At 68.8% G+C, this 57,671-nt stretch carries 29 protein-coding genes and 2 pseudogenes (1 of these 31 running past the window's edge); 25 read left to right on the forward strand and 6 right to left on the reverse strand.

The features are described 5' to 3' along the window. Positions 1–1,557: 1,557 nt before the first annotated feature. The 5 genes and pseudogenes from ACZ7CH_RS39265 to ACZ7CH_RS39285 all read right to left on the reverse strand — a co-directional run bounded on the left by ACZ7CH_RS39265 (position 1,558) and on the right by ACZ7CH_RS39285 (position 3,396). On the reverse strand, positions 1,558–1,860 hold the full coding sequence (locus tag ACZ7CH_RS39265) for a hypothetical protein (protein WP_470376270.1): 303 nt from the start codon (positions 1,858–1,860) through the stop codon (positions 1,558–1,560). Continuing rightward, complete coding sequence (locus ACZ7CH_RS39270; protein WP_470376271.1) at positions 1,832–2,131, reverse strand: DUF6461 domain-containing protein; 300 nt, start codon at positions 2,129–2,131, stop codon at positions 1,832–1,834. The genes ACZ7CH_RS39265 and ACZ7CH_RS39270 overlap by 29 nt, the downstream gene beginning before the upstream one ends. 129 nt (positions 2,132–2,260) lie before the next feature. Beyond that, positions 2,261–2,428 carry a hypothetical protein gene (locus ACZ7CH_RS39275; RefSeq protein ID WP_470376303.1) on the reverse strand — a complete coding sequence of 56 codons (168 nt, stop codon included), beginning with the start codon at positions 2,426–2,428 and terminating at the stop codon, positions 2,261–2,263. Positions 2,429–2,485: 57 nt separating this feature from the next. Then, positions 2,486–2,620, reverse strand: a pseudogene (locus ACZ7CH_RS39280) (NucA/NucB deoxyribonuclease domain-containing protein); the annotation flags it as partial. A 32-nt stretch (positions 2,621–2,652) separates the two neighbouring features. After that, a complete protein-coding gene (locus ACZ7CH_RS39285; RefSeq protein WP_470376272.1) occupies positions 2,653–3,396 on the reverse strand; it encodes a hypothetical protein in 744 nt (247 codons plus the stop codon). A 1,254-nt stretch (positions 3,397–4,650) separates the two neighbouring features. Between ACZ7CH_RS39285 and ccrA the strand changes: the two genes are divergently transcribed. From ccrA to ACZ7CH_RS39395, 22 genes and pseudogenes are all read left to right on the forward strand, one after another. Then, a complete protein-coding gene (gene ccrA, locus ACZ7CH_RS39290) occupies positions 4,651–6,018 on the forward strand; it encodes a crotonyl-CoA carboxylase/reductase (protein ID WP_470376273.1) in 1,368 nt (455 codons plus the stop codon). Between the two features lie 14 nt (positions 6,019–6,032). Then, the gene (locus ACZ7CH_RS39295) at positions 6,033–6,983 is read left to right on the forward strand and encodes a TauD/TfdA family dioxygenase (RefSeq protein WP_470376274.1); all 951 of its coding nucleotides are present in this window, start codon (positions 6,033–6,035) and stop codon (positions 6,981–6,983) included. Continuing rightward, entirely contained in the window at positions 6,980–10,102 is a 3,123-nt protein-coding gene (locus tag ACZ7CH_RS39300) for a non-ribosomal peptide synthetase (protein WP_470376275.1), read from the forward strand. Before ACZ7CH_RS39295 ends, ACZ7CH_RS39300 begins: the two co-directional genes overlap by 4 nt. Beyond that, a complete protein-coding gene (locus ACZ7CH_RS39305) occupies positions 10,099–11,370 on the forward strand; it encodes an MFS transporter (protein WP_470376276.1) in 1,272 nt (423 codons plus the stop codon). The genes ACZ7CH_RS39300 and ACZ7CH_RS39305 overlap by 4 nt, the downstream gene beginning before the upstream one ends. After that, entirely contained in the window at positions 11,345–26,143 is a 14,799-nt protein-coding gene (locus tag ACZ7CH_RS39310) for an amino acid adenylation domain-containing protein (protein WP_470376277.1), read from the forward strand. Before ACZ7CH_RS39305 ends, ACZ7CH_RS39310 begins: the two co-directional genes overlap by 26 nt. A 34-nt stretch (positions 26,144–26,177) precedes the next feature. Further along, a complete protein-coding gene (locus ACZ7CH_RS39315) occupies positions 26,178–26,408 on the forward strand; it encodes an MbtH family protein (RefSeq protein ID WP_470376278.1) in 231 nt (76 codons plus the stop codon). Further along, complete coding sequence (locus ACZ7CH_RS39320) at positions 26,408–26,650, forward strand: hypothetical protein (protein ID WP_470376279.1); 243 nt, start codon at positions 26,408–26,410, stop codon at positions 26,648–26,650. Before ACZ7CH_RS39315 ends, ACZ7CH_RS39320 begins: the two co-directional genes overlap by 1 nt. Then, positions 26,637–28,394, forward strand: coding sequence for a fatty acyl-AMP ligase (locus ACZ7CH_RS39325; RefSeq protein ID WP_470376280.1), 1,758 nt, complete (start codon positions 26,637–26,639; stop codon positions 28,392–28,394). The genes ACZ7CH_RS39320 and ACZ7CH_RS39325 overlap by 14 nt, the downstream gene beginning before the upstream one ends. A gap of 51 nt (positions 28,395–28,445) precedes the next feature. Beyond that, positions 28,446–31,694 (forward strand): non-ribosomal peptide synthetase, encoded by a 3,249-nt coding sequence (locus tag ACZ7CH_RS39330; RefSeq protein ID WP_470376281.1) that lies wholly within the window; start codon positions 28,446–28,448, stop codon positions 31,692–31,694. Next, positions 31,687–37,461 carry an amino acid adenylation domain-containing protein gene (locus ACZ7CH_RS39335; RefSeq protein WP_470376282.1) on the forward strand — a complete coding sequence of 1,925 codons (5,775 nt, stop codon included), beginning with the start codon at positions 31,687–31,689 and terminating at the stop codon, positions 37,459–37,461. Before ACZ7CH_RS39330 ends, ACZ7CH_RS39335 begins: the two co-directional genes overlap by 8 nt. A gap of 8 nt (positions 37,462–37,469) precedes the next feature. After that, positions 37,470–38,690, forward strand: a complete 1,221-nt coding sequence (locus ACZ7CH_RS39340; RefSeq protein ID WP_470376283.1) for a cytochrome P450 — start codon at positions 37,470–37,472, stop codon at positions 38,688–38,690. Positions 38,691–38,706: 16 nt separating this feature from the next. Continuing rightward, positions 38,707–39,864 carry a carboxylate-amine ligase gene (locus ACZ7CH_RS39345; RefSeq protein WP_470376284.1) on the forward strand — a complete coding sequence of 386 codons (1,158 nt, stop codon included), beginning with the start codon at positions 38,707–38,709 and terminating at the stop codon, positions 39,862–39,864. Between the two features lie 199 nt (positions 39,865–40,063). Further along, positions 40,064–41,047 (forward strand): hypothetical protein, encoded by a 984-nt coding sequence (locus tag ACZ7CH_RS39350; protein ID WP_470376285.1) that lies wholly within the window; start codon positions 40,064–40,066, stop codon positions 41,045–41,047. A gap of 1,118 nt (positions 41,048–42,165) precedes the next feature. Then, positions 42,166–43,332: pseudogene (locus tag ACZ7CH_RS39355) on the forward strand (IS3 family transposase). A 959-nt stretch (positions 43,333–44,291) separates the two neighbouring features. Beyond that, complete coding sequence (locus ACZ7CH_RS39360; RefSeq protein ID WP_470376286.1) at positions 44,292–45,140, forward strand: hypothetical protein; 849 nt, start codon at positions 44,292–44,294, stop codon at positions 45,138–45,140. Positions 45,141–45,703: 563 nt separating this feature from the next. Further along, positions 45,704–47,029, forward strand: coding sequence for a hypothetical protein (locus ACZ7CH_RS39365; RefSeq protein ID WP_470368776.1), 1,326 nt, complete (start codon positions 45,704–45,706; stop codon positions 47,027–47,029). A gap of 407 nt (positions 47,030–47,436) precedes the next feature. Further along, positions 47,437–48,732 carry a hypothetical protein gene (locus tag ACZ7CH_RS39370; protein WP_470376287.1) on the forward strand — a complete coding sequence of 432 codons (1,296 nt, stop codon included), beginning with the start codon at positions 47,437–47,439 and terminating at the stop codon, positions 48,730–48,732. Further along, positions 48,686–49,279: a GAF and ANTAR domain-containing protein gene (locus ACZ7CH_RS39375; protein ID WP_470376301.1), complete on the forward strand. Its 594-nt coding sequence runs from the start codon at positions 48,686–48,688 to the stop codon at positions 49,277–49,279. The genes ACZ7CH_RS39370 and ACZ7CH_RS39375 overlap by 47 nt, the downstream gene beginning before the upstream one ends. 5 nt (positions 49,280–49,284) lie before the next feature. Continuing rightward, positions 49,285–50,022, forward strand: a complete 738-nt coding sequence (locus ACZ7CH_RS39380; protein ID WP_470368774.1) for a GAF and ANTAR domain-containing protein — start codon at positions 49,285–49,287, stop codon at positions 50,020–50,022. Between the two features lie 163 nt (positions 50,023–50,185). Further along, positions 50,186–51,325, forward strand: coding sequence for an AI-2E family transporter (locus ACZ7CH_RS39385; RefSeq protein WP_360401528.1), 1,140 nt, complete (start codon positions 50,186–50,188; stop codon positions 51,323–51,325). Continuing rightward, complete coding sequence (locus tag ACZ7CH_RS39390; RefSeq protein ID WP_470376288.1) at positions 51,322–53,697, forward strand: phosphoketolase family protein; 2,376 nt, start codon at positions 51,322–51,324, stop codon at positions 53,695–53,697. Before ACZ7CH_RS39385 ends, ACZ7CH_RS39390 begins: the two co-directional genes overlap by 4 nt. Before the next feature lie 9 nt (positions 53,698–53,706). Continuing rightward, on the forward strand, positions 53,707–54,807 hold the full coding sequence (locus ACZ7CH_RS39395) for an acetate/propionate family kinase (RefSeq protein ID WP_470368772.1): 1,101 nt from the start codon (positions 53,707–53,709) through the stop codon (positions 54,805–54,807). On the opposite strand, the gene ACZ7CH_RS39400 is transcribed toward ACZ7CH_RS39395, so the two are convergent. Next, complete coding sequence (locus ACZ7CH_RS39400) at positions 54,785–55,798, reverse strand: magnesium transporter (protein WP_458433563.1); 1,014 nt, start codon at positions 55,796–55,798, stop codon at positions 54,785–54,787. The two genes, ACZ7CH_RS39395 and ACZ7CH_RS39400, sit on opposite strands and share 23 nt — an antisense overlap. Before the next feature lie 407 nt (positions 55,799–56,205). Here ACZ7CH_RS39400 and ACZ7CH_RS39405 point away from each other — a divergent pair, with 407 nt between their 5' ends. The 3 genes in view from ACZ7CH_RS39405 to ACZ7CH_RS39415 are tightly spaced (each overlapping or abutting the next) and all read left to right on the forward strand, a layout consistent with a single transcriptional unit that may run on beyond the window. After that, the gene (locus ACZ7CH_RS39405) at positions 56,206–57,078 is read left to right on the forward strand and encodes a universal stress protein (RefSeq protein WP_470368899.1); all 873 of its coding nucleotides are present in this window, start codon (positions 56,206–56,208) and stop codon (positions 57,076–57,078) included. Then, complete coding sequence (locus ACZ7CH_RS39410) at positions 57,075–57,497, forward strand: universal stress protein (protein WP_360401516.1); 423 nt, start codon at positions 57,075–57,077, stop codon at positions 57,495–57,497. Before ACZ7CH_RS39405 ends, ACZ7CH_RS39410 begins: the two co-directional genes overlap by 4 nt. Further along, positions 57,494–57,671, forward strand: the start of a protein-coding gene (locus tag ACZ7CH_RS39415; protein WP_470376289.1) for a universal stress protein. Its footprint extends 290 nt past the window's final position; the window shows 178 of its 468 coding nt (coding positions 1–178); the start codon lies at positions 57,494–57,496; its stop codon lies off the right edge, out of view. Before ACZ7CH_RS39410 ends, ACZ7CH_RS39415 begins: the two co-directional genes overlap by 4 nt.

Consider the following 57,671-nt stretch of genomic DNA (forward strand, 5'->3'; position numbering starts at 1 on the left):
CTGGGAACGCCGCGACGACATCCACGAAGCCTTCCTCGGCCTCGCTACCTGCATCATCTGCTACCGCCACGTCCAACGATTCTGTTAGGACCTCTAAGTCGACGGGATGCAGGGGGCCGCAGGAATCACCCCTTCCCCTTCCGCGTCAGGCGCGTCGCAGACCATCGGGGTCAAGGCGACCGCGGTTCTGCGGCCTGACAACTTGGCGCAGGTGGGCACATACCGTCCCTAGCGACGAGTAGTCGGCGAATACTGCCCTGTGGGTGCCAACAGTCGGTCTGACCTGCGTGTCAGGCTGCTTCAGGTTGTTTGCTCTGGCAAACTGGGCGTCACACCAGCGGCATGGCGTACGTCTTGCAACGCCCCTGGTGCAGTCTAAGTACTGCTCTCGCCAAGAGCGTTTCACACTAACAACCTGTGCCAGGGACCGATGGACCAGAATCGAGAAGTTCATCTGCTCTGCCTGGCGCTGACGGCGCCGGCTTCACGGCGGAGGACTCATCCCAGGCCGGTTGAAGCCGATCATTCGATCCTGATGAGTTCAGGACGCGGCTCGTACTGTGCGCAGACACATGACGACGTCAGATGTGCTGCGATGCGAGTAGCCAATGAATGCCTCATGGGTAGCGCGGTACGGCAAGCTCAATGACGGATGCCCGCGCTGGGGGTGTGGGCCGTCCAAGCTGATCTCACCTGTGACGCGTCTGGGTGCTGCTGGTATCCGCGGCGCTCCCGTCGCAGGTGAGGTGCAGAAGTCTGGCCCTGGACGACGCCGAGCCGAACTGACTGCTTGAGGATCTGCGTGAGCCGACAGCGGGGACGGTTCGGCAGTGCGCAGGCCAGCCGTAGACGCTGCTTACCCGGCCACGCCAGCGGCACGGCCATTTCTCGATCCCCCGCCAGTCGAAATCGGACGTGCAATCAATGAGGATGGCACAGTCGCCATCGGTAGGACCGATCACCGCGTCGGATTCACTTGGACGGACGCGGCATTACCTTGGGATCTGGCAGTCACGTGCTGCATGCATCTGCAACAACACTTTGATCGCCACCTGACGGCATGGATCAGCGTGCATCGGCCAGACACGTAGCGGCTTGTTCCCGCAGTTCGGCCCAATGCGCGCGATCTGCCTGGCAGGCATTGATCAACGCGTGCGCTGCGGACGTAACTGCGTCCATCGTCAGGCGTGCGCGCACCGCCGCTAGTGCGTGGGCGCGCGCTTCTAGCGCAACTTCCGCGGTCGTATCTGCCTGACGGGCGAGCCACGTCGGCCTGCAGCCGCATCACGCGGTCGACTCGTGGGCCCGTCGGCGTGCACCGATCCCAGCGCAGGTTCAGGGCTCGGAAGTATGCTTCGCGGATGCGATCCGCAAGCCCTTGGCGGCGCTGAAGCAAGGTCGCTGCGGGTGTGCCATCGACGTCTGTCAACAGGTCGCGTGCAACGTCGGCATCGTCGACGCCCACAGCGGCACAGCATCGAGTAGCTGCCATCGTGGCAATCTCACGTAGCACTGACGTTCCCGCAGTGCGGAACTGATCGAAGAGTTCCGGGGCGTTCACTTCGAGCCAGCTTGCGGCGCCAGGGTTTCAAACTTCGTCGACCGCAGGATCAAGGCGGTCTGGTGCGGGGCCATCGCCCACTCGGCATCGAGCCGGATTCCGGTGATTCGCTCGACGAACGCGATCGCGGCGGCACACATGAAGTCGGCGTCATCGAAATCTAGGCCTTGCACGTACGCGGCGAGATCTCCTGATGGTACCTCACCTGCGACGAAGTCCATCTCACCGAGAATCTGGCCGTCCAGTGCCAGGGCAATCGTGTAGTCGAGGTTAACGTTCCAGTAGGCGGTTGCTGCCATAGTGCCGTGGGAAAAGCCGCGCGAGGACGTCGGAGAGCGAGCCGTGGAAGCCGTTGTGCTCGGCGAGAAACACCCACCCGCCGATTTCGTCGGCGGCGACCAGCGGCAGGTCGCCGGGGAACGCGTTGACGGTGGCCTGCCCGGCGTCGGCAAGGGTGGCCGTGCGTGTCCGCGGTGAGGCGTCGAACCGGGTCAGTGCTTCCTCGACGGACAGGCCAGGAACCGCGGTGAGACATAGCGCCTCTGACGGCAACGCCTCGCTGGCAAGCAACTGAGCGTAGTGTGTGACGGCGTCTCCTCGAACCACAGGCACGGGCAATTGCATGTCCTGATCTTTACACGTATGACGGCTGCCCGCGTTGAACGGCGCGAGCAGCCGTCACTCTGATCCTGGCAGGGATTACGGCGTGATCCACACCTTGAACGCGTCACCGTCGAGCACGCGCTTCGACGAGTAGAAGGCGCCCAGGGCGGCTCCGCCACTTCGGTTGTCGTTCGCGTTGATCATGCAGGAAGACCAGCCGCTCGGTCCGGTCACGCCGGTCGGGACGCCCCACGCGGGGTCCATCTCGCACCACGTGGTCGTGGGTGGTGCGAAGGTTCGTGCACTGCCTCCGCCCGTGAACGCTCCCTGGCTCGTCGAGCGGAACGGGTACTCATCGCACGACCGGCCTGTGGGGCGCTTCCACACGATGGACGGTGGGCAGGCCGTGTTGCCGTTCTTGGCCTTGTTCGTCGCGTTGGTGATGCGGTTGAGCACCGCGCCGTTGGGGTAAGCGCCGGGCAGACCGCTCAGCTGTGCCTCTCGATGTGCCGGGCGAGCGTGGGGTACGCACCGGACTTGGAGTACACCATCACCGGCAAGATCCCGAAGAACACACAACTGGCACCTGCGGCGGTGACGGCGGCAGCGCTGAACGGATCACCTGAGTTGTTGTTGTTGTCACCGATGGCGTTGTCACAGCGCACGTCTGGCAGATCAACCGGGATCGGCTCGGTGGGCGGGAAGCCCGCGTACGTGGTCCAGTACTCCCAACGTCCGTGCCCGTAGCCGATACCGCCGGGCTCGCTGCGCGAAGAGGTGTTGTACGCCTCGCCGTCGTTGTTCGTGTTGGTGGCGAAGTCGCCGGGACGCAGCCCGGTGTCGGTGTCCTGCTTGCAGTCGCCGCCACAGGTGGAGAACCCGGAGACAGACGCGGGACCGTTGCCTTCGCCCTCACCTGTGTACTTCACAACTCGGATCTGGTGCGCCCACGTGTCGAGACTTGAGCTGGTGTAGGCGTAGTTGACTTCCAGCCACTTGGCTGTGCCGAGGATCCGGACCGGCACACCGTTCTCAAGCAGCCACAACGTGATCTGCCAGTCGCCGATGCTGCACATGTCGTTACGAGTGACCCCACCACCCGTCGAATGCGTGGTCGAAACACCACTGCGGCGGCTGGAGGTATGCCTGCGTTCCCACATCGCCCTTCTGCCCACCGGCTTTCGCACGCGCTTTGGCCAGCGCCGCGGCTCGAACATCTCCAGCTGTCTCATCCGACTGCGTCGTCGTCACACACGACACCAGCTTGGCGCCCTTGTACGGTCCGGCTTGCACCGTCGCGGTTCTGTCGGCGGCCAAACGCAGCTTGGCGGGAGAGCAATCATCACGTTGTGAGGATGCGACGTGGGCGAGCTTCGCCGGCGGTACAGGTGTTAGGTCCTTCGACGCAGTTCCACCAGCCTCGCTTCCGGCCACGGGAGACGTTGGCCGCGCTGACTCTGCCGCCGCGGACTGTGTGACCACAAGTCCGAGCACCATGACCGACCCCACAACGGCAGTCTTCACTCTATTCCTTCTTCCCCTCATGTACACGTTTCCCTCTGGTTTAAATTTTGCGAACACTGTGAATTCAATGTAAACGTGCTATTCGAGCGCCCGAGGTAGAGCAAGTTGTCAGATTTGCTGAATGGTCGCAGTTCCGCCTGTCGCAACACTGCGACGCAGGGAAAGCGCACGTTTCCGCTGTTGGTAGACTAAAGGGTGCAGGTCGAGCTGTGGCGATAGAAACTTCGCGTGCGCCCCCAGGTAGCGGCGCGGCAGCCAGTACTCAACTGATGGTCGACGTCCCCTGGCGCCGCTTTGGCTTGTTGAAGCCAAATCCAACCTGGCGCGAGGCATTCCGCCCTGTCAAGAGAGATTGAGTTATTTGACGATGATTCGCATAAGCCTGCGTTTCATCCGCCGGGGCAGCTTGACTGCCTATGCATCTGCGGTGTCGACCCAGCGGTGCTGCCCTGCGCGGCATGGATGGTGACCTGTGAGCTTGCGCCCCCGTGATTGCGAGGAAGCGTAACGCGTGCTTCGGGCTTGAGGCGTCCAGTGAGATGTTGCGACGGCCATTGCCGTCGGGAGCGCCTGGATGGTTTCGTGCTCCGTGCGGACGTCGGTAGTCATCGAGTACCGGGAAGGTAGCGGGCTCCTGCAGCATGGTTGCGGTGTCGCGTGAGAACGCGCGCTGATGTTTGGAGGGACCTTGGGGGAACGGATGATGGCGACACGCGATGGGTGACGGTCTTTTCGGGGTGCGTCGGCGTGCTGGTGCGTTCGGTGACGACTTCAAAGTGGCGGTGTACGTTTCCCTGCACGAGCCGGGCGAACTACCGATGTCCACTGATTCAGCGCCTCGCGCAAATCGGTTCGACCTGTTGAGCCTTCATAGGCTGAAGGTTTGACCTCTGTCGCAGTGCAAAAGTGCGCGTCGGCCTCTGAATCGATGATCGCGGAGGTCGCCGCAGACATTTGAGTTCATGTTCGGAACGGGATATCTGTTCGAACACGTGAAGGGGGCGAACGTGGCTACCGAAACCCAGTTTCCACCGCTGTCCGACGAGCCGTTCAAGTGGGACGTACCGAGGGAGTACACCGCCGCCTACGTGCATGTGGACGACGTCGACACGTTCAAAGGCGTGCACGACAAGGACGTGCGGAAGTCGTTGCGGGTGGGCCAGGTTCCCATGCCGGAACTCGCGCCCGACGAGGTGCTCGTCGCCGTGATGGCGAGCTCTATCAACTACAACACCGTGTGGTCGGCGATGTTCGAACCGATCCCGACCTTCGCGTTCCTCAAGCGGCTCGGTGAGCAGGGATGGTGGGAAAGCCGGCACGACCAGCCGTACCACGTGCTCGGCTCGGACGGGGCCGGTGTGATCGTGCAGGTCGGATCGGGGGTACGTCGCTGGCAAGTCGGCCAACACGTCGTGCTGAGCCCGTTGCACGCGGACGATCAGGAGCCCGCGACGCAGGCGGACGGCATGCTCGGCGCGCAGCAGCGTGCATGGGGCTTCGAGACGAACTTCGGCGGACTGGCCCACTACACGGTGGTGCGGGCGAGCCAGTTGCTGGCCAAGCCGGGGCACTTGACCTGGGAGGAGGCGGCCAGCATCCCGTTGTGCGGTGGTACTGCCTACCGGATGCTGGTCAGCGACCGGGGTGCGCGGATGAAGCAGGGTGATGTCGTCCTGATCTGGGGCGCTGCCGGTGGTCTGGGCGTGCACGCCGTACAGATGGTGCGCAACGGCGGCGGGATCGCGGTCGGCGTGGTCGGTACGCCGGACAAAGCGACGGTGCTGAAGTCGCTCGGCTGTGACGTGGTCATCGACCGCAGCGAGATCGGGATCGGTGAGGGCGACGGTCATGACCCGGCGTCGGTGCTCTCCGTGGGTAAACGTCTGGGGAGCGTCATCCGCAAAGAAACCGGTTCCGACCCGCACATCGTGTTCGATCATGCCGGCCAGGCCACCTTCGGCATATCGGTCTTCGTCGCCGGGCGCGGCGGCACGGTGATCACCTGCGGTTCCAGCACCGGGTACCAGCACCAGTACGACAACCGCTACCTGTGGATGAAGCTCAAGCGCGTCATCGGCAGCCATGGCGCGAACCTGCAGGAGCAGTGGGAGTGCAACCGGCTGGTTGAGATGGGCCGGATCGTGCCGGTGCTGGGCGCGGTGTACCCGCTGGCTGACGTCGCCGAGGCGGCCAGGCATGTGCAGACGAATCAGCACGTGGGCAAGGTCGGTGTGCTGTGCCTCGCACCTGAATCGGGTCTCGGTGTGACCGACCCCGAGACGAGGGCCCGCATCGGTGAGAACCAGTTTCGGCCGGTGACCGTCGGATGACTCGGCACGATGAGATGACCTTCGCAAAGATCGGCATGCCGTCCGTGGTCCAGGTAGGCGACGACGTGCGGTCGTGGGTCATTGACAACGGCGAGTACGTCGACGAGCACCTCGCCGTGGCCGGCGCGTTGCTCCTGCGGGGTGCGGCCGTCCCGTCGCCGGAGGAGTTCTCGGCGTTGGCCGAGTCCATCTGCGGTGAGCTGCTCACCGAGAACGGCGAACACACGCCGGTGAGCGGTGGAGACGGCGTGCAGACGCCAGTCTTCTACCCGCAGGACAAGAAGCTGCTGTGGCACAACGAGAACTCCTTCAACCACAGCTGGCCGTTGCGCATCGTCTTCTGCTGCGCGAAAAGTGCCGACACCGGTGGGGAGACGCCTCTGGTGGACAGCCGTCGTGTGTACGACGCGCTTGACCCCGCGCTGCGCCGCCGTTTCGTGGAACGACAGGTGATGTACGTCCGGGCCTACCAGCCGGGAGTCGGTCTGCCGTGGCAGAAGGTCTTCGGCACCACTAGCAGGAGCGTGGTGGAGGACAGGTGCCGTGCGGAGGGGTTGCGCCACGAGTGGCTCGACGGCGATCGCCTCAGGACGAGGTGCGTGCGCCCGGCGGTGGTGAGGCATCCGGGCTCTGACCGGATGTCGTGGTTCAACCAGGCGCAGCACTGGCACACCTCGTGCCTGGACGAGGAGACCCGTGACGCGCTGGTGTCCGTGTTCGGACCCGACGACCTGCCCCGCTCCTGCTTCTACGGCGACGGGACGCCGGTCGAGGACTCGGTGATGACGGAGATCCTGGACGTCTACCGCGAACTGGAACACTCCTTCCCGTGGCGCGACGGTGATGTGCTCGCGGTCGACAACATCGCGGTGGCGCACGCCCGCAACCCCTATGAGGGACCACGGAAACTCTTCGTCGCCATGGGCGGCTCGGGGAGCTACTCCGCCGACCGGGTCTCGTCGTGACCATCGGCTCCTCCGGCTCGGCACCGTTGTGCACAGCACTGCCGTACGAGCGGTTCGCTGTCACGGAGGCGGGTCCGGCGGAGCGGCGGCCGGTCGACGTCCCGCCGGACCTGGCCGCCGCTCTCGCGGACCTGGCCGTGAGGACGGGAACGGACGTCGGGTCGGTGGTCGCGGCCTGCTGGTCGGCGCTGATCCGGCGGCTCGGCGAAAGCCACGACGTGCTCGTCGACATCGATCTGGAGGAGCGGATCGCTTACACCCGAACGCATCCAGCACTGTTCGTGGAAAGCCTCGAGCCGCTTCGGCTGATGGTCGAACACGACCCCGGCCGGCTCGGCGGCGGCGGTGCCTGCGTCCTCCTCGACCAGTTCTCGGCGGTGCTGCGGCACGCCGTCGAACGGCTGGGGGAAGCCGTCTCCGCGGCCGACCTGTGCACCCGGCACGCGCTCGACCTGTACCACCGGGTGAACTCGACCGATCGACCGTCGTCCGGGGAGAGCTTTCTCGCCGGGTTCCGCGAACAGGTGCGCCGCACCCCCGGCCGGATCGCGGTGAGCGACGCCCGGCGCGCACTGACCTATGAGGAGCTCGACGACCTCACCGATCAGCTCGCCTGCCGCCTGCGCGAGGCGGAGGCCGGCGCGGAGACGGTCGTGGCGGTCTGCCTCGAGAACTCGGCCGCGACCCTGGTCGCGGTGCTCGGCGTGGCGAAGTCCGGCGGGGCGTGGTTGCCGCTGGATCTCGACTGGCCGGCCGAGCGGCTCGGCGACGTCGTGCGCGACGCGCGACCGGTGCTGGTGGTGACGGACGGGCCGCCCGCGCCGGTGATCGCGCGGACGGGCGTGCCGGTTGTGCAGGTGGAGCAGGCGCGATCCGCTGCCGCAGCGAGGAAGTCCTCGCCTCCGGTGGGCGACAACCTGGCGTACGTGATCTACACGTCCGGTTCGACCGGAACTCCCAAAGGTGTCGCGGTCACTCACCGCGGCCTGTGGAACTACCTCGCTTGGGCCGGGCGTGCTTACGGCGTGTCAGCCGACACCGTGAGCCTGGTCCACTCCTCGCTCGGGTTCGACCTGACCATCACCACGTTACTGCTGCCGTTGCTCGCGGGAGGCGAGGTCCGGTTCACCTCACCGGCGGGTCTCGCCGGTCTCCTCACCTGCCATCAGGAGCTCAGGCGCGGCCTGCTGAAACTCACCCCGGCGCATCTGACCGTACTGAACGGGAACTTCGGCGATCCGGCACGGCCGGCAGGCGTCGACACGGTGGTCGTCGGCGGAGAGGCGTTGTGGGAGAGCAGTTGCGCGGACTGGCGTGCGCGCCTGCCGGATGCCGTGTTGGTGAACGAGTACGGGCCGACCGAGACCGTCGTGGGCTGCTGCGTCCACCGGGACAGCGGTCCCGCGGGCCGGGCGGCGGTGCCGATCGGCACTCCGATCGACAACACCCGGATCCGCCTCCTCGACCACGCGATGCGACGAGTCGGCATCGGTCTCGTCGGCGAGATCTTCATCGGCGGCGCCGGTGTCGCCCGCGGCTACCACGGCCGGCCGGGGCTCACCGCCCAGCGGTTCGTTCCCGACCCGTACGGCCCTCCCGGCAGCAGGCTGTACCGCACCGGTGATCTCGCCCGGTACCTCCCTGACGGGGACCTGGAGTACGTCGGCCGCAACGACCGGCAAGTGAAGATCAGGGGATTTCGAGTGGAGATGGGCGAGATCGAGGCACATCTGCGTGCGCTCGCCGACGTGGCCGACTGCGCGGTGGTCCTGCGGGAGTCCGGTGACGAAGCCGGAAGCGCCGCGGACGCCGCCGCCTACGTCGTGTTCGACCAAGAGTCCGATGTGGACACATCGGCCGTGCGAACACGCCTCGGTGAGCGACTGCCCGGGTACATGGTTCCTGCGACGATCACGGCACTCGAGGCCCTGCCGCTGACGGTCAACGGAAAGCTGGACGTGAGTGCGCTGCCCGATCCGCGATCGGCCCCGGCCGACGGCCGCGGTGACGACGCCGTCGTGGTCAGGACTTCCATGGCGACGGCCGCGCGGGACGACGTCGAGCTGGTGCTGACCGGCGTTTTCACGGAGCTGCTCGGCCGTGCGGACATCGGGCTGAACGACTCCTTCTTCGACGCCGGCGGACACTCGTTCCTCGCCGTCCGGCTCATCGCACGGATCCAGCAGGAGCTGAAGGTGTCCCTGCCGCTGACGATCCTCTTCGAGGCCGGCGAGGACGGGAGCGCCGAACCGAGCATCGCCTTCCTGGCCGAGCAGGTGCGTGCGGCACAACCGGCACAGCCGCCCAGCCCGATCGTGACCCTGCGGCGCGGTGGTACCGGCCGCCCGGTGGTCCTGGTCCACCCGCCCGGCGGGGAACTGATCGGCTACCGGCAGCTCGTGCGCGGACTGGGCGCCTCGCGTCCGGTGCTCGGCGTCCGGGCCGCCTTGCCGTCGCACCTCGACCACTGCTCCGTCGAGGAGATCGCGGCGAGCCACCTCCGGAACCTCCGGCAGGCCCTGCCCGACGGCGGGTTCGCTCTCGCCGGCTGGTCGATGGGAGGGGTGCTGGCCTTCGAGATGGCTCGGCAACTGCGCCAGGAGGACGGCGAGGCCGACCGGCTCGTGCTGATCGACAGCTATCTGGCCAACCCGGCCCACCCCCACCACGACGAGGACGTCCTGTTCGACTTCGTGCACGAGCTGGCCCGCACGTTCGCGCTGGATCCGGCCGTGCTCGCGGAACTCGACCTGGCGGGTACCTCGTACGAGCAGGGCACCGAGCGGATCCGCAAGCTGCTGTACGGGGTCAGGGACGAGCTGGGCGTGGACGACGTCGACGGTCTGCTGCAGCGGCTGCACCTATACCGGTCGCACGTCCTCGCGGCCGGCGCCTACGAGCCCAGCGGCACCGTCGCCCGGCTCACCCTCATCCAGGCCGCCGAACAGCCGCCCCGGCTGCGGGGCACCGCACGCCGGCGCTGGCAGGAGCACGTCGACTCTCCCGTCGAGCACCTGGTGGCACCGGGCGATCACCACGGCCTCCTCGAGGAGCCGCACGTGGCCGCGCTCGGCCGTCAGCTCACGACGGTCCTCGACGGCGAAGCGGGGAACCGATGAGCGAGGCACCCAAGTCCTTGTGGCGCAACACCGGCTTCATGATCTTCTGGACGGTTCAGTCCATCTCGGTCATCGGCAACACGTTCTCGCTCGTGGCGGTACCGCTGCTGGTGCTCGAGGTGACCGGGTCGCTGGTGCAGATGGGCGTGCTGACCGCGGTCGCCGGCGCGGTCTCGCTGGTGCTTGGGCCGTTCGCCGGGGTCATGGTCGACCAGATGAACCGGCGGATGCTCATGGTGGTCGCCAACTCGGCGCGAGCCGTGCTCTTCGGCGCCATCCCTTTGGTGTGGTGGCTCTCCGGGCCGGCCATCTGGCTGTTGTACGTCGTGATGGCGCTGGTCGCCGCGTTCGGCATCGTGTTCCAGGTCGCCTACGTCACGGCGGTTCCCAATCTCGTTGCCAGTTCGCAGATCACGCAGGCCAACGGCCGGCTCGAAGCGACGAACGCGGTCGCCTACGTGATCGGGCCGATGCTGGCCGGGACCGTGTCGGGTCTGTTCGGGACGGTCGCCGCGATCGCGGTCGACTCAGCCAGTTTCCTGGTGTCCGTGGCAGGTCTGCTCCTCATCCGCTGGCGGGTGCGGGCCGCGGCGGGGGACGAGCCGAAGCCGGTGGTGGAGAGCACCAAGGACAAGTTCCTCGCCGGTGTCCGGTTCCTGTGGGCGCAGCCGGTCATGCGCGCGCTGACGATTCTGCTGACGCTGCTCACGTTCCTGACCGTCGGACTGAACGACATCTTCATCTACCACGTCCGCACCGGGCAGGGGAACGGCAGCCAGAGCGTCGGCATCGTCCTCGGTGTCGCGAGCGTCGGCGCGATCGCCGGGGCGCTCGCCGCGGGGCCGATCCGCGCGAAGCTGGGGTTCGGGCCGTCGTGGCTCGGCGCCAACCTGGTGTGCGCCGTCTCGGTCGGATTGTTCGGGTTGACCCGCGACGTGGTCACCGCGACCGTGCTGGCGGCGCTCTTCACGTTCGGCGACTCGATCGCCGGCGTGTGCTCGATGTCGTTGCGGCAGCAGCTGACGCCGGATCACCTGCTCGGGCGGGTCACGTCCGCCTTCTGGACCATCCACTCCGCGCTGGGGCCGGTCGGTGCGGCCGCGGTCACGGCGGCCGCGGCACATCTGGGAGTGGCCGAGACCTGTGTGCTGATCGGTGGCTTGTGCCTGGCGATCGTCGTCGGAGGACTCGTCACCCCTGTGCGGCAACGCGCTCCGGAACTGACCTATGTGGAGGGTGGAAGTGGCAGCGCTGTCGTCGGACGTTGAGCGACTGGAAGCCTGGATCATCGAGCGCGTTTCCCGGTACACCGGGCTTTCCGCGGCGGATGTCGACGCCGACGGGTCGCTCGCCGATCTCGGCCTGTCCTCACGCGACACCGTGAGTCTCGCCGGGGATCTGCACGAGCTGGTCGGTGTGGAACTGCCGGAAACGCTGCTGTGGGACTACCCGTCGGCCCGCGCACTCGCCGCGCACCTCGCCGGGCTGGCCGGGGAGAGCGGCGGCGGTCCGCGGCCGGGTCCCGCGCGCCAACCAGCCGATGCCGTGGCGATCGTCGGCATCGGGTGCCGCTTCCCGGGAGCGGGCAACCCTGGCGAGTTCTGGGAGTTGCTCGTCGGCCAAGTGGACGCGGTGGACACCGCGCCACCGAGCCGGCGCGTGGTGTCCGCTCCGGCCGGGCCGCACGGTCTGGTGGACCAGGTCGACCGGTTCGACGCGGCCTTCTTCGGCATCTCCGGCCGCGAGGCGACCGCGATCGATCCGCAGCAGCGCCTCGTGCTGGAGGTCGTGTGGGAGGCGCTGGAGGACGCCGCGATCGCCCCTGACTCGCTCGCGGGCAGCCGGACCGGGGTGTTCGTCGGAATCGCGGCCAGCGACTACGAGCGCCTCCAGGTCGGTGCCGGAGTGGCGGCCACCGACCTGCACGGCGCCACCGGCCAGGCCACCAGCGTCGCGGCCAACCGGGTCTCCTACGTTCTCGATCTCAAGGGACCGAGCATCGCCGTGGACACGGCGTGTTCCTCGTCGCTCGTCGCCGTGCACATGGCCTGCCGGAGCCTGCGCTCCGGCGAGTCGGACACGGCACTCGTCGCCGGGGTGAACGTCCTGCTCGACCCCGACATCACCGACGTCTTCACACGCGCCAACGCGTTGGCGGAGGACGGCCGGTGCAAGGCGTTCGACGCCAGGGCCGACGGCGTCGGCCGCGCCGAGGGCTGCGGTGCCCTCGTACTCAAGCCGCTGTCCCGCGCAGAGGCCGACGGTGACCGGATCCTGGCAGTGATCGCCGGCTCCGCGGTCAACCAGGACGGCAGGAGCAACGGCCTCACCGCGCCCAACGGGTTGTCCCAGCAGGAACTCGTCCGCGCCGCGCTCGCCGACGCCGAGATCGAGCCCGCGCGCGTCGGGTACGTGGAAGCCCACGGCACCGGCACCCCGCTGGGCGACCCGATCGAGGTCAACGCGCTGGCCGCGGTGCTCGCCCGCGGACGCCGCCAGGGGGAGCCCTGTGTGATCGGTTCGGTCAAGGCCAACATCGGGCACGCCGAGGCGGCGGCCGGGATCGCCGGGCTGATCAAGGTCGTGCAGATCCTCCGGCACGGTGAGATCCCGGCGCAGGCGAACTTCGAGACGCCGAACCCGAGGCTGCCCGCGACCGGCGTGGTGTCCATCGCGACGCGCCGCACACCGTGGGCCGCGGAGGGCGCCGATCGCGTGGCCGGCGTCAGCGCGTTCGGTTTCGGCGGCACCAACGCGCACGTGGTGCTGCGCGAGGCTCCTCGGCGGCGATCCGAGCAGGTGGACGGCGCCGACCGGCCCGTGCACCTGCTCAGCCTGAGCGCGCGAACCGAGTCGGCACTGGCGGAGCTCGCGGCGTCGTACGTCGGCCACCTCGACCGTCATCCCGATCTCTCCATCGCGGATCTCGCGTACACGGCCAACACCGGCCGGGCCGCGTTCGCGCACCGGGCGGTCGTTCCCGCGAGCGACGTGGGGGAGTTGCGCGCACGGGTCGAAGAACTCTCCCGCGGCGAACGACCGGCCGCCGGGCACCGGGCGGTGGCGCCGACCGGAGGGCCGGGCGGGCTGGCCTTCCTGTTCAGCGGGCAGGGCGTCCAGTACGTGAACATGGGCAGGCAGCTGTACCTGACCGACCAGGTGTACCGCGACGAGCTGGACCGCTGCGACGAGCTGCTGACCGGCGTGCTGGACCGGCCGTTGCTGTCGGTGCTCTTCCCCGCGGCGGGCGACGAGGAGCTGATCGGCCAGACCCAGTACACCCAGCCGGTGCTGTTCGCCGTGCAGTACGCGCTTTCCCGCCTGTGGTCGTCGTGGGGCGTGGAACCCGACTTCCTGCTGGGACAGAGCGTCGGTGAGCTGACGGCGGCGTGCGTCGCCGGGGTCTTCAGCCTCCGGGACGGCCTGTGGCTGGCAGTGGAACGCGGCCGGCTGATGCGGACCACCACCGGCGGGGCCACCGCTGTCGTGTTCGCGGACGAGCAGACGGTTCGCGACACGATCGCGAAGTACCGCGACGAGCTGCTGGTGGACGTCGCTGGGATCACCGCGAGCACCAGTGTGGCCATCTCCGGCGAACCCGCCGGGGTGGCCGCGGTGCGCGACGACCTCGCCGGCCGCGGCATCGAGGTGCGGACCGTGCGCGGAGAGCACGCCGCCCACTCCCCGCTGATGGCGGGCATGCAGGAACCGTTCGCCGCGTCCGCCACAACTGTCCACTACGAACGGCCGGTCACCCCGCTCGTGGCCGACCTGGACGGCAGGCTGTTCACCGGGGACCGGATCCCGGACGCGGACTACTGGGTGCGCCACCTCGTCCAGCCGGTGCGTTTCGCCGATGGCGTGCGGACCTTGCGGGACCAGGGATGCCGGTTCTTCCTCGAACTCGGGCCCCGATCACTGGCCACCACTTGCCGTGCGGACGTGCCGGACGGCGTCTGGGTGCCGTCACTGCGCCGGTCCGTGGACGACTGGACCGCGCTGGCGGACGGCGTGGCCCGGTTGCACGCCAACGGAAAGTCGATCGACTGGCAGGGCTTCGACCGCGGCCGCCCCAGGCGCAGGCAGGCGGCACCCACGTATCCGTTCGAGCGCGAGCACTACTGGTTCACGCCGGCCGGCGTGACCGGCGCCCGCTCGGTGAGCGAAGGAGTCACGGCAATGGCGGAGCAGGCCGCGACACCCCCGGTGAGTGATCAGGTGCTGGACGTGCTGACCGCGTTCATCGGTGATCTGCTCGAGATCGGTCAAGCGCTCGACCACGACCGGCCCCTCGTCGCGATGGGCGCGGACTCCCTGGTGCTCAACCAGATCCAGCACAAGGTGCGGGCCGAGTTCGAGGTCGACGTCACCATCGGACAGCTCTTCGGTGACGTCGACACCATTCGGGCGCTGGCGGCTCACGTCGCCACCCACCTGCCGCCGGCCGTCTCCGCCCGTCTCGCCCCGAAGATGGTCGAGCAGCCGGTGCTCGAACCTGCCGCGCCGGCTGCGACGACCTCGCCGGCGTCGACGACCGCGACGCCCGTGCAGACCGGGCACGACGCGGTGGTGCACCTGCTCAACGTGCACGCCCAGGTCATGAACCAGGCGTTGGAAGTGTTGCGGGACACCAAACAAGACACCGCGCGGGCTCCGGTCGCCGAACCCGCGCCCGTACCTCCTCCCGCCGCGCCACCGGTTCCCGACCTGACCGCGGCACCGCTGGCCCCACCGGTGGCCGGCGCTGCGGCGGGCGCGGCCTTCACCGAGTCGCAGCAGGGATACGTTCGCGACCTGGTCCGGCGGTACTGCGCACGAACCGCGCGCTCGAAGGAACAGGCCGTCCGCGAGCGTCCGGTGCACTCCGACATCAGGCACGTGCCGACGCTGTTCGCGGAGCTGACGCAGACCCGGTACCCGATCACGGTCACCCGGTCGCGGGGAGCACGCCTGCACGACGTCGACGGCAACGAGTACGTCGACCTCACCATGGGGTTCGGCGTTCACCTGTTCGGACACGACGTTCCGTTCCTCAAAGACGCCATCCGCGACCAGCTGGACCTGGGCGTGCAGCTCGGGCCGCAGCCGGAGCTGGCGGGAGAGGTCGCCGAACTCGTCTGCCGGATGACCGGGATGCGGCGGGCGGTGTTCTGCAACACCGGGTCCGAAGCCGTGATGGTCGCCGTCCGGCTGGCACGCGCCGTGTCCGGCCGGACCAAGATCGCCCTGTTCACCGGTTCCTACCACGGTTCCGCCGACCCGGTCCTGGTCCGCCCCGGCGCGGGCGGCGCGGGCAGGGCGCTGCCCCTCGCGCCGGGGATCACCGGCGCGATCAGCGACGACGCCCTGGTGCTCCGCTACGGAGCGGACGAGTCGCTGCACACCCTCGAAGCGCACCTCGCGGACCTCGCCGCGATCGTCGTCGAACCGGTGCAGAGCAGGCGCCCGGAGCTGCAACCCGTCGAGTTCCTGCGCGAGCTGCGCCGGATGACCGAGCGGGCGGGCGTCGCGCTGATCTTCGACGAGGTGGTCACCGGCTTCCGGATCGCACCGGGCGGCGCTCAGGAGGTCCTCGGGGTCCGTGCCGACATGGCGGTGTACGGAAAGGTTCTCGGCGGTGGCATGCCGATCGGTGTGGTGGCGGGGGACGCGAAGTACCTGGACGCCGTGGACGGCGGGCAGTGGGGGTTCGACGGAGGCGTGGATCCCGGCGCCGTGCGGACGTTCTTCTCCGGGACCTTCTGCAAGCACCCGCTCGCCCTGGCCGCGGCCAGGGCCGTGCTGTTGGAGCTCGACCGGCAGGGACCCGAGCTCCAGCACTCGCTCAACAAGCGGTCCGACGAGCTGCGGGATCGGCTGAACCACCTGCTGCAGGTCCGCGACGTGCCGATCAGTGTGGTGAACTTCGGCTCCGTCCTGCGCTTCCGGTTCACCGATCAGGCGGTGCCGCCCGTCGTGCCAGAGGTGTTCTTCACGGCGTTGGTGGCCGAAGGCCTGTACCTGTGGGAGGGGCGCAACGTCGCACTGTCCACAGCGCACACCGAGCAGGACCTCGCCCAGGTCTGCGACGCCGTCGGCAGAGTCGTCGACGACATGTGCGCCGGCGGGTTCTTCGGGGCACGGCCGGAAACCGCGGCGACCCGGCCGGTCGCGATGCCGCTCACCCCGGCGCAACGCGAGATGTGGTTCCTGCACAAGCTCGGACCGGACTCCTCGCTCGCCTTCAGCGAGCACGTCGTGCTCGACGTGACGGGCGAGCTCGACACGATGGCGATCACCGAGGCTCTCCAGGCGATCGTGCGCAGGCACGACAGCCTCCGGACGACGTTCCTGGACGACGGCAGCGCGCAGGTGGTGCGGCCGGACCTCGTCCTCGACGTCCCGTTGATCGACTTCACCGCGGTCGCGCCGGACGAGCGGGACCGGCAGGTGGGGGGCTGGCTCGCCGAGCACACCGCGACGCCGTTCGACCTCGCGGCCGGGCCGTTGGTGCGGGCGGCGATCCTCCGCCTGGACCGGTCGCGGCACCACCTCGTGCTGTCGTTCCACCACGTCGTGATCGACGGGTGGTCCTTCGACGTCGTCCTGCAGGAACTCACCGGGCTCTACAACGCGCGCGTCTCGGGCGAACCACCCCGGTTGCCCGCGGCGCCGCAGTTCCGCGACCACGTGGCGTGGCACGAGGAGTACCGGTCGTCCGATGCCAGGACCCGGGACGAGCAGCACTGGCTGCGCACGTTCCACGGCGGCATCCCGCCGCTGGCGCTCGCCGCCGACCACCCCAGGCCGGCCAAGGTCACCTATCGCGGTACGCAGTTCACCCGCACGCTCGACGACGATCTGGCGCGCGCGGTGCGGGCGAGGAGCGGAGAACTCGGCAGCACGCCGTTCACCGTCCTGTTCAGCGCCTACGCGTACCTCCTGCACTGCCTCACCGGCCAGCCCGAGGTCGCTGTCGGTGTGCCGGTGGCTCTGCGCGGGCAAGAGGGCGGCGACCGCGTCGTCGGCAACTGCGCCAACGTCGTCCCCGTGCTGTCCGCGGTTCCGGCGGGCGGCACGGTACGGGACCTGGTTCGGCAGACGCAGCGCACGCTGGCCGATGCCTACCAGCACGCCGCCTACCCGCTCGCGGAACTGTGGCACCAGCTGACCGACGGGGTCGACGCGAGCCGCGAACGGTTGCTCGCCACGACCTTCAACGTGGACCAGGAGCCGGTGCCACCCCGGCTGCACGGCCTAACCCTGTCGCTCTTCCAGCCGCGGCCGCGCCACACCAAGAGCGATCTCGAACTGGACGTCAGAGCCACCGCGGCGGGATTCACCACGACGTTCAAGTACAATACCGACCTGTTCACCGGACCGACGGTGCAGAACTTCGCGGACGTCTACGAGTTGTTGTTGCGCCAGTTCATGACTGAACCGGATCGGCGGCTCGACCAGCTCCGCCTCGTCCCCGAGCCGGGTGGGCTCCCGCACGGCGACGGCGTCGCTGCCGAGACCCCCGCCGACGCGTGCCTGCCGGACCTGATCAAGGCTCAGGCGGAGGAGTCCGGCGACGCCACGGCTCTCGTCGACGGTGATCGCTCGCTGTCGTACCGCGAGCTCGATCTGCGCACCGGCGCACTCGCGCACGCACTGGCACAGCTCGGCGCAGCTCCCGAGAGCGTGGTCGCGGTCGCCGTCCCGCGCTCGGCCGAACTGGTGGTGTCACTGCTGGCCGTGCACCGCGCCGGTGCCGCCTACCTGCCGATCGATCCGGACTACCCGGCGGAGCGGATCGCGCTGATGGTCGCCGACGCGGGTCCGGCGGTGCTGGTCGTCACCTCCGAGACCGCCGGACTGTTCCCAGATTCGGACGTGCCGCGCGTCGTCGTGGACGCTTCGGAACCACTGGGCGCACAGGAACGTCTCGACGTCGCCCTGTCGCCCGAGCACCCCGCCTACGTCATCTACACCTCGGGGTCGACCGGCCGGCCCAAGGGCGTCGTGGTGTCCCACCGGGCAGTGGTCAACCGCTTGTCGTGGATGCTGCACGAGTACCCGCTCGCCGCCGGAGCCCGCGTCCTGCAGAAGACCTCGGCCAGTTTCGACGTCTCGGTCTGGGAGTTCTTCTGGCCGCTGATCTCCGGCGCCACCCTCGTACTGGCCAAGCCGGGCGGCCATCGTGATCCCGCGTACCTGGCGGAGGAGATCCAGCGGACCGGCGTGACGACCGTCCACTTCGTACCGTCGGCGCTGCGGGCATTCCTCGACGAGCCGCGCGCCGCGCAGAGCCGGACGCTGCGGGACGTCTTCTGCAGCGGCGAGGCGCTTCCCACTGATCTCCAGGACCGTTTTTTCGACACCTTGCCCGCCTCGCTGCACAACCTGTACGGGCCGACCGAGGCCGCGGTCGAGGTGACCTACTTCGACTGCGCACCGGGTTCGGCGACGGGCGTCACCGTGCCCATCGGCCGTCCGGTGTGGAACACGAGCGTCCGGGTCCTCGACGAAGGTCTGCGGCAACTGCCGGTGGGCGCGGTCGGTGAGCTTTACCTGTCGGGAGTGCAACTTGCGCGGGGATATCTGGGGCGCCCAGGCCTGACCGCCGAACGGTTCGTCCCGGATCCGTTCGCGGCGCCCGGAAGCAGGATGTACCGCACAGGCGATCTGGTCAGGTGGCTCGCCACCGGGCAGATCGAGTTCCTCGGCCGGACCGATGGCCAGGTGAAGATGCGCGGTTTCCGCGTGGAACTGGGGGAGATCGAGGCCGCGTGCCGCCGTTTCCCCGGTGTGTGCGACGTCGTGGTCGCCGCTGTCGCAACCGCCGCCGGGACCGAACAACTGGTCGGCTACGTCGTCGGTGCCGTCGACGCCGGCGAGCTGTCCGGCTTCGTCAGCACCGTGTTGCCCGGGTTCATGGTTCCGTCCGCCTTCGTCGCCATGACGGAACTGCCCGTGGGTCCGAGCGGCAAGGTAGACCGGAAAGCATTGCCACAACCGGTCTTCGCCACCGCCGGTGGTCGTGGCCGACCGCGTGACGAGCGGGAACGGTTGCTGTGCGAGGTCTTCGGGGAGGTACTCGGCACGACTGACGTCGGCGTCGACGACAACTTCTTCTCGCTCGGCGGGAACTCGCTGTCGGTGGCCCGGCTCACCAACCAGGTCCGCGCGGTGTTCGACGTCGAGATGCCGATGAGCGACGTGTTCGAGAACCCGACCGTCGCGGGCCTGGCGAGGTGCCTCACCGGCCAGGACCGCCGGACCGGCCTGGCGCGGACGCCGCGGCCGGACCGGGTGCCGTTGTCGTTCGCGCAGCAGCGCCTGTGGTTCCTGAACCGCTTGGCGGGACGGTCGGCGGCGCACAACATGGCCTGGGCGACGCGGCTTCGCGGCAGGCTGGACGTCCGCGCGATCGCCGTCGCCTTCGCGGACGTGATCGACCGGCACGAGAGTCTCCGCACCGTGTTCCCCGAGAACGCGGGGGAGCCGTCGCAGGCGCTCGCCGACACCGCCACGCCGGGCCTGGTCGTGGTGGACGTGCCGGTCGGGGGTCTGGACGAGGCGGTGGCCGCGGCCGTCGCCACCGGGTTCGACCTGCGCACCGAACCTCCGGCGCGGATGTGGCTGTTCGCCGCCGGACCGGACGAGCACGTGCTGCTGGTGGTACTGCACCACATCGCGGGCGACTGGGTGTCGGTCGACCCGTTCCTGCGCGACCTGTCGCTCGCCTACGAGGCGCGGCGCGGGGGTGCGGCGCCGGAGTGGAGCCCGCTGCCCGTGCAGTACGCGGACTACACGTTGTGGCAACGGGAACTGCTCGGCGACGCGGATGACGCGCAGAGCCTGATGTTCCGGCAGCTGGAGTTCTGGCGGGAGGCGCTCGCCGGTCTGCCTGGAGAACTGGACCTGCCGCTCGACCGGCCGCGCCCCGCCGTGCAGTCACACCGGGGCGGTGCCGTCGGCTTCCAGCTGGACGGAGCGCTGTACGAAGGACTCGTGGCCGTCGCCAGGGACCGCGGCGCGACCGTGTTCATGGTGCTGCGGGCGGTGTTCGCGGTCCTGCTGAGCAAGCTGGGCGCCGGTCACGACATCCCGATGGGGGTTCCGGTCGCCGGACGGCTGGACAGGTCGCTGGACGACCTCGTCGGCTTCTTCGTCAACACCCTGGTGCTGCGGACCAGCACCGCGGGTGATCCGGCCTTCGCCGAGCTGGTCGACCGGGTGCGTGCGACGGACTTGGCCGCCTACGCCCATCAGGACGTGCCCTTCGAACGCCTGGTGGAGGAGCTCAACCCGGACCGCTCCGCCGCGCGCAATCCGCTGTTCCAGGTGTTGTTCGACCTCACGCAGGCCTCGGACGAGGAGTTCCACCTGCCCGGCGTCGAGGCCGAGCCGTTCCCGTTGCCCGTTGACGCGGTGGTCAGCGACCTCGGCATCTCCTGCGTCGAACGCCGGGGCCGGATCGACGGTGCGGTCGAGTACGCCACCGACCTGTTCGACGAGGAAACGGCGGAGCGGCTGGCGGCTCAGTTCCTCCTGCTGGTCGAACAGGTCGTCGCCGACCCCGCGCGACGGATCGGTGCGCTGGACCCGCACACCCCGACTGAGCTGTCGCGCCTGGTTGCCGCCGGTCGCGGAGAAGTGGTGCGGGACCTCGGATCGGGGACTGTCGTCGATCTGTTCGAAGCACAGGCGAGCCGGGTGCCCGACGACGTCGCCGTGGTGTGCGAAGAGGACCGCGTCACCTACCGGGAGCTCGACGAACGCGCCGACCGGCTTGCCGGGCTGCTGCGGGACTCCGGTGTCGGTCCCGAGGTACCGGTCGCCGTCGTGCTGGACAAGTCGATCGACCTGATCGTGGCGGTGCTCGCCGTGTGGAAGGCAGGCGGCGCCTGCGCACCGGTCGCGCCGTCCGATCCGCCCGCGCGGCGCCAGGCGATCCTGGACAACCTGGGCGCGCCCATCGTGGTGACCCGCGGCCAGGCGCCCGCCGGGTCCGGGGCCAGGGTCGTCTCGCTGGACGCGGTCGCCGATCTTCTGCCGCCGCGGCACGCCGGGGCGCCGCGGCGAGCGGTCCCGGACAACCTCTGCTACGTCATCCACACGTCCGGCTCCACCGGTACTCCCAAGGGCGTGCAGGTGTGCCACCGCAGCCTCGTCAACGCCTATCAGGCGTGGGAACGCGGTTACGAGCTGTCGCGCCACACCGCGCATCTGCAAGCGGCGGGCGTCAGCGTCGACGTGTTCATGGGAGACCTGGTTCGCGCGTTGTGCTCTGGCGCGAAACTCGTCCTCTGCCCGCGCGCGCGTCTGCTCGACCCGGCGGCGTTGACCGACCTGATCGAGCGGGAGGCGATCGACTGCGTCGAGTTCGTGCCCGACGTGCTCAGGGAGCTCGCCGGCCACCTCTGCGCGTCCGGCCGGCAACTTGACGGCGTGCGCACCGTGATCGCGGGATCGGACGTCGTCCGGGCGCGGGAACTGAGCGCGCTGCAACCGTTGTTCGGCGAGAAGACGTCGTTGGTCAACTCGTACGGGCTCACCGAGACCACGATCGACAGCACCTTCCTGCGGCACCTGCCGGCGGTGCACGACGACGACCGCGTGCTCATCGGTACGGCGATGGCCGGGATGGAGGTGCACGTCCTCGACGAGCACCTCTCGCCGGTCGCGCCGAACGTGCGCGGGTCCGTCTACATCGGAGGGTCCGGGGTCGCCAGGGGTTACCTGGGCCGGCCGGGCTTGACGGCGGAGCGGTTCGTCCCGCACCCGTGGAGTGAGGAACCCGGGGCCCGGCTCTACCGCACCGGGGATGCCGCACGGCTGAGGCAGGTGGGCGGGGAACTCGTCGTCGAGTTTCTCGGTCGCGGCGACAGCCAGGTGAAGGTCCGCGGTCACCGGGTCGAGCTGCGCGAGATCGAGCAGGTCTGCGCGCGGTTCCCGGGAGTGCGGGAGGTCGCCGTCACGACGGCGGGCAACCGGGTGGTCGCTTACGTGACGGGGAAGCCGGACATCGAGGAGCTGCGCGGGTTCCTGGCCGAGCGCTTGCCGGCGGTCATGGTTCCCTCCGCGTTCGTCGAGCTCGGCGAGCTGCCGCTGGGACCGGACGGCGAACTCGACCGCGGCTCGTTGCCCGAACCGGTGAGCGTCGCGGGCCGGGCTCCGCGTGACGAGCGGGAACGTCTGCTGTGCAGAGTGTTCGCCGACGTGCTCGGAGTCGCTGACGTCGGGGTGGACGACGACTTCTTCGATCTGGGCGGGCATTCCCTGCTGGTGATGCGGTTGGCCAACCGGGTCCGCGCGGTGTTCGGGGCCGACCTGCCAGTCGCGCTGATCTTCCAGCACCCCACCGCGGGACGGCTGGCCGCGCACCTCGATCGGGGGGACGGTCGCAGGCCTGCCGTGCGGACGATGGCTCGTCCTGACGGCATTCCGCTGTCGTTCGGCCAGCAGCGGCTGTGGATCCTGAACCGCCTCGACAGCGCGTCGCCCGAGTACAACATGGCGGCCGCCGTGCGTTTGCTCGGCGAGTTCGACGTCGCCGCGTTCGCCGCCGCGATGGACGATCTGCTCGCACGGCACGAGAGCCTGCGGACGGTGTTCCCCGACGTGCTCGGCACTCCCACGCAGAAGGTGCTGGACACCGGTATCGACCTGACCGTCGCCGACGTGACGGGTGGCGGTCTCGCCGAGGGGGTGGTCGCGGCCGCGGGTCTCGGGTTCGACCTGCGCACCGAGCTGCCCGTCCGGGCGACGCTGTTCGTCGCAGGTCCTGACGAGCACGTCCTGTTGCTGGTCGTGCACCACATCGCGTGCGACGGCTGGTCGGTCGACCCGCTGCTGAAGGACCTCTCGCAGGCCTACGCGGCCCGCCGGGCGGGCACCGCTCCGCAGTGGCGGCCGTTGCCGCTGCAGTACGTGGACTACACGTTGTGGCAACGAGAACTGCTCGGTGACGAGAACGATCCGGACAGCTTGCTGGCCCGGCAGCTGGCCTACTGGCGCACCGCCCTGGCCGGTCTGCCCGAGCAGCTCGACTTCGTCGCGGACCGGCCACGGCCCGCGGTGGCCTCCCGTCGTGGCGACACCGTCGAGTTCCACGTGGACGCCGAGACGTACCGGGGCCTGCTCGGCGTCGCCCGAAGCTGTGGCGCGACACCGTTCATGGTGTTGCACGCCGTGTTCGTGTTGCTGCTCAAGCGATTCGGCGCGGGCACCGACGTTCCCGCGGGTGTTCCGGTCGCCGGCCGCGTCGACGAGGCGCTCGACGAGCTGGTCGGGTTCTTCGTGAACACGTTGGTGCTGCGAGCCGATCTGAGCGGTGACCCGACGTTCACCGAGTTGGTCGGGAGGATCCGCGACACCGACCTGGCCGGGCTCGCGCACCTGGACCTGCCGTTCGAGCGGCTGGTCCAGGACCTCAACCCGGTCCGCTCGACGGCACGCGGCCCGCTGTTCCAGGTGATGACGGAGCTGCAGCCCGAACCGGACACCGACATCGTGCTGGACGGCGTCGAGGTCCTGCCGTACCCGCTGCCGCCGCGGTCGGTGGGATTCGACCTCGGCCTCGCGTTCGACGACTCCGCGGGGGACGGCGTGACCGGGCGGCTGACCTACGCCACCGATCTCTACGACCCCGCCACGGCACGGCGGATGGCCGGCGAGTTCGTGGAGCTGGTGCGGATCGCGGCCACGGAGCCGGAGACCCGGATCGGCTCGATGGACCTGCCGCGCGCCACCACGCAACGGGCGGTACGCGCGGAGGTGTTGTCCGCGTCGATCGATCCGGCCGAGGCGGCTCTCGCGGCGTTCACGATCGTGCTAGCCCGGCGCGGCGGTTCCTGCCGGACGACCGGTTACGAGGTGTCCCTGGAGCAGACGGCCAAGTGGACCACGAAGGAGGTGGTCGTGCTCGCGCGCGAACTCCTCGGCCGCGTGGCAGCGGGCGATGGGCCGATCAGGTGCGGCACGGGGGACGGGGATCTCCAGGACCTCGTGCTGCGCCTGTCCGTGCACGAGCGCGCGGTGCAGGCGGTGGTGGAGTTCGATCCGGATCCGTCCGCACGAGCGGGGATCGAGGCGCTGCTGGACCAGTGGGAGATGGTGCTGTCCCGGTTGACGGTCCGCGGTGACCGGCCGACCGGGGTCCTGCCCTTGCACGGCAAGGCCGAGAAGGAACGACTGGTGCGGGAGTGGGCGCACGGCGAGGAACTGCCGGCCGGTCCGGAGTTGCTGCACGCGGCCTTCGAGGCTTGCGCGGAGACGACACCGGACGCCATCGCGGTTCACGCCGGTGGAACCACCCTGTCGTACGGCGAGGTGAACGCGCGGGCGAACCAGCTGGCCCACCGGCTCAAGGCGCTGGGCGTGGCGGAGGAGACGTTCGCCGGGATCTGCCTGGAGCCCGGTGCCGAGCTGGTCGTGGCCGTGCTCGGGGTGCTGAAGGCAGGGGGCGCGTACGTGCCCATCGACCCCGAGATGCCGGCGAAGCGGACCGAGCACATCCTGACCGATTGCGGGGCGAAGGTACTGCTCACGCAGCAGCACCTGCTGACGGAAGCTTTCGAACCGGTGATGCCGGTGCTGTGCCTCGACTCCGGGTGGGACGTGCTCGCGGATCAGCCGTCCTCCGCGGTGGAATCACGGGTGGCACCGGACAATCCCTGTTACGTGATCTACACGTCCGGATCTACCGGGCGGCCGAAGGGCGTGCTCACCAGGCACCAGGCGGCCAGTCGCCGCATCCGGTGGCAGCAGAGCTCCTACTTCGAGATCAGGCAGGGCGAAGCGGTCGTCCAGACCTATCCGATCGGCTTCGACGGCTCGGTCTGGGGGATCTTCGCGCCGCTGTCGCACGGTGGCCGGGTGGTGTGGCTGCCGCCGGGTGAACACCGCGATCCCGCCCGGTTGATCGACGCCCTCGTGCACTGGCGTTGCCCGGTGCTCAAGACGGTTCCGTCCTACCTGGAAGTCCTGATGCGGCACCTGGGCTTCGCACGACTCCGGGATGTTCTCCGATCCGCCGCGTGCGGTGGCGAGGAGCTGCCGCCGGCGGTCTACGAGAGGTTTACGCGGGAGCTCCCCGGCGTGCCGCTGATCAACTCCTACGGGCCGACCGAGGCCACGATCAACGCGACGGTGTGGTGCGGTCCGGTCGACGGCAGGACGCGGACACCGATCGGCCGGCCGGTCGCCGACACGGAGATCTACGTGCTGGACGAGTCGGGCGAACCCGTGCCCGTCGGCGTGCCCGGCGAGATCTTCGTCGGCGGCAGGACGTTGGCGCGGGGGTACCTGGGCAAGCCCGCGCTGACCGCGGCGCGGTTCGTTCCTCACCCGTTCGCCACGCGACCGGGCGAGCGGCTGTACCGGACCGGCGACATCGGCCGGTACCTGCCGGACGGAACCCTCGAGTTCCTGCGCCGGGACGACCACCAGGTCCAGGTCCGCGGCTTCCGGGTCGAGCTCGGCGAGATCGAGGCGGCACTGCGGCGCAAGCCGGGTGTCACCGACGCGCGGGTGCTGGGGGAACGGGACGGTGACTGCACTCGGTTGTCCGCCTACCTCGCCACCTCGGCTCCGGACAGCCTGGCCGGCATCGGGGAGGAGCTGCGCACCGAACTGCCGGCCTACATGATTCCTGCCCGGTTCTTCGCGTTGCCGGACCTGCCGCGACTGCCCAGCGGCAAGGTCGACTTCCCGGCGTTGCGCGCGTTGACGGAGAAGGAGATCCCCACCGGCGCACGGCCCGAGGCCGCGCGGACCTACCTGGAACGGCAGGTGGCCACCGTGTGGGCCGACGTGCTCGGCCGCGAGGAGATCGGTGTGCACGAGAACTTCTTCGCGCTGGGCGGGCACTCGCTGCTGGCGATCGAGTTGATGGCGCGGATCAGCGAGGCCCTGGACGTGACCGCGCCACCCCGGCTGGTGTTCGAGTCCCCGACGGCCGCGGAGCTGGCAGCCGCGCTGGAGAAACTGCCGGCGGCGGGCCAGGAACCCGGTTCCGGGCCGATCACGCCGGTGGCACGGCGACGAATTCACTATTCCGCCGCGGACTGAGCTGGCCGCGGACGAGCAGGAGAGGAGATCTGTTGTGTTCGATGTGGACGAATCCGATCAGACGACCTACAAGGTCGTGGTCAACCACGAGGAGCAGTACTCGATCTGGCCGGCGGACAGGGACAACGCGCCGGGCTGGCGGGACGCGGGCAAAGTCGGGTCCAAAGAGGACTGCCTTGCTCACGTGGATGAGGTCTGGACCGACATGCGGCCGCTGAGCCTGCGCCGGCAGATGGAGTCGGCCACGCCGGGAGGGGAAGCCTGATGCCGAGATACTGCCAGGCCTATCGGATCGGCGAGCTCAGGAAGTTCCAGGACTGGGCAGACTCCACGGACCTAGCCGACGAGGTGTTCGTCTACCTGTGGGACGACCTGACGGTTGTGCGGGAACCGATCCAGTCGCTCGAACAGCGGATCTGGGACTCGAAGTCTCCACAGTGGACTGAATTCTGCACGTCCGAACTCCGGTTCGCGGTACCCGAGGACCTCGATCATGTCGCCGAGTAGTCACGTGGGCGACGCCACCGTGCTGGCCGCCCTCGAGTGGTGCGTGCGCGACCGGGCCGGCCAGACCGCGTTCGTCGTGCTGAACCAGGACGGTTCGCCGAAGGAGTCGATCACCTACGGCGAACTCGACCTGCGGGCCCGGGCTACCGCGGCCCAGCTGCAGACCAGGGCGGAGTTCGGGGACAGCGTCCTGCTGCTCTACCCGAGCGGCGTCGAGTTCATCGTCGCTTTCCTGGGCTGCCTGTACGCGGGCCTCGTCGCGGTGCCCGCCCCTCATCCCGGCGGCGGTGCGTCCGCGCGGCGCAAGCTCGGACGGCTGCGGGCCATTCGCGCGGACGCCGGAGCCGCGCTGGTGCTGGCGCCGAGCAACCTCGCGCTGTACGAGGACGACGAGTCCGGTGACCGGACGCGGTCACTGGCGCTCGACGAATTCGCCCCGGCGTCCGCGGACGACCTGCGCCCGCGTCCGGTGTCGGCCGACACGCTCGCGCTGCTGCAGTACACGTCCGGCTCCACCAGCACGCCGAAGGGAGTGATGATCAGCCACGGGAACGTCGTCAGCAACATGGCCGCGTTCGCCGGCACGTTTCGCATCGGCGCGGAGGGCGTGACGATCGTGTCGTGGCTGCCGTTCTTCCACGACATGGGTCTCGCGCAGATCCTCATGACGATCCAGACGGGCAGCCGGTGCGTGCTGATGGCGCCGACGGCGTTCGTCATGCGCCCCTTGCTGTGGCTGGACGCCATCAGCCGGTATCGCGGCTATCTCAGCTGTGCGCCCAACTTCGGGTACGACCTCAGCGTCGCGAGGATCTCGGCCGAGCAGCGGGCCTCGCTCGACCTGAGCTCCTGGCAGTACGCGCTGAACGGCGCCGAACCGGTGCGGATGGCGACCCTCGACAGGTTCGCCGACACGTTCGCCGAGGCGGGTTTTCGCCGATCCGCCCTGATGCCCGCCTACGGGCTCGCCGAAGCCACCCTGGTGGTGAGCGGGGTGAAGGACGACGGCGGTCCCGTTGCCCAGCGGCTGGACAGGTCGGAGCTCGTGACGAGTGGCCGGGTCCGGCTCTGCGACGACGGTCCCGGGGAGCAGACGGCCGAGAACACCAAGCTGGTGGTCGCGTGCGGCGGGATCGCGGACACCGTCGAGGTTCGCATCGTTGACCCCGATCGGCTCGTGGAGTGTGCGCCCGACCAGATCGGTGAAATCTGGGTGGCCGGGCCGAGCGTGGGGCAGGGGTACTGGGGACGGGAACAGGACACTCTCGCCAAGTTCGGCGCCCGGCTCGCCGGGGGCGAAGGTCCGTACCTGCGCACCGGAGACCTCGGTTTCCTGGCCGGCAGGAAACTGTCGATCGTCGGCCGGATCGACGACCTGGTGGTGATCGACGGCCGCAACCACTTCCCGCAGGACATCGAGCTGACGGTGGAACAGAGCCACGAACTGCTCGCGGCGAACGGCTGCGCGGCGTTCGGGTACGAGACCGCCGAGGGGATCAAGCTCGGCATCGCCGCCGAACTGCAGCGCGGTGTCGCACTCGCGGACACGCACGACCGCGCCAACGCCGTCGACAGGCGGACGTTGTTGTCCGCGATTCGCCGGGAGGTGGCGGCCGAGCACGACATCGGTGTCTCCGCGGTCGTTCTGCTCAAACCCGGAGGGCTGCCCAGGACGACCAGTGGCAAGACCCAGCGGCGGCAGTGCCGCGAGCTCTACCTAACCGGCGCGCTGAAAGCGCTGTGACACCAGCGGAACCGAAGGAGAACGTGTGATGACGAACCGAGAGGCCTCGGCATGACGGCTCTCGACGGCGGTGCCGCCCAGGAGCTGGCCTTCGCCAGCCCGGCCGGACTCGGCCAGGAACGGCTCTGGTTCGTCGACCAGATGTCGCCCGGCACCGCGATGTACAACCTCACCGGTGCGGTGGACCTGATCGGCCCATTGGTCATCACGCACCTCGAGCGCGCGGTCGACGAGTGCGCGCGGCGGCACGAGAGCCTCCGCACCTGTTTCTCCGACCGGGACGGCGGTCTCCAGCAAATCGTCATGGCGGAGCTGACGATCCCGCTCGAGGTGATCGACCTCAGCGCGCTGGACGCCGATTCCGCCGAGTCCACTGTGGAGAAACTGGCCACCGCGGAGGCGGCGCTGCCCTTCGACCTGCGCCGCGCGCCGCTCTTGCGGTTGCGGCTGATCCGGTTGGGCGACAAGCACCACGTGCTGCTCGTCACGCTGCACCACATGATCGCCGACGGGTGGTCGCTCGGCGTGTTCCTGCACGAGGTGGGTGTTATCTACCAGGCGCTGTGCGAGAACGAGGAACCGCGGCTGCCGCCGTTGTCGGTGCAGTACGCCGACTACGTGAACTGGCAGCGAACCCAGCGCGACAACGGCGCGCTGGAGGACCATCTCGGCTACTGGCGCCGGCACCTCGCCGACCTGAAGCAGACGGACCTCGCCCGATACCGGACGCGGCCGCCGACGGAGTCGCACCGCGGCGCGACCCGCGAGTTCGTGGTCGCTCCCGAGTTGGCCGAGCGGTTGCGGCAGCACAGCCGCGACGAGCGGGTGACCATGTTCGCGACGTTGCTCGCCGCGTACAACGTGCTGCTCGCCCGCCACACCGGGCAGGGTGACGTGGTAGTCGGCGGCGTTGCGGCGAACCGCTCCCGGCCGGAGACCAGGGACATGATCGGGTTCCTGGCCAACACCCTGGTGCTGCGGACCCGGCTCCCCGACGGTGCCAGCCTGCGCGAGGTCGTCCGGCTGACCGCGGAGGTCTGCCGCGAGGCGTACGTCCACCAGGACGTGCCGTTCACCAACGTGGTGGAGGCGCTCGGCGGTCTGCGGGACGCGAGCCGGCACCCGCTGTGCCAGGCCTTCTTCCAGCTGGTGGCGGCACCCGCAGGACTCGATCTGCCGGGCGTGCGGGTCCGTCCGCGGAACGTGGGTGGCGCGGCGGCGAAGTATGACCTGTTGTTCACGGTGGTAGACGATGCGCCCGGCGGGCTGACCGGTGAGGTCGAGTACGCGACGGACCTGTTCTCGGCCGCGGAGATCGACGACCTGATCGAGCGGCTGCTGGTGGTGCTCGAGGCGCTCGCTGGCTCGCCGGACCTCCCGTTCGACGACATCCCGCTGCTCAGGCCGGCCGAACACCGGACGATGGTCGAGGAGTGGAACGCCACCGGGCGGCCGTACCCGCGACGTTCGACGATCGACGTGCTCTTCGCGGACCAGGCCGCTCGCACTCCCGACGCCGTGGCCCTCACCGACGGCACCAGCGAGTGGAGCTACGCGCGGCTCGACCGCCGAGCGAACCAGGTCGCCCACGCCCTGCGGGAGAACGGGGTCGGCCCGGACACCCCGGTGGCCCTGCACCTCCGCCGGTCCACCGACCTCGTCATCGGTGCACTGGCTGCGCTCAAGGCCGGTGGCTGCTACCTCGTGCTGGACGTGGACGACCCGGCTGACCGCGTCGCGTTCGTCGCCGGGGACGCAAAGGCCGTCGTGGTGCTGACCGGGAAAGACGACCAGGCCCACCTCGCAGGTCTCGGTCTGCCCGTCGTCGGCCTCGCGGACACGACTCGCTTCCCCGAGGTTCCCCCGGCGCACTCCGCCGGCGCCGCCAACCTCGCGAACGTGGTCTACACCTCGGGTTCCACCGGGCTACCGAAGGGCGTCGGGGTACCGCACCACGCGATCAGCAGGTTGGTGTGCGGCAGCGACTACGTGACCATCGGCCCCGGCGACGTGGTCGGGCACTTCGCCCATCCGGCCTTCGACGCCACGACCTTCGAGATCTGGGCACCTCTGCTCAACGGGGGACGCGTCCACGTGTTCACCCCCGAGGACGTGCGGGCACCGGGCGAACTCGCCGCGGCGATCGGCGCCGCGGGCGTCGACGTGCTCTTCCTGACCACCGCGTTGTTCAACGAGGTCGCGGATCTGGACCCGGAGGCTTTCGCGGGTCTGCGGCACCTGTTGTTCGGCGGGGAGAAGGTGGACCCGCAACGGGTGTCCCGGGTTCTCGAGCACGGCGCGCCCGCGAACCTGGCGCACGTCTACGGGCCGACCGAGAGCACGACGTTCGCGTCGTGGCACCCGGTCCGGCACGTCGCCGCGAACGCCGCCACCGTCGCCATCGGACGTCCGATCGCCAACACCCGGCTCTACGTGGTGGACCGCCGGCTGCACCCGGTGCCGCCGGGCATGCCCGGTGAGTTGCTGATCGGTGGGGACGGCCTGGCTCGCGGGTACCTGGGCCGGCCGGGGCTGACCGCCTCGCGGTTCATCCCCGATCCGTTCAGCGGTCTCCCCGGCAGCCGCCTCTACCGGACCGGTGACGTCGTGCGCTGGACGGCGGGAGGCGAACTCGAGTTCCTCGGCCGTGACGATCATCAGGTCAAGATCCGGGGGCACCGGATCGAGCCGGGGGAGATCGAGACGGCGCTGCTTTCCTGCCCCGGGGTGCGAGGCTGCGTGGTGTTGCCCGCGGAGCACCAGGGCGACCGGCGGCTGGTGGCGTACGTGCGGATCGTCGACCGGCCGGGCCTGACGGCGGCGGTGCTCCGCGACTTCCTGCGCGAGCGGATTCCGCATTTCATGGTGCCGGCCGAGTTCGCGCTCATGACGGACTTCCCGCTGACTGTTAACGGCAAGGTCGACCGGAGCGCGCTTGCCCTGCCGGTCGGCGGCGCGCAGGCCGGGAGCGGTGCCACCGGCGCATCGTCCGAAGTGGAACGCGGGCTGGCCGGGATCTGGTCGGAGTTGCTGAACGTCGCGGAGATCGGCCGCGACGACGACTTCTTCCTGATCGGCGGACACTCGCTGCTCGCCACCCGCATGGCGACCATGATGGCGGACCGGTTCGGCGTCGAGGTGTCCATCCGGCTGCTGTTCGAGCATTCGACGCTCGCGGGTCTGGCCGCGCAGATCGAACTGCTGCGCGGGTCGGGCGCGGAACTGGACGAGCTGGAAGGCCTGATCGCCGAGGTCGAGGGCATGCATTCGGGCGCAGACGGCGAAGGACGACATGACTGACCTGTCGGAACGGATCAAACGACTCAACGGGCACCAGCGCGAAGCGCTCCGTGCGCGCCTGCTCGAGCGAGGACCGGCCGCGTACGCGTTGCTGAGGGACGGCGACGGGGACGCACCTGTCTCGTTCACCCAGCGCCGGTTGCTCTTCCTCGACGCGATCGCGCCGGAGAGTTCGCACTACCACAGCCCATTCGCCTGCAGGCTGACCGGAAGCCTGGACGTCCCGGCACTGCGGGAGAGCCTCGACACGATCTTCCGCCGGCACGAGGTCCTGCGGACCGTGTTCCCGGCCGCCGACGGCGACCACGTGCTACGGGTGCTCCCCGCCGAGCCGGTTCCGGTTCCGGTGGTGGATCTTCGGCAGATCCCGGCCGGGGACCAGGACGCGGTGGTGGAGCAGTTGTTGCGCGCCGCACTACGGCAGCCGTTCGACCTCGAGCGGGGACCACTGGTCCGGATCCACCTGGTGCTCCTGGCCGCGCGGGAAGCGGTTCTCGTGATGGTCGGACATCACCTCGTGTTCGACGGGTGGTCGGCGAGCGTGCTCGGCCACGAGCTCAGCGAGGGCTACCAGGCGGCAGTGCAGCGACGGGAGCCGGAGCTCCCGTCGCTGCCCGTCCAGTTCGGCGATTACGCCCGCTGGCAACAGGACTGGCTCGGCTCCGAGGCCGCGGCCCGTCAGCTCACCTTCTGGGCCGATCGGCTCCGCGGCGCACCGCAGTCGCTGACGCTGCCGCTGGACCGGCCGCGCCCCGCCGTGCAGAGTCACCGGGGAGCGACTGTCGCCTTCACGCTGGACCCGGGCCTGGCCGCCGGACTGCGGCAGGTCGGCCGACAGCACGGCGCCACCACGTTCATGGTGCTGCTGGCGGTGTTCCAGGTCGTGCTCGCCCGGTACAGCGGGCAGCAGGACGTCCTGGTGGGCAGTCCGATCGCGGATCGCAGGCACCAGGAGCTGACCGGCCTGATCGGGTTCTTCGCGAACACCACGATCTACCGCGGTTTTCCCGGCGGTGACCGCCGGTTCACCGACTTCCTCACCGAGACCAGGCGAACCTGCCTGGATGTCTTCGAGAACCAGGACATCCCGCTCGACCTCATCGCGCGCAAGGTCTTCCCGGAACGCGATCTCGGCCGCAACCCGCTGCATCAGGTGCTGCTGGCGCTGCATAACACGCCGGACGCCTCCTTGCGGATGGCCGGTGTCGGCGTGACTCCGATCGAGTTCGAGAACAGCGCGTCGCGGTTCGACCTGGACCTCAACATCTGGGAGACCGGGATCGGCCTCGAATGCCGCGTCGCGTACGCCACGGACATCCTCGACGAGTCCACCGTGGAGCGGATCGCCCTGTCGTTCGCGGCCGTCGCCGGCGCCGTCGTCGCGGATCCGGCGCGACGCATCGCCGATCTGCCGGTGATGCCCGCCGCCGAGTTCGAGCGCGTCGTGCACGGCTGGAACGTGACCACGACCGAACTCCCGGACCGGTGTCTGCACGAGCTGATCGAACTGCAGGCGCGCTCCACACCGGAGGCGGTCGCCGTCTCGGCGGGCGAAACCCAGCTGTCCTACCGGGAACTCGACCGTCAGGCCGGCAAGTTCGCACACGTCCTGCACGATCGGGGAGTGCGACGGGGCTCGAGGGTCGCGATCCAGCTGCCGCGCCGCCCCGAACTGGTGGTCGCCCTGCTGGCGGTGTTGAAGATCGGCGCGGCGTACGTGCCGCTCGATCCGCTGAACCCGCCCAGCAGGCTGGCGACGATCACCGACGACAGCCTGTGCCGGCTGGTGGTCACCGAAGCCGACTTCCCGGCCGGGTGGGACTCGGCTGGCCACGATTCGCCGCCGGCGGTGGAGGTCTCGTGCGACGACCTCGCCTATCTGATCTACACCTCGGGTTCCACCGGGCGTCCCAAGGGGACGATGGTGTCCCACCGCAGCGTCGTGAACTACTTGCTGTGGGCGCGGGACACCTACCGGATCAGCGATGGCGGCGGTGTCCCCGTGCTCACCTCGCTGAGTTTCGACCTCACCGTGACGAGCGTCTTCGGCCCGTTGCTGGCCGGGCAGACGCTGCTGCTGCCGGCCGAGTCCGAGGTGCCGGGTGAGCAGTTGCGCACCTGTGTCCGCGACGCGAAGGACCTCACGTTCGTCAAGCTGACCCCGACGCACCTGTCGTTCGTCGACCGCGACGATCTGCCGGACGGGCCGGCCAGCTGGACCCGCACCCTGGTCGTCGGCGGTGAAGCGCTGTACGACGACGCCGTCACGTGGTGGCGCGACGACGTGAGGATCTTCAACGAGTACGGCCCGACGGAGGCGACTGTCGCCTGCGCCGCGCACCTCGTTACCGGTCCGGCCACCGGATTCGGGCGAGTTCCGATCGGCAGGCCGATCCACAACACGCGGCTCTACGTGCTCGATCGGGCCGGGCATCCCGTCCCGATCGGTGTGCCCGGCGAGCTGTATGTCGGCGGAACCGGTGTCGCACAGGGGTACTGGCGCCGTCCGGGGCTGACCGCCGAACGGTTCGTGCCGGATCCGTTCAGCGGCGAGCAGGGCGCCCGGCTCTACCGGACCGGGGATCTCGTCCGCTATCTGCCCGGCGGTGAGCTGGAGTACCTCGGCCGCGCCGACCGTCAGGTGAAGGTTCGCGGCCACCGGGTGGAACTCGCCGAGATCGAGACGCTCGCGAGCGGGCTCGACCATCTCCGGAACTGCGCGGTCGTCGCCTGCGAACGTCCTGGGGCGGACAACGAACTGGTGGCGTTCCACTGCCTCGACGCGCCGACCGGTCATGCGGCCGGGCTGGAGGCGGACCGCCTGGACGAGTGGCGGATGCTCTACGACCAGACCTATCAGGAGGCCATGCGCGACGACCGGCGCGATGAGTTGGCCGGGTGGGACAGCAGCTACACGGGCAGGCGCATCGATCCCGCGCAGATGCGGCACTGGCAGGACAGCACGGCCGACCGGATCCTGAGCCTGGCGCCGCGGCGGCTGCTGGAGATCGGCTGCGGTACCGGCCTCGTGCTCAAGAAGGTCGCTCCGGAAGTCGGCTTCTACAAGGGAACCGACCTCTCCGTCGAGACGATTCGCGCCCTCGAGAAGTCGATCGACCTGACCTCGGTCGTGCTCGAGGCCGCGCCCGCACACGAGAGCGTCCGGCCGGGAGACAGCTTCGACGTGGTCGTGCTGAACTCCGTCGTCCAGTACTTCCCGTCGCTCGGCTATCTGGTCGAGGTGCTCGACCAGATCCTCGCCGCAGTGCGGCCGGGTGGGCACGTCTTCCTCGGAGACCTGCGGAGCCTGCCGTTGCTGGAACTCTTCCACACCTCCGTGCAGGTTTCGCGGCTCGGTGTCAGCGACCGCGCCGCCGAGCTGAGCGCGCTGGTCTTCTCGGCGCTGGCGGACGAGCGCGAACTCTGTCTCGATCCGAGGTTGTTCCGCGAGCTGTGTCAGCGCTGGCCGCGGATCACGGACGTGCGGGTGATGCTCAAGCGCGGCGACCACCACAACGAACTGACGTGCTTCCGGTACGACGTGGTGATCACAGTGGACGGTCCGGAACCGTCCGTGCGGCCGGAATGGCTGGACTGGCAGGCCGACGGTCTCGACCTGTCCCGGCTGCGGGAGATCCTCGGGCGGTCGGACGCCGTCGGGGTGCGCGCCGTGCCGAACGCGCGGCTCATCCGGACCGTTGCGCTCGACGAGCTCCGGCAGGCCGGGAACCAGGCGATGTCGGTCGGTGAGCTCCTCGATCTCGCCGAGACGTCAGCTGCGGCCGGGGTCGAGCCGGAGGACCTCTGGCGGCTGGGAACCGACACCGCCCACGAGGTCACCGTGAGCTGGTCCGAGGGCAGGTCGGACGGTTCCTTCGACGTGGTGTTCTCGAGGCCGGGCAGTCCGGTCGTGGTGTCGTCGCCCTCACCGCCGAGCGGCCAGAGCTGGCAGCGGTACGCGAACGACCCGTTGTGGAGGAACGTGCGCGCGCCGAGGTTGTCCGAGGTCAAGGAGTACCTCGCCGAGAACCTGCCCGCCCACATGGTGCCCGCGCGGCACGTGCTCCTGCCGGAGATGCCGCTGGGAGCCAGCGGCAAGGTCGACCACGCGATGCTGAGCCGTCTCGCGGCGGTGCGGCAGAGGGCCGCGGAGCGCCGCTCGGTGGACAGGCCGCTCACCAGCACCGAGAGCGCGATCGCCGCTGTCTGGTGTGAGCTGCTCAACCGCGACGAGGTGTCGCCCGATGACGACTTCTTCGCGCTGGGCGGGCATTCGCTGCTCACGTTCCAGCTGGTGTTGCGGCTGCGCAAGGTGTTCGGCGTGAACATCGCGGCCTCGATGCCGTTCGAGCGGCGCGGGTTGGCCGACATGGCGAGTCACGTCGACGAGCTGCGGGACGCCGCGGCACCGGTGGGGCTGCCGGCGCTGGTCTGCGGGCGCCGGCCGGACCAGGTGCCGTTGTCGTTCGCCCAGCAGCGCCTGTGGTTCCTGCAGGAGCTCGAGCCCGGTAGCAGTCAGTACAACTGCCCGGCCTTCACCTCGATCCGCGGACCGCTCGACGTTCGCGTGCTGGAGCGGTGCTTCACCGAGGTTGCCCGCAGGCACGAGGTGCTCCGCACGGTCTTCGTGACGCAGGAAGGGGTGCCGCACCAGGTGGTGCTCCCGCAGGCGGACGTGATCGTCCCGGTGGTCGACGTGAGCCGGGCAGGGCCGGATGAGCGTGCCGAGCTGGTGCGGCAGCTGGTGGAACGCGAGTTCGCCCGCCCCTTCGCGCTGGCCGGGCAGGTGCACTGGCGGGTGCTGCTGGTCCGCTCGGATTCCGACGAACACCTGCTGCTCTTCACCGTGCACCACGTCGCCTACGACGGCTGGTCGCAAGGCGTGCTGGTGAACGAGATCGCCGAGCTGTACGAGGCGTTCCAGGACGGACGGCCGTCGCCGCTGCCGGAGCTGCCGGTGCAGTACGCCGACTACGCGATTTGGCAACGTGAACTCGGCGAGTCCGGCCGGTTCGCCGAGTCGATCGCCTACTGGCGTCAGCGGCTTGACGGCGTCCTGGACGTTCCCCGGCTGCCGCAGGACTTCCCGTCGGTGGGCGAACCGGGTGCGCCCCGTTCACTGCCCTTCGACCTCTCACCCGAGACGGTCAGGGGCGTCCGGGAGGTGTGCCGGAGCGAGAACTGCACCCCGTACATGGTGTTGCTCACCGCGCTCTGCACGACGATGTCCCGCTACGGCGGCACGGACGACCTGGTCGTTGCCGCCGACGTCGCGAACCGGTCGGACCACGACGTCGAGCGGCTCATCGGCTACTTCGTCAACCAGGTGCTGCTCCGGGTGCGGCTCACTGGCGTGACGACCTGGCGAGACCTGCTGAGCCGGGTCCGCGAGACCACGCTGGAGGCGTACGCCCACCAGGACCTGCCGTTCGACCAGGTCGTCCAGGCGGTGAACCCGCGGCGCAACCGCCATCAGCCCCCGTTGTTCCAGGTGAAGTTCGGCTACGACAACACGCCGCGGGTGGACAGGTCGTTGCCCGGTCTTACCTTCGAGGAGGTCGGCCACGATCGCGACCTGGTTCCCGTGCGCAGCGACCTGGCGTTGCTCGTCAGCGAGGACGGTGCGCGGATCAGCGGCGTCTGGACGTACGACTCCGCCCGCTACACCGAGCAAACCGCGGTGGCGTTGGCGCGCCTCTACACGGAGGCCTTGGACGAACTGCTCGGCGCGCTGGACGGGCCGCTGCCGATCGACGGGAGGAAGTAGCCGTGCGCATGTCCGGTGCAGACAGCACGATGGAACTGTCCGATGTGGACATGATCGGCACGTCGCTGTACCACAGCGGGAATCCCCACGGATTGTGGCAGAGGTTCCGGGCCGAGGCGCCGGTCACCCTGCGGCGGGGTCCGGCCGGCACGAGGTTCTGGTCGATCACGGGATACCGGGACGTCGTCGAGGTGCTGAAGGACGCCAGGTTCAGCTCGCAGCACGGGAGCAGTCTGTCCGTGCTGGACGGGGACATCGGGGTGGGCAAGACGGTCAACCTGATGGACCCGCCCGAGCACGGCTGGATCCGCTCGCCGAGCATGCGGGCGATGTCGGCCCGCGCGATGGAGGGCTGGTGCGCCTCGATCCGGAGCCGGGTGGCCGATCTGGTCCGGTCGTGCGTCGAGGACGGTGTGGCCGACGTCGCGGCCCGGTTCGCAGTGCTCCCGATGATCGCGGCCGGCGAGGTCATCGGGATCGACGAGCGGCACTGGCCCCTGCTGACCCGGTGGGCCTCTGCCGGGATCGCCCCGGACGATCCGGTGTTCTCCGCGGGGTCCGTCCAGGAAACGCTGCGCATGGCGCACCTGACGGTGCTGGACATCCTCACGAGCGTCGTGCGCGAACACCGCCGGCAGCCGCGCGAGGACCTCGTGTCCACCTTGCTGCAGCTCGATTTCGGCGGCCGGAGACTGACCGACGAGGAGGTGTTGATGAACCTGTACACGTTCGTGATGGGCGCCAACATCACCACCGGCCACGTGGGCACGCACTTCGTGGCGCACGTCCTGGAACGGCCGGAGCTCCTCGCCCGCCTCAAGGCGGAGCCGGACCTGCTCGACTCGGCGGTGGACGAGGCGTTGCGGTGGGCCAGTCCGGCCAACCACCTGGTGCGCATCGCGACGGCCGACGTCGAGGTGGGCCCGGTGCAGGTGCGCGCCGGTGACGTCGTGTGCGTCTGGCTGGGGTCGGCGAACCGCGACGAGTCGGTGTTCACCGACCCCTACACGTTCGACCCGGCCCGCTGGCCCAACCCGCACGTGGCGTTCGGGGTCGGTCGGCACTACTGCATCGGGGCCCCCGGCGCGCGAACCGCTTTGCGCGCCTTGCTGGAGGAGCTGGCCGCTCGGGTCGCCGGGTTCGAGCAGGCCGGCGAGGTGCGGCACCTCCACTCGAACTTCGTGAACGGCATCACGAGCCTGCCGGTCACCGTCCACTCCGCTCGCTGACAAGGACCCGTAGCCCGTGGACATCACGCGCAGTGCGCCAATCACGTCGGTACGTCCGGCACCGACTCCCGGCCGGGAAGGCCGTCGAGCGCTGTCCGTTGGGGTGGAAGAGGAATTCTTCCTGCACGACGCCGCGACGGGCCGGTTGCTGCCGCGCAACCGCGACGTCGTGGCCGCGGGGAGGCGACTCGGTGGCGATCTCGACGTGGAACTCATGAGCGCTCAGATCGAGACGAAGACCTCCGTGTGCTGGAGCGCCCAGGAACTGCGCACTCAGCTGACGGCCGCGCGATCCATCGCGGCCGACGCCGCCGGTCAGATCGGCGCGCGGATCGTGGCGAGCGGCGTCAGCATCGTGGACGACGACATCCAGGCGATCACCGGCAGCCCTCGCTACCGCCGCATGGCTGATTGCTTCGGTCTGCTGGTGAGGAGGTACGAGACCTGCGGATGTCACGTCCACGTCGGTGTCGCGGACCGCGAGATGGCGGTGCAGGTCAGCAATCACCTGCGTCCCTGGCTTCCCGCCCTGCTCGCGCTGACCGCCAACTCCGCGGTGCACCAGGGGCAGGACACGGGTCACGCGAGCTGGCGTTCGATTCTGAGCTCCAGCTGGCCGTGCTCGGGACCGCCGCCGTACTTTACCTCCGCCGAACACTATGACTCCACGGTCGCGATGATGATCGAGTCCGGCGTGATCCTCGACCGGGGAATGGTCTACTGGGACGTTCGGCCATCCCACCGCCTGCCGACCGTCGAGGTCCGGGTGAGCGACGTTCCGTCCACTGTGGAGGAGACGGTGCTGCTGGCCACCCTGGTCCGCGCACTGGTGGGCGCAGCGGTGCGCGCGGTGGAGATGGGCGATGTGGCGCAGCCGGTGCCTCACGAGGCGTTGCGAGCCGCCTACTGGTGCGCGGCGCACGAGGGTCTCACCGGCAGGCTGTTGCACCCGGAGTCCTTGAGACCGGCGACACCCCGGCAGGCGTTCGAGGCCCTCGTCGCGCACTTGCGCGACCAGCTCGAGGAGACAGGTGAACACCGGCACGTCACCCAGTCGCTCGACGAAGTCCTCGCCGGAGGTAACGGTGCCGTGTGGCAACGCCGCGCCCTGAACGGGCATGCATCCACCCCTGACATGGTCGCCAGCGCGGCCATGCGAGCATCAAGGCGATGACCAACGCAACAACCGAGCCGAAACCCCACCAGAGGTGCACTTACATGAGGTTTGGTGAGATCATCGCCGATCAGGTCACGCCCGAGCGCCGGGACGACCCGGTTCGGCCACCGGCAACAGGTGCCGCGTGAGCGTGCTGCGAGGGTCTCGCGCTCCGATCGCAGAACACCTCCGAACCGCTCTGGGTACACCGCGCACAGTGCGCCGCCTGGCCAGCAGTCCACGGTCGCGGGTATGGCTGGTCGAGTTCGACTCCGCACCCGCCGTCGTCAAGCAGATCGTCGGTGGCACGGACGCCTCAGCCCGCTACACCCACGAGGTGGCGGCGCTAGGCCTGGCCGCCCGCGCCAGCGAACCTGTCGTGCCCGAAGTGCTGGGAACCGATCAGCAGAACCACGTCATGGTCCTGGAACACATCGCCTCTCGCCCACCGGCACCTGACTGGGTGATCGATTACGCGTCGGCACTGGCACGCCTGCACGCGACCACGACCCAACAGGACGGCGACCTGCTGCCACGTCATCGCGGTCCTGACTCCCGCGACATCGCCGCCTTCCTGGCTTTGGCACGCGCTCTGGACGTACCGGCTTCCCCGCTGGCGGTGACGCAACTGGAGCAGCTGTGCGCGCGCCTGGGGGCACACGACGGTCACGCGCTCCTGCATGGCGATCCGTGCCCGGGAAACGATCTGCACACCGACCGCGGCGTGCGATTCGTCGATCTGGAACAAGCCGCTCTTGGCGACGGCCTTGTCGAACTCGCCTACCTGCGCATCGGCTTTCCCACCTGCTGGTGCGTCACTGAGACCCCCGCAACGCTCCGGGAGCAGGCCGAGCAGGCTTACCACGATCAGTGGCGGGCGGAGACTGGTGGCGAGCCGGCCTATCACCTGGCCGATGCCTGTGCCGGGTGGCTGATCCAGGGCGATGCCCTGGTGGAACGAGCACACCGGGACGATGTCGACCAGCTGGCTCGGGTGATCCAGCGCGACTGGCGCTGGGGCACGATCACCGCTCGCCGCCGCCTTCTGCACCGTACGGCCGTCGTCGCGGCCATGGCAGCGATCGACACCGACTTGGGCGAGGTAGGCCGCCTGTGCCACAGCCTGCACGACAGCATGTCGCGTCATTGGCCAGAGCAGGCTGCTGAGCCTCTGCCGGTCATCCGCGCCCACAGGTCCTGAGCGGCCGAACCAGTGGAACAAGATCTGATTGCCGGATGGCTTTGCGACCGCGCTCGACCAACTCGGTCAGCCGCGCGTGGTCGGGTTGTCCTTCGACAACAGAGCTCATGTCCATAGGCGAGGTAGCCCAGTTCGCCAGCAGCCGCAGCGTTCCTGCTGAGTTGCTCGCGGGGTGGAGTACACAGCAAATGCCTGATCGTCGGGCAGTACCGGAGTGTTGAAAGAGCGGTAGAGGTCGTCAGCCATGTTGTGGCGCAGACGTCCGTGATGGAGGCGTTCGTGATGGAGGCGTGCCGCGTTGGATCGTCTGCGCGAGGCGCAGTTCGATTTCAGGCATTGCCTGGTGTTTCCGGTGGTCTGAGTCGCAGAGTTGGCCACTGACCCTCCGATCATGAAGTCGGAGGCAGGGAACTCCTTACCCGACAAGTTGCACATGGATCTGTCAGACGATGAATCGCTTGGCGAGCGCCGCGCAACTAAACCGACTCGCATGTATTTGCGCTCAAGTGCGCCGAACTGCGTTCAACGTTCCTGTTTAGCAGGTCAGCGGCCTGTGAACCCGTATCTGGGGGTCAAGGGGTCGCAGGTTCAAATCCTGTCGTCCCGACGGTCTGAATCAGCCCGCTGATTCTGGGTGAAAGCCCAGTTCAGCGGGCTTTTTCGTGCGCATTTTTCGATCTTGAAGTGACTGTCCACAGTGGTCTGTACTGGTCAGTAACCCGGTGTTTGGGCGGATTTTGGGAGAATCGGTTTGCGCGGGGCGAAATGGGGTCGCATTGGCTAAAGCGAATCGTGTCCTCCGTTCGGGTGTTCTTCCTGGTCATGATCGGCGTGTGACGGCGTTGTCCAAGTGCGGCAGAGCCTGGTGATCTCATGGATCGTGGAAGTTGCACCTGCGGCGCTGGGCTGTGGCCAGTGGGATGACATCGCGGCGTTCCTCGCGCGCGGCGGTCATCTGTGGCGGTGACGGGTTTGTCGGGGCAGGTCGTCTTCGTCGATGGGCGACCGGTGTCAGACCATGCTGGCGGGGCCGGGGCGGCGTCGACGGGTGGACACTGGTGGAGGCAGAGATCGTCAGAGAAGTTGGCGACCACGAGCTGGCCGAGGAGAATGTCGCTGTGCCCAAGCCCTACCCCCGGGAGTTCCGCGACGATGTTGTGCGGGTCGCCCGTGACCGCGAGCCCGGCGTGACGGTCGAGCAGATCGCGAAGGACTTCGGGGTGTACCCGATGACGTCGTTCAAGTGGTTGCGCCAGGCCGAGGTCGAGGAAGGCGCCAAGGCCGGTGCGAGCCGGGCCGAGTCGGCTGAGCTGCGTGAGGCGCGTAAGCGGATCAAGCTGCTGGAGCAGGAGAACGAGGTCCTGCGCCGCGCGACGGCGTATCTGTCGCAGGCGAACTTGTCGGGAAAAGGCTCTACCCGCTCGTGACCGAGCTGGCCGCGGACGGGATCCCGGTCGCGGTGACGTGCCGGGTACTCGGGATCGCTCGACAGCCGTACTACCGGTGGCGCGTCTGGCCGGTCACCGGGATCGAACTCGAGCGGGCTCAGCGGGCGAACGCGTTGTTCGACGCGCACCGCGACGATCCGGAGTTCGGCTACCGGTTCCTGGCCGACGAGGCCCGCGACGCCGGTGTGTCGATGGCGGACCGGACCGCGTGGCGGATCTGCTCGTCCATGGGCTGGTGGAGCACGTTCGGCAAGAAACGCGGCCGCAACGGCAAGAAAGCCGGTCCGCCGGTGCACGACGACCTGGTGCGCCGTGACTTCACCGCCACCGCACCGAACCGGCTGTGGCTGGCCGACCTCACCGAACACCGCACCACAGAAGGAAAGCTGTATCTCTGCGCGGTCAAGGACGCCTGCTCCAACCGGATCGTCGGCTACTCCATCGACTCCCGGATGAAGTCCCGCCTCGCCGTCACCGCACTCACCAACGGCCGTCGCGAGATGTGACGAGGTCGCCGGCTGCGTGGTCCACACCGACTGCGGATCGCAATTTCGATCCAGGAAATTCGTCCGCGCGCTCGCTCGTCACGGCCTGTCCGGTTGGATGGGCCGGGTCGGCGCCGCCGGAGACAACGCCGCGATGGAGAGCTTCTTCGCGTTGCTGCAGAACAATGTTCTCGACCGGCGCACCTGGACCACGCGCGAGGAACTGCGGATCGCGATCGTGACCTGGATCGAGCGCACCTACCACCGTCGCAGGCGCCAGGCAGCTCTCGGCAGGTTGACCCCGATCGAATACGAAGCAATCATGGCCACGCCAGCCAGCCGGGCTGCGTGACTACCACTGTCACCTACTCGTGCAGCAGACCCACTCGACATCTTTGGCCGCCGAGGATGGGCCGAGCAGAGCCAGCCAGCCGACAAGTCGGACGAAGATGAAGTACAGCAGCCTCAACGCCACGTTCACGATCATGCCGCCGCTATGGCGATGACGCACGATTACCGCAGCTCAGCGGCGAGTCCAGAGCTCTGGCACCCCACAGTCTTTGATGGCTTGCGCGTCGCTGTCGAGGAGCGACCTCTCGTGTTCCGCCGGCTTGACCTTGAGGGTCCAGCCGTCTCGTGCGTAGCGCGGGGGGACGGCGGCGCGGCGAGCACCGCGCGGTCGGGGTTGGTTCAGCGCAGTACCGCGACCTCGTGCCGCATCACCAGTAGTTCGATGTCCTTCGACGTTGGGGACGGCTGAGCAAGATCAGCCAGCCGATGAGGCGGACGGGGACCAGATGTAACAGGCGTAAGATGAGCATGCCCTGGGATCGCCTATGTGGAATTCTGTGCTCAGCGGCACAGTGCGGACTTCGACACCACGCGGGCGTTATGAGACACGATTTTCACGTCCGTGTCGAGCCGAGTGTTTGCCGCGCGTCGCGGGTCGCGCGGACTCTTGCGCTACTCGTGAAACCGAGACTGTGCAGAAGTCGCGGGCACAGCTGTCATTGATCAGCTGGCTTCGGCGTGGCCGGGGCAATCAGAGGTACGACGGAGGGGCCATTTGGGGGACTGTGGTACCCATCGCTTCGGTGAAGGAGTAGGTTGAACATTGTTGCCCCGGACCTCGGTGACGTGACCTGTTCACAACAATTGTGGACACAGATCACGGGCCGAGGCTTTTGTGTGGACGGCCCGATGTGCAGGCCGTTCTGATCGGGTGCCCTGCCCGCAGTCTTTCTGTCTTTCTCCGTTGGCGCCTTCGTGTCGGCGGTTTCCCCAATTTTCGTTTCAGGAAATGAACTCGTCATGCAACGCATCCGCACCACTCTCCACGCCATGATCGGAGCCACGATCGTGGCTGCCGGTCTGGTCACCCTTGCCCCCGTCGCGCAAGCCATCACCATTCCGGTGGCGTGCAGTGAGAACGCTTTGGTCGCGGCGGTGAACCAGGCCAACGGCACTCCCGCCTCGGACACGCTCGTGCTGGCGGGCGGCTGCACCTATCAGTTGACCTCCGCTCACGGTGGTCTGACCACCGGGCTGCCGGTGATCACGACCCCGATCCAGATGATCGGCCCGGCGGTCATCACCCGTTCCTCCGCGCTGCCGTTCCGGATCGCCGAAGTCGGCTCGACCGGCAGTCTGACCCTGACGACCTCGGTCGTGTTCACGAACGGCAGCGCCGTCGGTGACGGCGGCGGCATCCTCAACCGGGGTGCGGTCACCCTCACCAACAGCGGCCTCGTCGGGAACGTGGCCACGCTCAACGGTGGTGGACTGGCCAATGCCGACACCGCCTCGGACACCGCGCCTGCCGCGACCTTCACCAGGAGCAACGTCACCGGCAACACCGCGCTGCTGCGCGGTGGTGGCATTTACAACGGCCTGCGCGGCACGTTGAGCACCACAGGTGTGTCCGGCAGCCCGCTGTTCATCCTCAACAACACCGGCTCTGAAGGTGGTGGTGTCGCCGCCGTCAACTCCACCGCGACCACCATGACCCAAACCGCCGTCACGGTTAACACCGCGGTGCTGACCGCCGGTGGCGTCTACCGCCTCGGCGGCACCATGACCGCAACCAACTCGCCCATCACCGCCAACACCCCCAACAACTGCGTCGGCAGTGTTCCGGCTGTGCCCGGCTGCACCGGCTGACCATCGCGCGGACGAACCGCACACGACCCAGTAAATGCTCTACTCAACAGCAAGGAGATCTCGTCATGGGAATCATCATCATCGGCGGCCTGATCGACTCCGTCATCGGCATCGTCAACGGCGCCGTGGCCGGCATCCTCGGTGCCGCTGGCGCGCTCCTCCCCATCATCTGATAACGGAGCCAGACCTGCGCGACCCCCACCAGGCCTTTGCGGGCTGGTGGGGGTCGCGCCGCTTGCAGGTGATAAAAGAAATGCGAAAACCTCTGCGAACGGGTGTTGCGCAATTTGCGGAACGCATTTTGCGGAACGCATTTTGTCGTCCAGGTGCGAGGCCCTCGTCGGTGGCGGCATCAGTGGGGACTTGACCGCATATGGGTGACCGGCCGCTCCTTCTGTTGCCAGCGGTGTCGAATGCGTGAAAGCTCGGTCGTATCGAGGGTTGCTTGGTGCCGGTGCCCTCATCTTCCGGCATCGGACAATGGCTCCAGACCCCGGTCATCACACCACCTCGCAAGTTCGTGGCGTCAGCTGCGGATTCTCTTCACGGGTGGAAGGTTGATCATGAGATCGACAGAACGCATCAGCACGGCAGGCCGGGCCGGTCGGGCCCTCATCGCCTTGGGCACCGCGGCGGGGTTCTCCCTGCTGGTTCCCGCGCAGGCGTTGGCGCTCCCGCCGGGATGCACCCAGAGCGGCGCCAACTTCACCTGCACCGCCGGGATCCCCGCCGGTCAAGTGCTGACCGGGACCACGGGCAACAACATCATCACCATCACCGGCGGTGCCGTGAACGGCACGGTGAACAGCCTTGCCGGTGGCGACACCATCAGTGTCACCGGCGTCGTCGGTACGGCGGGCATCAGCGGCCCGGCAGGCGCCAACGGCAATGCCGGCACTCCTGCGGGAAATGCCGGCGGCAACGGCGGAGCCGGCAACGTCGGCGGCGCCGGCGTGGGGACCACCGGTGTCATCGACGCCGGTGCGGGCACGGACAGCATCATCGTCACCGGTGGCGCCGGGGGTAACGGGGGCAACGGCGGCCAGGGCGGGGCCGGGTTCGCCTCCGGTGCCGGTGGCGCCGGAGGCGATGGTGGCGTCGGCGGGATCGGTGGCGTCGGTAACGCCGGGAACGTCACCGGTGGCGCCGGTAGCGACACTGTCGTGCTCACCGCGGGCAGGGGCGGCAATGGTGGCCTTGGCGGCCTTGGTGGTAACAGCGGTCTCGTCGCCGGTGGCGCGGGTGCCGGGGGTATCGGTGGCGCGGGCGCGGCCGGTGGCGTCGGGAACTCCGGAACCTTCACCGGTGATCTCGGTGATGCCGGTCTCGACAACGTGACCACCAACGGTGGTGCCGGTGGTACCGGTGCGGCCGGTGGCGTGGGTGGTTGCGGTTACGGCGGCGGCGCCGGTGGCGTCGGCGGTGCCGGCGGTGCGGGTGGGGTCGGGAACTCCGGGACCATCAGCGGCGGTGCCGGTGCTGACTCGCTCAAGGCCAACGGTGGTCTCGGCGGCAACGGTGGCGTCGGTGGCAAGGGCGGCAACGGTCTGGCGGCCGTTCAGCCCGGTGGCGCCGGTGGCGTGGGCGGTGCCGGTGGCGCCGGTGGGATCGGAAACTCCGGCACCCTGACCGGCGGAACCGGCGTGGACACCATCACCGCGACCGGTGGCAAGGGTGGCAACGGTGCCGGTGGCGGCAACGGCGGCACCGGCTGCAGTGGCCCCGGCGGTCCCGGGGGCATCGGCGGTGCCGCGGGTGCCGGCGGTCTCGGGAACTCCGGAACCATCAACGACGGGCTCGACATCATCACCACCCCGTCGGGCGCCAGCGGCCTCGCGGGCGGCAACGGCGCCGCCGGGGTCAACAACGGCGGCATCTGCACCTGCTGACAGCGGTATCAACGGGCAGCGGCAACACCAGCGGCAACGGTGTTGCCGCTGCCCTCGGCGATCCCAGGGACGCTGTAGCCGCCGACAACTCCGTCCACGGCACATCATCCTGCGGTTCTGGTGCGGCTCACACTGCTCACACCCATACCCACGCCCGCCGTGGCCGGCGCGCAGCAGCGATCCACTCCGGGCACCACGCCTGTTCACCCGTTCGCGTGCCGCCCTGTTCGGTGGCAGCATTGGGGGAAAGAGCTCGGCTGTGTTCGGGTAGCAGTCGGCTCACGCCGACGAATGTGCAGTCCCCTCGCCGGTTCGGTGGCCTGTGAGCCGCTGGACATCGAGGGCGTGTGACCGTCCTGGACCCCGGCGGCGACCACTTCTCCAGTTTTACTGTCAGGAGTGCCGCTATGGCCACCGCGGAATCCTTCCCCGGCGCGGAACGTGCGCCCCGCACGATCGGTTTGCCCGACGTCGAACAGCTGAAGGCGGACACGCACGCCCTGCGCCTGGTGCACTACCGCCAAGGCGGCGATGCGTGTCTCGACGCGATCCGCCGCCGGATGGGGGAGGGGCGGTTGATGCTCGACGCGTCAGCCGCCGAGTACGTGCGGCGCCGGTTGCACGTGGCGCTGGGCGATCTCTACAACCTCGCCGGCTGGGTGTGCTTCGACGTCGGCCTGGCCGGCAGTGCCCGTGTCCACTTCGCCCAAGCGTTCGTGCTCGCCGGTCGGGGCCGGCACAACGGCCTGGTGGCCAACATCTGCTACCGGCTCGGCCGCGTGTGCTTGCACCACGGGAGCCTCGCCGAGGCGTTGGACTACTTCGAGCTGGGTCAGCTGGCCGCGGCCGGGCCGGGCGGTGAGATCGCTGCCGGCATCCTGTCGATGAACTCGGCCTGGACCCATGCCAGGAAGGGCGACGGTGGTCAGGCGCTCGCCGAGCTCGATCGCGGCAGGGACCGGTTCGCGGCCGCCGGCCACACCGATGTGCCCAGCTGGGCCGGGTTCTTCACCGAGACGGATCTGTCGGCCATGGTCGGCGCCGTCCACACCGACCTGGCCCGCACCACGAGCCCTCGCCACGCCCGAACCGCGATTCCGCTGCTCACCGGAGCGGTCGACGACTACGGCGACGACATGGCCCGCAGCCGTGTGTTCAGCCTCGTCCTGCTGTCGATCAACCACCTGCCCGACCGGGACCTCGGTCACGGCGTAGCTGTCGGGTTCCGCGCGCTGGCGCCCGCCGAGACCTTCACCTCGGCACGCGTCCGCGATCGCATCCGGCCACTCGGCGAGCAAGCGGCGCGCCACCGCTCCCACACGGTGCGCGGGAGCTCATCGCGCGCATCGCCGAATACGCCGGCCTCCCGCACCGGCAACACTGACTCGTTTCCGTCGGAGCTCCCGCGCTCGGCCCAGCTCCACCTCTGCGCCGGTCCCCGTGGTTCGGCAACCGAGGCGGTGGGCGGTGGCGTGAAGGGCTATGGTTCGTTCTGGATCACAATGGCGAGGAGTGACCGGCATGGGCACGAATCGGCATCTCGACATCCTCGCGGTGGTCAACAAGATCGCCGTGGCCGAGCGGGAGCCCGTCGGCGTCCGCCATGTCTGCCTCGCCTGCCGGGCCGGTCTGAACGCGGCCGGTGTCGCGGTCTACCTGGTCGGTACCGCGCAACCGCTCGAAGTCGCCGGAACTGCCGGTGACGAGATCGCCGAGCTCCAGGCAACGGTGGGCGAGGGGCCTGTGTCGGAGGCTCTGCGGCAGAACCAGCCGGTGTTCGCATCCGATCTGGCGGGCGGGTGGAGTGCGCGGCGCTGGCCCGTGTTCGCCCCGGCCGCGGCCGCCGCGGGAGTGGCGGCGATCTTCGTGATCCCCTTGACGCTCGGCGCGATCGCGCTGGGCGCCCTGGAGATCTGCCGGGATGTCGACGGCCCGCTGTCGGCGGAGGAGCTCGCGGACGCGCTGCTGTTCGCGGACACGGCGACGGCGCTGCTGCTCGGCCGGACCGCGGCGCCGGAGGCGCTGGACGGCGGCGACCTGTGGGCCACCGAGCCGGAACGCCGCTGGGGCGTGGTGCACCAGGCCACCGGCATGGTGTCGGTGCAGCTGGACACCGATCTCGGGGAAGCGTTCCTGAGATTGCGGGCGCACGCGTATCTCGCCGGCCTGCGTCTGTCGGAGGTGGCGGCCGACGTGGTCGCGCGCAGACTGAGATTCACCCCGGACACCGATTTCGAGAAACAGAGGTGAGTCACATGTTGGACCGGCGGATCACCCAGACCTTCGTCGAGCTGGCGGACACGCTCGTGCTGCGGTTCGACGCCATCGACTTCCTGCAGACGTTGACAGAACGCTGCGTCGAACTGCTCGAGTTGGACGCGGTCGGGATCCTGCTGGCAGACCAGCGCGGTGCGCTGAACCTGGTGGCCGCGTCCACCGAACAGGCCCGCATGCTGGAACTGTTCCAGCTGCAGGACGAGGAAGGCCCCTGCCTGGACTGCTTCCACACCGGGCAGCCCGTGGAGTGCGCCGACCTGGAGCAGGAACCGCAGCGCTGGCCCCGGTTCACGGCCGCGGCGCGCGACCAGGGATTCGCCGCCGTGCACGCGGTGCCGATGCGGCTGCGCGAGCAGGTCGTCGGCGCGCTGAACCTGTTCCGGACCTCGCCCGGCGCCATCCCGCAGGACGCGGTCGAACTGGCCCAGTCCTTCGCCAACGTCGCGACGATCAGCATCCTCCAGGTCCGGGCGCTGCGGCACAGCGAAATGGTCACCGAACAACTGCAGAACGCGCTCAACAGCCGCATCGTCATCGAGCAGGCGAAGGGCATCCTGGCCGAGCGCCTGCAGATCGATGTCGCGGACGCGTTCTCCCTCATGCGCACCCACGCCCGCAACAGCAACCAGCTCCTGTCAGAGGTTGCGCAGCACGTCGTATCGCGATCACCGGAGATCACCGAGCTGATGAGGGACAGCAGCCCCCGACGCCCGTAAAAAGCGGCGTACAGCCCACCGGCGTAAGTTCGAGGTGCCGAGGGCACTTCGCGCGTCGGAAGCCGGACTGGCGCTGTCCTCGGTGTTCCCCGGAAACGGTCGTCGTACGGCCGGAACGGGAGTGGTGAACACGATGCCGAGCCAGCGCGCCCATAAGGTTCCTGTGCGGACCATCCTCGCGACTATCGGGCTGACCCTGGCCACGGTCGTGGCGGTGGTGTTCGTGATGCACGTCCAGCGAGTTCTGGTGTGGATGCTCATCGCGGTCGTCTTCACGGTCGCGCTCTACCCGGCGGTGAACTGGCTGCAAGACCATGTCAGGTGGTGCCGCCGCCCGCTGGCGACCCTGGTCGTGTTCCTCGTCGTCGTGCTGGCGTTCGGCGGCATTCTCACGTTGTTCGCCGTGCCGCTGGCCGAGCAGGGCACACGATTGGCGGCGGCGCTGCCGGACATGATCGCGGACGCACGTGGTGGCAGAGGCCCCGTCGGGATCTTGCTGGAGCGCACGAACGCGCTGGAGCTCGCCCGTGACAACGAAGAACGCATCCGGGAGTTCGCCACCGGCCTCGGCACCCCGGCGCTGGGCCTGTTGCGCAGCGCGGTCACCGGCATCGTCGCGACCATCTCCATCTTCGTGATCGCCTACCTCGCGGTGCTGGAGGGTCCGAAGGTCGTCGAGGGAACGCTCGCGCTGTTCTCCTCACAGCGGGCGGAGCACATCCGCAGGGTGGGCGGCGACTGCGCGAAGACCGTCACCGGCTACATCTCGGGCAATCTCCTCATCAGCGCGATCTGCGGTGTGCTGACCTACGTCGTGCTGAAGATCTTCGGTGTGCCGTTCGCCGAGCTGATCGCGATCTTCGTCGCGATCGCAGACCTGATCCCCCTGGTCGGCGCCACCCTCGGCGCGGTGGTCGCGGGTGTCGCCGCGCTCATCCACTCGTTGCCCGCGGCCATCACCGTGGTCATCTTCTTCATCGTTTACCAGCAGCTGGAGAACCACCTGCTGCAACCGGTGATCTTCTCCAGGACGGTCAAGCTCAACCCGTTGACCGTGCTCGTCGCCTTGCTCTTGGCGACCGAACTCGCCGGAATACTCGGCGCACTGCTCGCCATCCCGGTCGTCGGCGTCATCCAGGTCGTCCTGCGCGACATCTGGCACCACCGCGGCGGACAACCGGTTGCGGCGCCGACCGCGGTGACGGACACCACGATCCGAGGAGACGCGGCCTGGACGACCGGTTCGTCGAACACCGTCCACAACAGACGATCGCTACAACCTGATGAGGAGTCACGCTCGTGACACGCACCGACCTGGCACCGGCCTTCACCCGGCACGACCTCGAGCTGATCGATGCGTACTGGCGGGCGGCGAACTACCTGTCGGTCGGTCAGATCTACCTGTTGGACAACCCGTTGCTGCGCGATCCGCTGCGGACCGAACACGTCAAGCCGCGCCTGCTCGGGCACTGGGGAACCACTCCCGGGCTGAACCTGTTGTACGCGCACATGAACCGGGTCATCAACGCTCGTGACCTCAACGCGCTGTACGTGACCGGTCCTGGTCATGGTGGTCCAGGACTGGTCGCCAATGCCTACCTGGAAGGCACCTACAGCGAGGTCTACTCCTCGATCGGGCAGGACGAGGACGGGCTGCGGGCGTTGTTCCGGCAGTTCTCCTTCCCCGGCGGCATTCCCAGCCACGTCGCGCCCGAGACACCCGGTTCCGTCCACGAGGGCGGAGAGCTCGGCTACGCGCTGGTGCACGCCTACGGTGCGGCGTTCGACAACCCGGACCTGCTGGTGCTGTGCGTGGTGGGGGACGGGGAAGCGGAAACCGGTCCGCTGGCGGCCAGCTGGCATTCAAACAAGTTCCTCAACCCGGCGACGGACGGCGCGGTGCTGCCGGTGCTGCACCTCAACGGCTACAAGATCGCCAACCCGGCCGTGCTCGCACGGATCCCCGACGACGAGCTCACCGCGTTGATGCGCGGGTACGGCTATGTCCCGCACTTCGTCGTGGGTGACGATCCCATGGACGTGCACGAGCAACTGGCGGCCACGCTCGACCTCGTGCTCGATGACATCGCCGCCATCCAGCACCGGGCCCGCGAAGGATCCGGCACGGGGAAGCGCCCGCTGTGGCCGATGATCGTGCTGCGCACGCCGAAAGGCTGGACGGGGCCCAAGGTGGTCGACGGCCTGCCGGTCGAGGGCACGTTCCGCGCCCACCAGGTACCGGTCGCCGCGACCCGCGCGAACCCCGAGCACCGTGAACTGCTGGAACAGTGGATGCGCGGATACCGCCCGGACGAGCTGTTCGACCGCACCGGGCGACTGATCCCGGAACTGCAGGCACTCGCCCCGCGAGGGGCCCGGCGGATGAGCGCCAACCCGCACGCCAACGGCGGCCTGCTGTTGCGCGACCTCGTCATGCCCGACTTCCGCGACCACGCCGTACCGGTGGAGCGTCCTGCCGCAGAAGCCGCCGAGGCGACCAAGGTGCTGGGCGCGTTCCTGCGCGACATCATCATCCGCAATCCCGACCGGTTCCGCGTCATGGGGCCGGACGAGACGGCGTCCAACCGCCTCTCCGCGGTGTTCGAGGCGACCGACCGCACGTGGAACGCCATCACCGAGCCCGGTGACGATCACCTCGCTCCGGACGGACGGGTGATGGAGGTGCTGTCCGAGCACCTGTGCCAGGGCTGGCTCGAGGGCTACCTGCTCACCGGCCGTCACGGCTTGTTCAACTGCTACGAGGCGTTCATCCACATCATCGACTCGATGTTCAACCAGCACGCGAAGTGGCTCAAGACGACACGCGCGATTCCGTGGCGAGCACCGATCGCGTCACTGAACTACCTGCTGTCGTCGCACGTCTGGCGCCAGGACCACAACGGGTTCTCCCACCAGGACCCCGGGTTCATCGACCACGTGGTCAACAAGAAAGCCGAGATCATCCGGGTGTACCTGCCGCCGGACGCCAACACGCTGCTGTCGGTGACCGACCATTGCCTGCGCAGCAAGCACTACGTGAACGTCATCGTCGCCGGCAAACAGCCCGCGTTGACCTACCTGAGCATCGACGAGGCGGTCGCGCACTGCACGCGCGGTCTCGGGATCTGGCCGTGGGCGAGCAACACCGACGGCGAGCCCGATGTCGTACTCGCCTGCGCGGGAGAGATCCCGACGCTGGAAACCTTGGCCGCCGCGGATTTGCTGCGCGCCCACCTTCCCCAGCTGAGGGTGCGGGTCATCAACGTCGTGGACCTGATGCGGCTGCAGCCCGCCAGCGAACATCCGCACGGGCTGTCCGACGGCGACTTCGACGCGCTGTTCACCACGGACAAACCGGTGATCTTCGCATTCCACGGCTATCCGGCGCTGATCCACCGGCTCACGTACCGGCGCAACAACCACCACAACCTCCATGTGCGCGGCTACAAAGAAGAAGGCACCACGACCACGCCGTTCGACGTCCTGATGCTCAACGACCTCGACCGCTTCCACCTCGTCATGGACGTCATCGACCGCGTCCCGTCGTTGGGCAGCAACGCCGCGACGCTGCGCCAGCGGATGACGGACGCTCGTTTGGCGGCACGCCGGTACACCCGCGAACACGGCGAGGACGACCCGGCGATCTCCGGCTGGACCTGGCCGGAACAGGACTGAGCAGTGCGAGTGCTGGTCGTCAACGCGGGCTCGTCGAGCCTGAAGCTCCGCTTCCTCGACGAGCACGACGCGGTGCGGCACACCGCTGACCTGCCTGCCGGAGCGGACGGGTTCGACACGTCGCGCCTCGCCGGAGTCCTGCGTGACTGGGACGAACCGGATGTGGTCGGGCATCGTGTCGTGCACGGTGGAACCGGCTTCACCGGTCCGGTACGGATCGACGACGTGGTGCGGGAGCGGTTGCACGATCTGACCGGCCTCGCCCCGCTGCACCAACCCAAGTCGCTCGCCGCTCTGGACGCCGTCACCGGACAATTCCCCGGTATCGCCGCGGTGGCGTGCTTCGACACCGCTTTCCACGCCACGATCCCGGAGGCGGCCGCGACCTACGCGGTGCCACGCGAATGGCGGGACCGCTACGCGATCCGGCGCTACGGATTCCACGGCCTCTCGCACGGCTACTGCTCGCGCCGCGCGGCAGAACTGCTCGACCGGCCGCAGGCCGGGCTGCGGGTCGTCTCCTGTCACCTGGGCGCGGGAGCGTCGCTCGCGGCAGTGGTGGACGGACGCAGCGTCGACACCACCATGGGCTTCACCCCGTTGGAAGGTCTCGTGATGGCGACCCGGTCCGGTACCGTCGATCCCGGATTGGTGCTCTGGCTGGAAGAGCACGAACACCTGTCACCGCACGAGGTCGCCACGGCGTTGGAACAGCGCTCCGGACTCACCGCGCTCGCCGGCACCGGTGACATGCGCGAAGTAGAAGCCGCGGCGGATCGTGGAGACACGGACGCGGCCCTCGCTCTGGACGTCTACACACATCGACTGGTGGGTGGCATCGGCGCCATGGCGGCGGCAACCGGGGGGATGGACGTTCTCGTGTTCACCGGTGGGGTCGGTGAACACTCGTCCGCGGTGCGACGTCGAGCGGTCGAGCGGCTGCGGTTCCTCGGCGCGGCCATCGATCTCGACCGCAACGACACCGTGCGCGACGATCAGGACATCACCGCCGCCGGTGCGGACGTGAGGACACTGGTGATCACCGCTCGGGAGGACCTCCAGATCGCTCGCGAGGCGCGCGGTATCGTCACAGCAGAGCGGTCGCGATGACGAAGTAGACGTAGACCGAGAGCAGGTCCTGGACGACGGTGGCCAGCGGGCCAGAACCGAACGCGGGATCGCGGCCCAGCCGGTGCAGCAGCCACGGCAGGGCCATGGCGATGGCGGTCGCGATCGACGAAGCCACCAGCAACGCGGCCGACACGGCCAGCGCCACTTGGAAGTCACCCCACACCAGCAGGATCGGCGGGAAGGCGATCGCCGCGAGCAGGGTGCCGAGCAGCACGCCGGTGACGACCTCGCGCAGCGCGACACGTCCGATCCCGATGCCCACGGACAGCCCTCGGATCACGAGGGCCACGGTCTGGGTGCCGACCGCGTCGGCGATGTACACCACTCCCGGCACGAACAGCGCGACGAGGACCTGGCGGGCCAGCAGTTCCTCGAAGGACCCGACGATTCCCGCCGCCAGCAGTGCTCCCGCCAAGCCGACGAGCAGCCACGGCAGACGGTGCCACAGCCGCCTTGCCACCCGCTCCGTGCTCGCGCTTCGCGCAGATGCAGATGTCGTGAGGAAACCGCCGAGCCTGGCGAGGTCCTCGTCGTGCTCCTCGATGAGGACGCCGAGCAGGCGCTGTGCCGAGATCAACCCGCGGAACCGGCCGTCCGGTGTGATGACGGCGAGCCCGGGTTCCCGGTTCTGCACCGCCTGCCGGGCCGCTTTCTCCTGATCGACGTGGGGGTGCACCACAGGAGGCCGGGCATCCATGATCGCGCTCATCGGCGTGTCAGGCGAGGCCGCGAGCAGCTGCTCGATCGTGACGAGCCCGATCAGGGCGTCGCCACGACACACGGCCAGCACCGCCGCGCTGTCGAACTTCCGCCCCCGCAGACCGGCGTGCACCTCGTCCGCGATGTCGGTCGCCGCCACGACCGGCACGTTCATGGAGGCGTGCGCGGCCGCTGTGCTGAGCAGATCGGCCGGTCCCCGGCCGGTCACCGGCTGGTTCGGATCCGCGGTCCCGGACAGGGACGGGTTCATCGTCTTGCGTGCCGGTGGTCGGTTGACCGGCGCCAGCCGATGAAAATGTTCACGGACGTCTCCTCACGAGACCGTGGCGACCGCGGGGTCGGGCGGGCGTGGAGGAAGGTTGCTCGAGCGTAGAGACCAGCATCCTTCCCGCACAAGGTGCGCTCCTGTCCGAGGCCCTCTACGCTGAGTGGTACATCCGCCCCGGACCTCGGCGGCGCACGCGTGGATCGCTGACGCGCCGAGGAGGTCGTGGGATGTTCCCTCTTAAGTCGCCGAATTGTCGCGCAACGTGATCGCCGTGCACCGAATCGCCGGAACCTCGCTCGCGAGGGTTCCGCGTCTCCGCGCGCCACTTGGGTGTGTCCTGAGTGGATGGTGATGCCCACGTACGACTCTTGGTATGAGGAGAACTCGTGATGAAGGGACCTGCGGCACCCGTCGTGGTCGGTATCGACGGCTCGTCCTCTGCGCTCGCGGCGGTGAGGTGGGCAGCCGACGACTGCGCCCGCCACCACGCACCGTTGCGCCTGGTGCACGGCTACCTCCTGCCGAGCCGCGGCTATCCGGAGGTCATCCTCACGGGCACCGAGGTCCACCAGGCGATCGAAGCACAAGCGCGCACATGGCTGGACGAGGCCGCCCAAGCCGCACTGGCTGGTGCGCCCGACATCGATGTGACGACGCACGTCGTCGCAGGGGGTGCAGCGACATCGCTGATCGAGGAGTCGCGTGAGGCCCGGCTGATGGTGCTCGGATCGCAAGGACTCGGCGGCGTCACCGGGTTGCTCGTCGGCTCGACCGCGCTCGCACTGGCGTCGCACGGCCAATGCCCGCTCGTGGTCGTGCGTGGGACACCGCGTTCTGAGGGGCCGGTGGTCGTCGGCGTCGACGGGTCGCCGACGAGCGAGGCAGCGGTGGCGTTCGCGTTCGAGGCCGCATCGGTGCGTCGCGCGCCGCTCACCGCGGTGATGTCGTGGCACAACCTCATGATCGGCAGCGACTTCGACGACTCGCAGTTCGCGATCAACTGGAACCGTGTCGAGGAGCAGGAACAACGCCTGCTGGCACAACAACTCGCCGGCTGGCAGGAGAAGTACCCAGACGTGCAGGTCGACCGCGTCGTGCTGCACGACCGGCCGGTACGAGCCTTGACGCGGTTCGGCGAGCAGGCCCAGCTGCTGGTGGTGGGCAGTCGAGGGTACGGCGGGTTCGCCGGAATGCTGATCGGCTCGACCAGCCAGGCGCTGGTTTACCACGCGCCCTGCCCGCTCGCGATCGTACGGCCATGAGCGACATCGCGACCGGGACCATCGTGGTTGGCGTGGACGGATCTCCCTCCAGCGAGGCGGCACCGGGCTGGGCTCCGGCGGAGGCGCGGCACCACGGCTACCCGGTCGTCGCGATCTTCGCCTGGCACCGGCACCACGCCCTGATGATCGGTCCGATTCCCGTCGAGTTCGGCATGGAGTGGACGTCCGAACGCGTGCGCGCGGGACACCAGGCCGTACTCGACAAAGCGGTGAGGGCGGGCAACGGCTCCGGGGTGTGCAGGACCCTCGCCGAGGGCGATCCCAAGTCGGTGCTGATCGAGGCCTCGCGCAGCGCCGTGCTGCTCGTGGCAGCGCTTTCCGACGCGGGTCAAGGACAGGCAACGCGTGCCGGCGCCCGCCGCCGGTCGAGGCTCGGAGTCGACGAGGTGGAGTCATGAGCACAGCAAACCCGATCGTTGTCGGGGTCGATGGAACGTCGGTGTCAGAGCGAGCGTTGCAGTGGGCGATGGACGAGGCTCTCGTCCGCGACTGCCCGCTGCACGTCGTGCACGCGTGGAACTACGAGCCGCTCGCGGACTGGACGCAAACAGACGCGGCCCGAGGGATGCCGG

It is taken from the genome of Lentzea sp. NPDC037011 (assembly GCF_055607425.1).

Bases quoted from the DNA above. Each gene is read 5' to 3' on its own strand.
- ACZ7CH_RS39265 (WP_470376270.1), bottom strand. From the start codon at position 1,860: ATGGCAGCAACCGCCTACTGGAACGTTAACCTCGACTACACGATTGCC.
- ACZ7CH_RS39275 (WP_470376303.1), bottom strand. From the start codon at position 2,428: ATGGACCCCGCGTGGGGCGTCCCGACCGGCGTGACCGGACCGAGCGGC.
- ACZ7CH_RS39285 (WP_470376272.1), bottom strand. From the start codon at position 3,396: ATGAGACAGCTGGAGATGTTCGAGCCGCGGCGCTGGCCAAAGCGCGTG.
- ccrA (WP_470376273.1), top strand. From the start codon at position 4,651: ATGTTCGGAACGGGATATCTGTTCGAACACGTGAAGGGGGCGAACGTG.
- ACZ7CH_RS39295 (WP_470376274.1), top strand. From the start codon at position 6,033: ATGACCTTCGCAAAGATCGGCATGCCGTCCGTGGTCCAGGTAGGCGAC.
- ACZ7CH_RS39305 (WP_470376276.1), top strand. From the start codon at position 10,099: ATGAGCGAGGCACCCAAGTCCTTGTGGCGCAACACCGGCTTCATGATC.
- ACZ7CH_RS39320 (WP_470376279.1), top strand. From the start codon at position 26,408: ATGCCGAGATACTGCCAGGCCTATCGGATCGGCGAGCTCAGGAAGTTC.
- ACZ7CH_RS39325 (WP_470376280.1), top strand. From the start codon at position 26,637: ATGTCGCCGAGTAGTCACGTGGGCGACGCCACCGTGCTGGCCGCCCTC.
- ACZ7CH_RS39330 (WP_470376281.1), top strand. From the start codon at position 28,446: ATGACGGCTCTCGACGGCGGTGCCGCCCAGGAGCTGGCCTTCGCCAGC.
- ACZ7CH_RS39335 (WP_470376282.1), top strand. From the start codon at position 31,687: ATGACTGACCTGTCGGAACGGATCAAACGACTCAACGGGCACCAGCGC.
- ACZ7CH_RS39340 (WP_470376283.1), top strand. From the start codon at position 37,470: ATGTCCGGTGCAGACAGCACGATGGAACTGTCCGATGTGGACATGATC.
- ACZ7CH_RS39360 (WP_470376286.1), top strand. From the start codon at position 44,292: ATGCAACGCATCCGCACCACTCTCCACGCCATGATCGGAGCCACGATC.
- ACZ7CH_RS39365 (WP_470368776.1), top strand. From the start codon at position 45,704: ATGAGATCGACAGAACGCATCAGCACGGCAGGCCGGGCCGGTCGGGCC.
- ACZ7CH_RS39370 (WP_470376287.1), top strand. From the start codon at position 47,437: ATGGCCACCGCGGAATCCTTCCCCGGCGCGGAACGTGCGCCCCGCACG.
- ACZ7CH_RS39380 (WP_470368774.1), top strand. From the start codon at position 49,285: ATGTTGGACCGGCGGATCACCCAGACCTTCGTCGAGCTGGCGGACACG.
- ACZ7CH_RS39400 (WP_458433563.1), bottom strand. From the start codon at position 55,798: ATGAACCCGTCCCTGTCCGGGACCGCGGATCCGAACCAGCCGGTGACC.
- ACZ7CH_RS39405 (WP_470368899.1), top strand. From the start codon at position 56,206: ATGAAGGGACCTGCGGCACCCGTCGTGGTCGGTATCGACGGCTCGTCC.
- ACZ7CH_RS39410 (WP_360401516.1), top strand. From the start codon at position 57,075: ATGAGCGACATCGCGACCGGGACCATCGTGGTTGGCGTGGACGGATCT.